The organism is Methylobacterium sp. Ger2507 (assembly GCF_055231875.1).
Window position 1 is genome coordinate 1 of record NZ_JBUYVC010000002.1, and the last position, 57,671, is coordinate 57,671.

50 protein-coding genes, 4 pseudogenes and 1 riboswitch (1 of these 55 running past the window's edge) are annotated in these 57,671 nt (G+C 61.2%); of the genes and pseudogenes, 23 read left to right on the forward strand and 31 right to left on the reverse strand.

The genetic code is table 11. The features are described from left to right. Positions 1-235 precede the first annotated feature (235 nt). The 8 genes and pseudogenes from ACV7NL_RS23585 to ACV7NL_RS23620 all read right to left on the reverse strand — a co-directional run bounded on the left by ACV7NL_RS23585 (position 236) and on the right by ACV7NL_RS23620 (position 6,857). A complete protein-coding gene (locus ACV7NL_RS23585; RefSeq protein ID WP_463357208.1) occupies positions 236-454 on the reverse strand; it encodes a hypothetical protein in 219 nt (72 codons plus the stop codon). Positions 455-583: 129 nt separating this feature from the next. Continuing rightward, positions 584-832, reverse strand: coding sequence for a hypothetical protein (locus tag ACV7NL_RS23590; protein WP_463357209.1), 249 nt, complete (start codon positions 830-832; stop codon positions 584-586). A 142-nt stretch (positions 833-974) separates the two neighbouring features. Next, a complete protein-coding gene (locus ACV7NL_RS23595; RefSeq protein WP_463357210.1) occupies positions 975-2,303 on the reverse strand; it encodes an AmpG family muropeptide MFS transporter in 1,329 nt (442 codons plus the stop codon). A gap of 148 nt (positions 2,304-2,451) precedes the next feature. Next, positions 2,452-2,592 carry a hypothetical protein gene (locus tag ACV7NL_RS23600; RefSeq protein ID WP_463357211.1) on the reverse strand — a complete coding sequence of 47 codons (141 nt, stop codon included), beginning with the start codon at positions 2,590-2,592 and terminating at the stop codon, positions 2,452-2,454. A 206-nt stretch (positions 2,593-2,798) separates the two neighbouring features. Beyond that, positions 2,799-3,745 (reverse strand): IS630 family transposase gene (locus tag ACV7NL_RS23605; protein WP_156633997.1). Its coding sequence is split into 2 segments (ribosomal slippage): positions 2,799-3,406 and positions 3,406-3,745, totalling 948 coding nucleotides; the frame shifts between segments, so codons are not numbered across the junction. 221 nt (positions 3,746-3,966) lie between these two features. Further along, complete coding sequence (locus tag ACV7NL_RS23610) at positions 3,967-4,689, reverse strand: thermonuclease family protein (RefSeq protein ID WP_463357212.1); 723 nt, start codon at positions 4,687-4,689, stop codon at positions 3,967-3,969. Positions 4,690-5,665: 976 nt separating this feature from the next. Next, positions 5,666-5,920, reverse strand: coding sequence for a hypothetical protein (locus tag ACV7NL_RS23615; protein WP_463357213.1), 255 nt, complete (start codon positions 5,918-5,920; stop codon positions 5,666-5,668). Positions 5,921-6,106: 186 nt separating this feature from the next. Continuing rightward, positions 6,107-6,857 (reverse strand): annotated as a pseudogene (locus ACV7NL_RS23620) (IS6 family transposase). A gap of 562 nt (positions 6,858-7,419) precedes the next feature. Between ACV7NL_RS23620 and ACV7NL_RS23625 the strand changes: the two are divergent. Beyond that, a complete protein-coding gene (locus ACV7NL_RS23625; RefSeq protein ID WP_463357214.1) occupies positions 7,420-8,367 on the forward strand; it encodes an HD-GYP domain-containing protein in 948 nt (315 codons plus the stop codon). A gap of 31 nt (positions 8,368-8,398) precedes the next feature. Beyond that, entirely contained in the window at positions 8,399-8,767 is a 369-nt protein-coding gene (locus tag ACV7NL_RS23630) for a PilZ domain-containing protein (RefSeq protein ID WP_463357215.1), read from the forward strand. A gap of 630 nt (positions 8,768-9,397) precedes the next feature. On the opposite strand, the gene ACV7NL_RS23635 is transcribed toward ACV7NL_RS23630, so the two are convergent. The 4 genes from ACV7NL_RS23635 to ACV7NL_RS23650 form a co-directional block, all read right to left on the reverse strand. Beyond that, on the reverse strand, positions 9,398-10,459 hold the full coding sequence (locus tag ACV7NL_RS23635; RefSeq protein WP_463357216.1) for an AMP-binding protein: 1,062 nt from the start codon (positions 10,457-10,459) through the stop codon (positions 9,398-9,400). A 164-nt stretch (positions 10,460-10,623) separates the two neighbouring features. After that, positions 10,624-11,910 carry a sensor domain-containing diguanylate cyclase gene (locus ACV7NL_RS23640; protein ID WP_463357217.1) on the reverse strand — a complete coding sequence of 429 codons (1,287 nt, stop codon included), beginning with the start codon at positions 11,908-11,910 and terminating at the stop codon, positions 10,624-10,626. Positions 11,911-11,921: 11 nt separating this feature from the next. Beyond that, positions 11,922-12,278, reverse strand: a complete 357-nt coding sequence (locus ACV7NL_RS23645) for a hypothetical protein (RefSeq protein ID WP_463357218.1) — start codon at positions 12,276-12,278, stop codon at positions 11,922-11,924. Positions 12,279-12,305: 27 nt separating this feature from the next. Beyond that, positions 12,306-13,121 (reverse strand): EAL domain-containing protein, encoded by an 816-nt coding sequence (locus ACV7NL_RS23650; RefSeq protein WP_463357219.1) that lies wholly within the window; start codon positions 13,119-13,121, stop codon positions 12,306-12,308. 166 nt (positions 13,122-13,287) lie between these two features. Here ACV7NL_RS23650 and ACV7NL_RS23655 point away from each other — a divergent pair. The 4 genes from ACV7NL_RS23655 (at position 13,288) to ACV7NL_RS23670 (ending at position 18,416) form a co-directional block, all read left to right on the forward strand. Then, positions 13,288-14,039 (forward strand): IS5 family transposase gene (locus ACV7NL_RS23655; RefSeq protein WP_463357220.1). Its coding sequence is split into 2 segments (ribosomal slippage): positions 13,288-13,612 and positions 13,612-14,039, totalling 753 coding nucleotides; the frame shifts between segments, so codons are not numbered across the junction. 340 nt (positions 14,040-14,379) lie between these two features. Beyond that, positions 14,380-15,117, forward strand: coding sequence for a GGDEF domain-containing protein (locus tag ACV7NL_RS23660; RefSeq protein ID WP_463357221.1), 738 nt, complete (start codon positions 14,380-14,382; stop codon positions 15,115-15,117). A 276-nt stretch (positions 15,118-15,393) separates the two neighbouring features. Further along, positions 15,394-17,217, forward strand: a complete 1,824-nt coding sequence (locus tag ACV7NL_RS23665; protein WP_463357222.1) for a diguanylate cyclase domain-containing protein — start codon at positions 15,394-15,396, stop codon at positions 17,215-17,217. A 252-nt stretch (positions 17,218-17,469) separates the two neighbouring features. Beyond that, positions 17,470-18,416, forward strand: a protein-coding gene (locus ACV7NL_RS23670; protein ID WP_156633997.1) for an IS630 family transposase whose coding sequence is annotated in 2 segments (ribosomal slippage) — positions 17,470-17,809 and positions 17,809-18,416 — 948 coding nt in all. Because the reading frame shifts where the segments join, the coding sequence is not laid out codon by codon here. A 12-nt stretch (positions 18,417-18,428) separates the two neighbouring features. On the opposite strand, the gene ACV7NL_RS23675 is transcribed toward ACV7NL_RS23670, so the two are convergent. The 3 genes from ACV7NL_RS23675 to ACV7NL_RS23685 all read right to left on the reverse strand — a co-directional run bounded on the left by ACV7NL_RS23675 (position 18,429) and on the right by ACV7NL_RS23685 (position 19,739). Next, positions 18,429-18,596, reverse strand: a complete 168-nt coding sequence (locus tag ACV7NL_RS23675; RefSeq protein WP_463357223.1) for a hypothetical protein — start codon at positions 18,594-18,596, stop codon at positions 18,429-18,431. 280 nt (positions 18,597-18,876) lie between these two features. Further along, entirely contained in the window at positions 18,877-19,164 is a 288-nt protein-coding gene (locus ACV7NL_RS23680) for a hypothetical protein (RefSeq protein ID WP_463357224.1), read from the reverse strand. Between the two features lie 104 nt (positions 19,165-19,268). Beyond that, a complete protein-coding gene (locus tag ACV7NL_RS23685; protein WP_463357225.1) occupies positions 19,269-19,739 on the reverse strand; it encodes a cupin domain-containing protein in 471 nt (156 codons plus the stop codon). 1,358 nt (positions 19,740-21,097) lie between these two features. Between ACV7NL_RS23685 and ACV7NL_RS23690 the strand changes: the two genes are divergently transcribed. After that, positions 21,098-21,280 carry a hypothetical protein gene (locus tag ACV7NL_RS23690; RefSeq protein ID WP_056187350.1) on the forward strand — a complete coding sequence of 61 codons (183 nt, stop codon included), beginning with the start codon at positions 21,098-21,100 and terminating at the stop codon, positions 21,278-21,280. 1,152 nt (positions 21,281-22,432) lie between these two features. Here ACV7NL_RS23690 and ACV7NL_RS23695 read toward each other — a convergent pair. The 3 genes from ACV7NL_RS23695 to ACV7NL_RS23705 form a co-directional block, all read right to left on the reverse strand. Beyond that, entirely contained in the window at positions 22,433-22,930 is a 498-nt protein-coding gene (locus ACV7NL_RS23695; protein ID WP_463357226.1) for an HD domain-containing protein, read from the reverse strand. A gap of 622 nt (positions 22,931-23,552) precedes the next feature. Further along, positions 23,553-23,801, reverse strand: a complete 249-nt coding sequence (locus tag ACV7NL_RS23700) for a hypothetical protein (RefSeq protein ID WP_463357227.1) — start codon at positions 23,799-23,801, stop codon at positions 23,553-23,555. A gap of 267 nt (positions 23,802-24,068) precedes the next feature. After that, positions 24,069-24,260 (reverse strand): hypothetical protein, encoded by a 192-nt coding sequence (locus ACV7NL_RS23705; protein WP_463357228.1) that lies wholly within the window; start codon positions 24,258-24,260, stop codon positions 24,069-24,071. Positions 24,261-24,539: 279 nt separating this feature from the next. On the opposite strand from ACV7NL_RS23705, the gene ACV7NL_RS23710 reads away from it, so the two are divergent. After that, positions 24,540-24,890: an HU family DNA-binding protein gene (locus tag ACV7NL_RS23710; protein ID WP_463357229.1), complete on the forward strand. Its 351-nt coding sequence runs from the start codon at positions 24,540-24,542 to the stop codon at positions 24,888-24,890. A 100-nt stretch (positions 24,891-24,990) separates the two neighbouring features. Here the strand turns inward: ACV7NL_RS23710 and ACV7NL_RS23715 are convergent, their stop codons facing one another. Continuing rightward, the gene (locus ACV7NL_RS23715) at positions 24,991-25,458 is read right to left on the reverse strand and encodes a Ros/MucR family transcriptional regulator (protein WP_463357230.1); all 468 of its coding nucleotides are present in this window, start codon (positions 25,456-25,458) and stop codon (positions 24,991-24,993) included. A gap of 304 nt (positions 25,459-25,762) precedes the next feature. Then, on the reverse strand, positions 25,763-26,686 hold the full coding sequence (locus ACV7NL_RS23720) for an HD-GYP domain-containing protein (RefSeq protein ID WP_463357231.1): 924 nt from the start codon (positions 26,684-26,686) through the stop codon (positions 25,763-25,765). 519 nt (positions 26,687-27,205) lie between these two features. Here ACV7NL_RS23720 and ACV7NL_RS23725 point away from each other — a divergent pair. Beyond that, a complete protein-coding gene (locus tag ACV7NL_RS23725) occupies positions 27,206-29,167 on the forward strand; it encodes a response regulator (RefSeq protein ID WP_463357232.1) in 1,962 nt (653 codons plus the stop codon). Positions 29,168-29,445: 278 nt separating this feature from the next. On the opposite strand, the gene ACV7NL_RS23730 is transcribed toward ACV7NL_RS23725, so the two are convergent. Then, positions 29,446-31,731: an FdhF/YdeP family oxidoreductase gene (locus ACV7NL_RS23730; protein ID WP_463357233.1), complete on the reverse strand. Its 2,286-nt coding sequence runs from the start codon at positions 31,729-31,731 to the stop codon at positions 29,446-29,448. A gap of 1,363 nt (positions 31,732-33,094) precedes the next feature. On the opposite strand from ACV7NL_RS23730, the gene ACV7NL_RS23735 reads away from it, so the two are divergent. Continuing rightward, positions 33,095-34,066, forward strand: a complete 972-nt coding sequence (locus ACV7NL_RS23735) for an alpha/beta fold hydrolase (protein ID WP_463357234.1) — start codon at positions 33,095-33,097, stop codon at positions 34,064-34,066. A gap of 95 nt (positions 34,067-34,161) precedes the next feature. Here ACV7NL_RS23735 and ACV7NL_RS23740 read toward each other — a convergent pair whose 3' ends face one another. After that, complete coding sequence (locus tag ACV7NL_RS23740) at positions 34,162-34,524, reverse strand: NAD(P)H-dependent oxidoreductase (protein WP_463357235.1); 363 nt, start codon at positions 34,522-34,524, stop codon at positions 34,162-34,164. An 84-nt stretch (positions 34,525-34,608) separates the two neighbouring features. Between ACV7NL_RS23740 and ACV7NL_RS23745 the strand changes: the two are divergent. After that, positions 34,609-35,070: pseudogene (locus ACV7NL_RS23745) on the forward strand (IS6 family transposase); the annotation flags it as partial. Positions 35,071-35,137: 67 nt separating this feature from the next. Here ACV7NL_RS23745 and ACV7NL_RS23750 read toward each other — a convergent pair. Next, complete coding sequence (locus tag ACV7NL_RS23750; protein WP_463357236.1) at positions 35,138-35,839, reverse strand: HD-GYP domain-containing protein; 702 nt, start codon at positions 35,837-35,839, stop codon at positions 35,138-35,140. A gap of 251 nt (positions 35,840-36,090) precedes the next feature. Here ACV7NL_RS23750 and ACV7NL_RS23755 point away from each other — a divergent pair, with 251 nt between their 5' ends. After that, positions 36,091-36,387, forward strand: a complete 297-nt coding sequence (locus tag ACV7NL_RS23755) for a hypothetical protein (RefSeq protein WP_463357237.1) — start codon at positions 36,091-36,093, stop codon at positions 36,385-36,387. Between the two features lie 204 nt (positions 36,388-36,591). Here the strand turns inward: ACV7NL_RS23755 and ACV7NL_RS23760 are convergent, their stop codons facing one another. Continuing rightward, on the reverse strand, positions 36,592-36,879 hold the full coding sequence (locus ACV7NL_RS23760; RefSeq protein WP_463357238.1) for a hypothetical protein: 288 nt from the start codon (positions 36,877-36,879) through the stop codon (positions 36,592-36,594). A gap of 1,294 nt (positions 36,880-38,173) precedes the next feature. Here ACV7NL_RS23760 and ACV7NL_RS23765 point away from each other — a divergent pair. From ACV7NL_RS23765 to ACV7NL_RS23775, 3 genes are all read left to right on the forward strand, one after another. After that, entirely contained in the window at positions 38,174-38,671 is a 498-nt protein-coding gene (locus tag ACV7NL_RS23765; RefSeq protein WP_463357239.1) for a GGDEF domain-containing protein, read from the forward strand. Next, positions 38,607-38,897 carry a GGDEF domain-containing protein gene (locus ACV7NL_RS23770; RefSeq protein WP_463357240.1) on the forward strand — a complete coding sequence of 97 codons (291 nt, stop codon included), beginning with the start codon at positions 38,607-38,609 and terminating at the stop codon, positions 38,895-38,897. The genes ACV7NL_RS23765 and ACV7NL_RS23770 overlap by 65 nt, the downstream gene beginning before the upstream one ends. Before the next feature lie 350 nt (positions 38,898-39,247). Further along, a complete protein-coding gene (locus ACV7NL_RS23775) occupies positions 39,248-39,700 on the forward strand; it encodes a BLUF domain-containing protein (protein ID WP_463357241.1) in 453 nt (150 codons plus the stop codon). A gap of 392 nt (positions 39,701-40,092) precedes the next feature. Here the strand turns inward: ACV7NL_RS23775 and ACV7NL_RS23780 are convergent, their stop codons facing one another. The 3 genes from ACV7NL_RS23780 to ACV7NL_RS23790 form a co-directional block, all read right to left on the reverse strand. Beyond that, positions 40,093-41,016 (reverse strand): BLUF domain-containing protein, encoded by a 924-nt coding sequence (locus ACV7NL_RS23780; RefSeq protein WP_463357242.1) that lies wholly within the window; start codon positions 41,014-41,016, stop codon positions 40,093-40,095. 28 nt (positions 41,017-41,044) lie between these two features. Next, positions 41,045-42,781, reverse strand: a complete 1,737-nt coding sequence (locus ACV7NL_RS23785; protein WP_463357243.1) for a putative bifunctional diguanylate cyclase/phosphodiesterase — start codon at positions 42,779-42,781, stop codon at positions 41,045-41,047. Positions 42,782-43,428: 647 nt separating this feature from the next. Further along, positions 43,429-43,983, reverse strand: a complete 555-nt coding sequence (locus tag ACV7NL_RS23790) for a hypothetical protein (protein WP_463357244.1) — start codon at positions 43,981-43,983, stop codon at positions 43,429-43,431. A 267-nt stretch (positions 43,984-44,250) separates the two neighbouring features. Between ACV7NL_RS23790 and ACV7NL_RS23795 the strand changes: the two genes are divergently transcribed. Then, positions 44,251-44,433, forward strand: a complete 183-nt coding sequence (locus tag ACV7NL_RS23795) for a hypothetical protein (protein ID WP_463357245.1) — start codon at positions 44,251-44,253, stop codon at positions 44,431-44,433. Here the strand turns inward: ACV7NL_RS23795 and ACV7NL_RS23800 are convergent. Further along, a complete protein-coding gene (locus ACV7NL_RS23800; RefSeq protein ID WP_463357246.1) occupies positions 44,430-44,567 on the reverse strand; it encodes a hypothetical protein in 138 nt (45 codons plus the stop codon). The genes ACV7NL_RS23795 and ACV7NL_RS23800 overlap by 4 nt on opposite strands. 84 nt (positions 44,568-44,651) lie before the next feature. Beyond that, positions 44,652-45,083: pseudogene (locus ACV7NL_RS23805) on the reverse strand (IS5 family transposase); the annotation flags it as partial. 79 nt (positions 45,084-45,162) lie between these two features. On the opposite strand from ACV7NL_RS23805, the gene ACV7NL_RS23810 reads away from it, so the two are divergent. Next, positions 45,163-46,191, forward strand: a complete 1,029-nt coding sequence (locus tag ACV7NL_RS23810) for an IS110 family RNA-guided transposase (RefSeq protein ID WP_463357247.1) — start codon at positions 45,163-45,165, stop codon at positions 46,189-46,191. Positions 46,192-46,445: 254 nt separating this feature from the next. On the opposite strand, the pseudogene ACV7NL_RS23815 reads toward ACV7NL_RS23810, so the two are convergent. Then, positions 46,446-46,766: pseudogene (locus ACV7NL_RS23815) on the reverse strand (IS5 family transposase); the annotation flags it as partial. Between the two features lie 242 nt (positions 46,767-47,008). Here ACV7NL_RS23815 and ACV7NL_RS23820 point away from each other — a divergent pair. The 6 genes from ACV7NL_RS23820 (at position 47,009) to ACV7NL_RS23845 (ending at position 57,016) form a co-directional block, all read left to right on the forward strand. Beyond that, positions 47,009-48,067, forward strand: coding sequence for a TadE/TadG family type IV pilus assembly protein (locus tag ACV7NL_RS23820; protein WP_463357248.1), 1,059 nt, complete (start codon positions 47,009-47,011; stop codon positions 48,065-48,067). 51 nt (positions 48,068-48,118) lie between these two features. Then, the gene (locus ACV7NL_RS23825) at positions 48,119-48,757 is read left to right on the forward strand and encodes a TadE/TadG family type IV pilus assembly protein (RefSeq protein ID WP_463357249.1); all 639 of its coding nucleotides are present in this window, start codon (positions 48,119-48,121) and stop codon (positions 48,755-48,757) included. 12 nt (positions 48,758-48,769) lie between these two features. Further along, the gene (locus ACV7NL_RS23830) at positions 48,770-49,408 is read left to right on the forward strand and encodes a TadE/TadG family type IV pilus assembly protein (RefSeq protein ID WP_463357250.1); all 639 of its coding nucleotides are present in this window, start codon (positions 48,770-48,772) and stop codon (positions 49,406-49,408) included. 477 nt (positions 49,409-49,885) lie between these two features. After that, a riboswitch (cobalamin riboswitch) is annotated at positions 49,886-50,084 on the forward strand. 107 nt (positions 50,085-50,191) lie between these two features. Continuing rightward, positions 50,192-52,342 (forward strand): TonB-dependent receptor, encoded by a 2,151-nt coding sequence (locus ACV7NL_RS23835; RefSeq protein ID WP_463357251.1) that lies wholly within the window; start codon positions 50,192-50,194, stop codon positions 52,340-52,342. A 482-nt stretch (positions 52,343-52,824) separates the two neighbouring features. After that, positions 52,825-54,201: a PepSY-associated TM helix domain-containing protein gene (locus tag ACV7NL_RS23840; protein ID WP_463357252.1), complete on the forward strand. Its 1,377-nt coding sequence runs from the start codon at positions 52,825-52,827 to the stop codon at positions 54,199-54,201. Between the two features lie 490 nt (positions 54,202-54,691). Next, positions 54,692-57,016 (forward strand): TonB-dependent receptor family protein, encoded by a 2,325-nt coding sequence (locus ACV7NL_RS23845; protein WP_463357253.1) that lies wholly within the window; start codon positions 54,692-54,694, stop codon positions 57,014-57,016. Between the two features lie 177 nt (positions 57,017-57,193). Here the strand turns inward: ACV7NL_RS23845 and ACV7NL_RS23850 are convergent, their stop codons facing one another. Beyond that, positions 57,194-57,671 carry the 3' portion of an ATP-binding protein gene (locus tag ACV7NL_RS23850; RefSeq protein ID WP_463357254.1) on the reverse strand. 1,289 nt of this gene lie beyond the right edge of the window, so 478 of the gene's 1,767 nt are visible here — the last part of the coding sequence; its start codon lies off the right edge, out of view — the gene reads right to left on this strand; the stop codon is at positions 57,194-57,196.

Sequence of the window (57,671 nt, forward strand, 5' to 3'; positions counted from 1 at the left end):
AATCTCCGCTACCGCGATACGCCAGATTTTGATCTGGAAGCGTACCCAAGCCTCGGGCGGGCAGGGGCGCTTAAGCGGCCCCTGCCCTTTACCCGCCGCGTCCCCGGAGTTTTGCCAAAGCCAGGACGGCCGGATTGCGCGACGTGAGCGGGGGGCACTACTGCGTCGCGCCAGGAAGAACTACCTCGCGGGTCTGCGGCAGCCAAGGGCGTCGGTGGATAACTCCCTAGCAATTTCAGCCCGCGCGCCGGCTCTGTTCCGCCTCCGTGCGCCAGGCGTCGCGATCCTTCTCGGCCTGGGCTAGCCGGGCGCGCAAGATCTCGATCTCTGCGTGAAGCTCCCCTGCGTCGACCGCCAATTCTACGCACTGATCCTGCACGTCCGCGAGCTGCTGGCGCAGATCTCTGTTCTCCACAATGACAGCGAGGAAGTCGGCGGATCGTTGGCCGGTCATGGGGCTCCCGCTAACGCTGGGGCGACGGTAGTTCGCCCGGACAGCCGTCGCTACCTGGGGCGAGCCAAGAGCAGCGCAGACGTTCACCATACGCACTTTTACGCGTCGTGATGCAGCGAACCGCTACGCTCATGAGCCGTTGGTAACACGAGCTGCAAAGCTCGCTGATTTTGCTTCGCCAAGAGGCCGGTTGTCGAGGCAGGAGGGGGAGCTTTGCTCGCCTGCCTCGACAGCTGGCTTTTGCGTATCCAGACCGACATCGAAAGGCATTTCACGTCCGGGAGCCGTGGTTGCAAGGGCACGCGAAAGCGTCTGAACCGCATCGATTTGGTCGAGCAGTTCGGCAGCAAACGTGTCGAAATCGGCCCGCATGTTCATCGTGCTTCCCACAACCCGAAGACGCAGGTGCGCATGGTGGGAAGTACACTGCTATCCGTAGCTGCTGCGGAGCTTGCGCTTTAGGATTGGCGGCGTCGGGACCGGAGTGAGAGCGCGGCGCACTCGGCCAGAGTCATGTCCGTCACTGCGCGTCAGCGGGCCGTGAAGCAGATTCGTCTGAGATGCCGACCTTGGCCCAGACGTAGACGGCAAGCGCTGCCACCGGCAGCCCGATCAACGACGTCGCGACAAAGAACCAAGTGAAGCCCGTGTGCTCGATCACGAAGCCGGAGAAGCCTGCCAGTACGCTGCCCGGGAAGGCGCAGAGCGACGTCAGGAGCCCAAACTGGCTTGCTGCATGATCCGTTGATGCCAGGGTCGACATGTAGGTGATCAGCACGACCGACGCGAAGGCGTAGGCGAAGCCCTCGACGCCAACGGCGGTCGCAAATGTCCAGAACGCCGTCCCGCCGTCACCCCCGTGCGCAGCGAGGTACGCAAGGCTCAAATGCGAGGCCGAGCCGGCCACAGTGCCGATGAGGAGACTCGGCAACATGCCGATCCGCGGGATGAGGGCGCCGGCCAGGAAGGTGCCGCCCAGAGCGATCCAGAAGCCGAAGAGCTTGGTGACGGTGGCGATGTCGGTGTTCGAGAAACCCTGGTGCTTGAACAGCGGAATGGCCATCGCACTCGCGACGTAGCCGGGCATACGGAAGCCGGCGACGAGCAATAGGATAACCGGCGCCATCGGTCCCAGCCGAGCTAGCAACTCGCGGATTGGCGCCCAGATCGTGTCGAGGAAGCCTGATCTGGCTAGATGGGGAGTTTTGTCCGAGGGCGGCTCGGGCGCGAGTACGGCGGCCAGCATACCCGGGAGCATCAGCGCGGCCATGCAAAGGTAGGCACCGCGCCAGCCAATCCTATCGGCCAGGAACAACGCGCCTGCCCCCGCCGCGAGGTTGCCGAGCCTCCAGCCGATTTCCGTCCAGGATGAGAGCACCGCCTGCTTCTCGGGAGGTCGCACGCTGGTGATGCGCCAGCCATCAATGACAAGGTCGAGTGTTGCACCAGCGAAACCGAGGGCCAGCGAGAAGGCAATCGTCCAGGCGAGCTGATGCGCAGGATCGCCGAAGGCGATGCCTGCGGATGCCGCCATGACGCCGAGCTGCGCGACAACGATCCAGCTGCGTCTTCGGCCCAGGAAGCGTCCGAGGAGGGGCGGATCGTACCGGTCGAGGAAGGGCGCCCACAGGAACTTGAACTTGTAGGCAAGCGTCAGCTCACTCAGGAGCCCGATGGTCGCAATCGAGATCCCAATGTCAGAGAGCCAAGCCGACTGCGTCGAGTAGACGAGAAGGAACGGAATGCCTGACGTAAAGCCGAGGCCAAGGGCTGGTGCGATCCGTCGATCGGTGAACAGCGCCGACCAGAAGGGCGTCGCCTTAGGTTTTGCCACAACCGCTTGGCTCATGCTCGGCTCTCTCCGCCCCCTGCCCGTCCGAGACAGGCTCAGCTGATGTTATCCGTGTTGATCCTCAGCCCGCGACCAACGAACGAAGCCCCGGCCGCTAAGCGGTCCGGGGCTCCTTTCATTCGGTAGGCAGCAGCACTGCGCCGGCCTAAGTCGGCTGCACCTCAGTGTCCTTGATCTCCGGCTTGTCTTCCTCCGGGATCGTAGGCGACTTCTTCTCAGGCTGCTCCGGTGCATCCTCGATGGGTTGGAGGTCAGCGCCGGGCAGTGGCTTATCGGCGTTGGTCACGGCTTCGCTCCCTGGATGTCGTGGGGAGCAAAGCACTTGCGATCGGAAGCGTTCCTACCTGCGTATCATCCCTGGGCGTCCAATCTTCAGGAGATGGCCCAGGCGAGCACCAGGATGCCGCCGAGGAACATCCCGTAGGTCGCCATCACGGCGGCGACCTCACGGTGCTGCTGAAGGACGGAGCGGGAAGCTAGAGCGGTTTCCACCTACTCCGGATCGTAACCGGCGGCAGCGAAGTAGTTTGCGCACTCGGTTGGGGTGAAGGCGTCGAGCAGATTGCCGACGACAGTCCAGAGCCGATCGACCGTGCGCTCGGCCGCTTTGCGCAGCAGCGCCTTGAGCTTGGCGAAGGCCATCTCGATCGGATTGAAGTCGGGCGAGTACGGCGGCAGGAAGCGAAGGCGTGCGCCGCTGGCCTCGACGGCGGCCTGGATTGCTGCGCCCTTGTGGGCGGGGAGGTTGTCGAGGATGACGGTGTCGCCGGGCCTGAGGGTTGGGGCGAGCACCTGCTCGACATAGGCCAGGAACCAGTCTCGCGTCATCGGCCCGTCGAGCACCATGGGCGCGCTCATCCCCGACATGCGCAAGCCCGCAACGAACGTCGTCGTCAGCCAGTGGCCATGCGGGATGCCCGAGCGTAGGCGCTGACCGCGAGCACAGCGACCGCGCAGGCGCGCCATACGGGTGGAAAGGCCGGTCTCATCGATGAAGATCAGGCGCTCGGGATCGAGGTCAGGCTGCGCGGCAAACCACGCCTCACGGGATGCGGCCACGTCGGGGCGATCCTGTTCGGTCGCATGCGCCGACTTTTTTTCCATGTCACCGCCCGGCGGGCGAAGAAACGCCACAGCGTACCCAATCCGACCGAGACGCTGCGCTCGGTACGCAGGCGCTCCTGCATCTCGGCAAGCGTGATGTCGTCTTTCTCATCGATGAGGGCGAAGAGGAAGGCTTCGTGCTCGTCGAGCTTGGAGCCGGGTGGACGGCCCTGACGCTGAGCCCGCGTCTCCCCTGTCCTCGTGGCGTGCGCAGCCCAGCGGATCACCGTGGCGATGCCGACCCGATAGCGCAGGGCCGCGGCCCGGCGGGACAGACCTGCGCCCACTGCGTCCAGGACGCGAATGCGCAGATCGTGACTGTAGGCACGGGCCATGGCGATCTCCCTGACGAACCTTCAGGGATCAACGCTCACCTCGCCGCAACGACTCAGGGATCGTGGAAAACGCTCTAGCAGCATGGGAGGGGACCAGAAGCGGGTGTGCTCCGACCATATTTGCCTGCATGCACGGCGCCGTGCGAGGCCTTCCGCCTATGGAACAAAGGTAAAACATCGACTGTCGCTTGGCGGTCACAGAGCTGCCGAGGGTGCCGCTCTCAGCCCCGTGGAGCCCGCCACCCGGCTGCTTTTGCCTCATCCTCCGAACAGAACATGCGCTCGCCGGCCCCTTCGCTGATGCGAGTGCGATCGTAATCCCGCGAACCGGGGACATGGTAGACCTTTTCGCCCGAGCGGGAGATGTTGCCCTTGATGGCGCAGCCGCCGGCCGTGGGCGCCCCGACCCGCGCGGCCGGCGCCGGGATCGGCCCGTCCGGGCCACCAGGGGCAGCGAACCCCATTCGCATTTCACGCTCGCCCTTGCGCCACTCGGCCGGTGTCGTGAACGACCCGGCCCAGATCCCGCGCTTGGCGGCCTTCGCCTGGTCCTCGGCCTCGACATAGTCCGTCGAGTACCGGCGATAGGCGATCGCATGTCCCTGGGCGACCATCCAGCCGTTCAGATCCTCGGTGCCCATTCGACACACCGCGACCGTGCGGCCATACCGGTCCATGTCACGAGGCTCGCACGTCACCGTGGCGTCTCCGATCCGATCGGAGAGCGCCAGGGCAGCGGCTTGGCCACAGCGGTATTCCTTGCCCACTGCGGTCTGGCAGAGCTGCGCACTCTCCGGCGCGTCGATGCCGTGCATCCGGATTTTGGTGTCACGGATCACGAGGGTGTCGCCATCCGTGACGCTGGCTCGGCCGGCGATCGGATCAGCGTAGGCCGAACTGATAAGCAGTAGGCTGGAGATGGCAGCTACAAACGGCCTTCTCATGCCGGGACCTGTTGGGCCCTCGACCGCTTCAGCCGCCTCTTCTCCTTCCTAGCTTTGGCGAACGCAATCGAGATGCCCCAAGCAGCACCCCAGATAGCCATTCCAAAAATCTGACTGCTGCCGATAAAGGCAATGAGGGCCGCGAATGCTAGCGCCGCGGATAGTATGACCCCCAGAACAGAGCGCTGAAACACCGCTGGAAATACAGGCAAAAAGAGAATAGCTTGTCCAACCCAAGGATAAAGTTCAATGAGTCTAGTTAGGCTGTTTAGAACATTTGTGAGAGTGTCGAGCCCAATAATTGCTATCTGCTCCATGGGCTTTACCTATCAGCTTTCACGCTTACAGCGCTTTGAAGGTGGAGAGCCGCAGAGCTTCGTTATGTTGCGCCTGCCGACGCACTTCCCGTCCGGGGCGCGATAGCCAGGGCCACCTTTGCAGCCGCATACGTTGCAGAAGCCGCCCCTGCCCCCGCCACCTCCACCGCGGCGTCCGCGCGCCTCGGCGGTATCAGCTGCGACCAGTCCCCCTGCTGTGAGGATGCAGAGCGAGAAGCCGATTAGGCGAACACGGCGAAGCATGGTGCTTCCTCCCTTTCGCACGATGATGCAGGTCTCAGAGTGAGATTGTCGAGCTGTTTTAGCTGCCGTCGTTGGCAAGAGTTGTTGATAGGTGGTCGAAGCTCATATGTGGATGGACGTGACAAACCACTCTAGAGAGCTACAGTTTATTACAAACCGCTGAGCCTCAAGTAGGTTGTTGATTTTTTCCAGCTATCTATTGTATACAGCCTCATCGCACTTGATCGTATGGCCCGCTGCCGCGGAGCGTGTCAGGGCTCTCCGGAGCTGCGGTCTCTGGCCTCGGGCCAGGTGAGACGTAGGGTGAAGCCCACATGAGGCCCGTTCCGTGTCGCGCGGGGCGGGCCTCACTCGTTCCTAGAGCGCACAGCTTTGGAGCAGTGGCATTAGACGCGTTAGCCGCCCTGCAAGCTCTCAGCGAAGTCCTCCGGGACTTCGCCGAACTGCCCAAGGATCGTCGCGCTTTCCAGCTCCCCGGTCTCGTCATCGGCGACGATCTTGAGCGCTGCAGTACCCGGCATTCGGCCGGCCATCGCTTCGGCCTTCTTGAGTGCTCCGCTCTCGGTAGGAGTAACCTCGCGGTCGCCAGGCACGAGGCGTTTGCGCTTGACGATAAAGGTCTGGACCACAAACGTCGTCTTCATCGCCATGGTCGCTTCCCCTCAGCCCCGTGCACTCCGGCGATCATAGCGGACGTCGGTGAACGCCTTGGTCAGCACGGCCCGCCCCTTCGCGTCGTACACTTCGACATACCAAGCCGACCAATCGAGCCGCGATCCACGGGGCCTGTCGCAAGCTTGGGTATAGGGCGCAGAAAGGCCTCTACCTCCCAGTTTTCATGCTTTGTTCGCCTGTGGAAGTCCGAAGCAGACAGCAAGCATCCGGTTTTGCTCGCGCACGGTCCATGCGCCGGCAAAGCCGAAGCCCTTGCGCAGCCACAGCATGGCCTCGAAGCCCTGGATCGTGCGTCGCGCCGTGTTGAACGAGCGGAAGCCGCCCACCCGCGGCATCGACCGCTTCACTCGGAAGTGGTCGCTCTCGATCCCCTGCTGCAGATGCTTGGTAACGTAGTGGATCGGCGTTCCCGGCAGCAGGCCCGCCTTCCGGCTCTCGGCGATGGCCCGCGGGTAGGTGCCGGCGCCATCCGTGCCGATGCGGTCTGGGGCGTGCAACGGCTCGGCCGAAAGCATCTTGCGAAAGAAGCGCTTGGCCGCATCGAGATCGCGGTTGGCAGTCAGCACGAAGTCGACAGGGTTCCCGTGCTTATCGACGGCCCGGTATAGGTAGCGCCACTCACCTCGCACCTTGATGTACGTTTCGTCGATCCGGACCGAGCCGCAGTGCGGTCTGCGGAACTGCCGCAACCGCTTCTCGATCAGCGGCGCGTAGGCCAAGACCCAGCGGTTCAGGGTGCTGTGATCGACCTCCAGACCACGCTCCAGGAACAACTCCTCGATATCGCGGTAGCTCAGCGGATAGCGCAGACCAGGAGACGGCCTGCACGATGAGCGACGCCTCGTAGTGCCGGCCCTTAAAGTCAGCCTTGGAGCGCTGCTTCAGCTTGGCGGCGATAGCGGACAGGATCATGGGCCGGCTCCAAGGCGGAGGCGGCAAGCTGGTCAGGGATGGCTAACGATCCGTGAACGAAGGCGCATTCGCGTTTGCGACAGGCCCTTCTCGTCACTGCCCGGCCTAAAATGAGACATTGATCCTAGCAGCCGTGATGCCGGCTATTCGAATGTATTTCGTGCCCGCAGGGCGGGACGGTCAGACTGTCATGGCCGCGTCGCTGAACAGCATCTGACCACAGGATATGTATCTTCACACGGAACCGAGGTCGCGGGTTAGCTCATCGCCCGGATAACCGGGGAGGGCCGAAGTCACTCATCGAAACTTCATCATTCGGTGGGACGACCGCTGTCAGCGTCTCTTTCGGAGCGAGACACACAGCGTGCTATTCTCACCTTCCGTGCAGCCTCAGCAACTCGGCCGTGAGCCGCACTCCGCAGCCCTTCTGCTCCTCACAGACTCGCCGGCTCGGAGCAAAGGTCTGGCTCGCGCCCTCAGCACGTTAGCCCCCTGCATTGTCCGTGACCTTCTCGATCCAGAGCCATGCAGCGATGCGGCCAATCCTACAACGCTTAGAGCCGTGCTCAGCGACGCATCGCTCCTTCAATCGGCAACAATCGCGGCGCTTCGCTGTGAGCTGCAGCCCCTGAAGGCAATAGGTCTGCCTTTCCTGTGCCTTTTGCGTGAGGAGACGTCGCGGGCGACCATTCAAGCCACCGCCCTTGGAGCGACCCACATCCTGCCTGCTGCTGCCATCACCAGTGATCTGCTGAAAGTAGTCTCTCAGGCCACAGGCGCTGCCGCAGCGGACTCTAGCACCGTTCCGCCGAACATCATTGCGGCTGATGCAGTGCTCTCGCGCATCTTCGATGCTGGGCGCGACGGCGCTCGAATCGATCCAGGCTTGGTCGCTAGGGGAACGCAGTTCGTCGAGGCAGCCGTTCGCGACACTGGCATCCGCGACTGGCTCAAAGTGGTTTGGCAATTCGATGACGCCACGCACCAGCACTGCCTCCTCGTGGCGGGCTTGGCTGCAGGTTTTGCTCAGTCTCTTGGTTTGCGTGAGGCTGACTGTCAGCGTCTGACCCAGGCCGCGGTTCTGCACGATGTCGGCAAGGCAAAGATCCCTGCCTCCATCCTCAACAAGCCGGGTGCGCTGACGCCCGAGGAACGCGGGATCATGCAGAAGCATCCCGTCTACGGATACGAGATGCTAGAGAGCAACGGCTTTTCCGAGGAGATGCTCGCGGTGGTGCGCTGGCACCACGAGGCCCTGGACGGCTCGGGCTATCCGGATCAACTGGCGGGCTCAGAGATCCCTGACCTAGTGCGTTTAGTGAGTGTTTGTGACGTGTATGGCGCCTTGATTGAGCGCCGGCCTTACAAGGCTCCGATGAGCGCCGAGCGCGCCTACGCCATTCTCGAAAGCTTGATCGGCAAGCTCGATGGCGACTTGGTCCGAGCCTTCAGCCCTTTTTCCGTGATCGCGGGCTCCCCGCAAACAGGCCAATCAGCCGCCAATACCTAGCCTCAGACATAAACATCGAAGGAGCTACGACATGGTTGATAGTAACTCAGATGTTATTGTGCGAGCACCGCGCGCTGACACCAACTGGATTGCCATCATTCGCACGTTGGATGGAGTTGAAATACCCTGCAACGTGAAAGATGTTTCGAAGACTGGCGCAAGGATCGGCGTACCTGCTTCTTGCCCTCTCCCAAATGTCTTCATGCTGAAGATAGTCGGGAAGGACATCGTCTGTCGCGTCTCCCTCGCGTGGCGCAAAGGCAACTTCGTTGGCGTCCATATCGAGCAATTCGGCAAAGTTGTTCCGAAGGCTGAACAAGCCGTTGAGACGAGGCCGCAAGATGCAGACGCTTCCTACAAAGCGATCGGTGTTCGTCGGAGTCGGGTGTCTAGCTTCTGAGTGAGGCTTGAAACGCAAAGCCGGCGATCCGATCTGCGCCAGCTCAAACTTGGGGCCGGCAGCGATGCGCGCGTGCGCTCCGCCTGCGCGATCAGTTCCTGGCAAACATCCGCGACCGCAGTTTGCCCGACTGACCGACCGGCTCGGCTCGGCCCGGCACCGATCTGAGTCAGCATCTTGATTTAACGCAAAAGGGCACTGCGATGGTAGCGCCCTTCTTCAGACAGCCAGCTCACCCATCGTGAACCGTGCTGCGAGAGCTGACGGCATGGGGCCGGACGCGGCAAAGCGTCAACGGCGCTCGATAGCTATCTGCTGCTCAGGGGGCCGCTGGTGCTTTCGCGAAGGTGTTGTCCCCATGGGGAGGAAGCTCCGGCCAGCGACCGCCTGAGCGGTTCTGCCTAACGCCCTTCAAGCGTCAATCGCGCCGGCGAGCCACGCGGCGTCTTCGTCGCAGCACTCTCCTGCCGCCCCCCCCAGCTCATAAGGTGCGCGTCAACTCATCGAGCGCGGACCTGTGCGCTCGGCCGATCGCGACGGCCATCTCCTCATCAGTCATCGTTCACAGCCCTGCTCGCGCCGCGTCAAAGCTACAGGTGCGGCTTAAGCCGTCCCGTTCGAAAGGCAAGGTCACCAGTCCGTTGCCTTGCTCATCATGCCGGTTGGGAGATAGGCACCAAAGGTGATTGCCATCGGCCGCTCGGCCGCGGGCAGAGTAACGCCGATCCAAACCTCAAGATCTGATCGCAAAATTGCAAGGTCGGCGTCTGGTTCTGGCACAACGAAGGCCTTCAAGCGAGTACCTTCGTCGGAGCGCATGAGGCGGACGGCGGCTTCGCGGACACCCGGTTGCCTGGACAGGCGATCTGCGATGAAGGTGGGAAATACGTTGATGCCCCCAACCTGGACAGCGCCGTCGAGGCGCCCTGCCAGGTGGAAATGATCCCGGCCCTGATGGCTGATGCGGTCTGGGAGGGGAAAGCGTCGTCCGCTCTGGTGGATGATCTCCGGAAGATCCTCGCGGACGGGCTCGATAAAGCGCCAATGCGGCATGAGCTGGTACGTGGCCGTTGGCCAGCGCCGCACGGCCACCCCTGCTGTCTCAGAGGACCCGTACACTTCCGTCATTGCCGCGAGGCCGCTCTGACAGAGCGATTCAATCAAATCTGGAGGGCATGGGGCTGTCGAGACGGCACCCTCGACGTCTTGAGGCCACGCCCTGAGAGAGCGCTCCAGCCATCGCCAGCGATCGGGAAAAGTGACTAGGAGGTCGCCTGGTTCAAGCCGTCGGCTCAGTTCCGCCGCATCAAGGCGCGTTGCATCGAGATGTGGAACTCGGAGCACGTCGGGTAGGAGCGCGGTGAACAGGAAGCCATAGGCATGATGGCTCGGCACCAAGGACACGATGCGGCGTCTGCCTCGAAACAGGTCTGCGAGGAACGAGGCTTCCACGTGCAAGGCCTCAGCCGTATGTGGGCATCGCTTCGGCTGCCCCGTCGTTCCCGAGGTAGTGAAAGTAACCATGGCGACGCCAGATCGCCAAGCCGCCTCAATGCGATCGATCCAATCGCCGAACGTTGCATCGGAGAGCAGCTTCTCCTCACCACTCGCCTCGTGCAGGTGGAACATCTCGTTGATAGCTGATGCGAGCCACAACGTCTCGATCGAGTCGCAACCCAGGCCGGATGCCATATCGCTTCCGATGCGTGTGGCCTCAGGCCACTCCGTCGGTAAATGGGCCGGCAATCGTGCACCTGGATTGCCGCGGCCACGCGTAGCGAGGAGCTCTGCGCTGAGTAGGCTCTGCAGAACGGTCCTGAGCGATGAGCGGGCGAGCATCAATGGGTCCAGTGCGATCAGGCAGCGACCTGATCGGCTTTGAATGAGATCACCTGATTACGGCCGCTACGCTTGGCTTGATATAGGGCTGCGTCGGCCGCAGCGAGGAGTTCGGCGAGGGAAGCCGCTGGCATCACATCGAGGGCACTGCAGCCGAAGCTCGCGGTGATGCTCAGCTGGGTCTCGCCGCAATCCACCGCTGCGTAGGCAAGTGCCATGCGCAGGCGATCGGCTGTCACAGCCGCCACTGGAAGAGTGGCACCTGGCAGGAGCGCCACGAACTCCTCGCCGCCGAGGCGTGCGAAGATGTCCTCCGGGCGCAGCTCGGCCTCGCAACGCCGTGCCACTTCACGAAGCACCGTGTCCCCAGCCGCGTGTCCGTACCCGTCGTTCACGCGCTTGAAATGATCGACATCGAGGACGATGACGGCCATCGATTCCCCGGCCTGGAGCGATCGCACGCGTTGACGTTCCGCCGCCTCGAAGAAATGCGCTCGATTGCTGACACCCGTGAGGTGATCGCGGGTCAGCATCCTTCGCAGATCAGCAGCATCCTTTCCTTGCCGCGTCACCGCCCGCATCACCAGGGTAAAGCCAGCCGAAGGCTCCTCAGCATGATCGCGCACGGCAACCAGGCGCTGGCACCAGTAGCGTCCGCCATCGGCGCGAGCATGCCAGCCCTCGTGCAAGTGCCAACCGTCGCGGCGCGCGATCGCGATGGCCTCGCCGGGTAGCGGCATCGCCGAGGCGCGGTCCGGGCGGTCAAAGGCCTCGAAGCGACGCCCCAGCAACTCGGCTTCGGCAAAGCCTGTCTGACGCACAAAAGACTCCGTGACCGCGTCGATGCAGCCGCTCGCATCGAGCGAGAGCACGGCGACGTCATCGACACCGTCGAGTAGCGAAGCAAACCACGCTTCCGCTTGCTTCAAGCGCCGCTCTCGGGCGACCTGCTCGGTGACATCTGACAAGGTCGCGATGTAGCGCTCCTGGGTCAACTTCACGACGCTGCAGGCCAGAACCAGCGCTCGGTCTCCGCGCCCGGTGACGATGCGGTGACCGTCACAGATCGCACCGTGAACGGGCTCAAACCGCTGGATCATGTTGCGCAGTTCGGGGGCGCAGCTCTCCATCACCTCGAAGAGGTTGGTGACGAAGGGACGCCCTGCAATCGGCAGAAGAAGGTTCATGGCAGCCGGATTGACCATGCCGATGCCGCCCGAAGCAGAGAATTCGATCAGACCGGCTGGACAGGCATATAGGAACTGCAGCAGAGCCGCGTTCTCGGCTTCGAGCTCGGAGGTCATGGCAGCCTCGCTCAGCGTTGGATGAGAATGAAGTGCCGTTTCATTCCTGACGCCTTCAGGAGACGAAGACGTACCGGGGTCGGCCGCATGCGCAGGGTCAGCACGTAATCGATGATCGCATCAATCTCCGCTTCATCCTCGAAGCGCTGAGCCACCATGAAGTTGTTCATGCACTGAGCCGTCACGGAGAAGTAATGCGTACCGATCACTCTCTCGCGAGGCAGGCCTGCGAGGCGCTCCTCCGTTGCATTGTAGATCTCGACGAACCCTTCTGATGACAAGCCGACAACCCCGAAAGACAGCGTATCCAGCTGTTCCGTCCCCATGGTGTCGAACGCGTTGAGGGTAATGGCTTCGAAGGAGTGCATGGCAGCGCCTTTTCCATTCCGTGCTGCTCAAGCTGCGTGTGCAGAGATCGCGGCGGTGGCAGCCGATGTAGGGCTTGAACCCACGCTGTCAGGCTGAGGGAACCACGCCAATGGCAGACTGGCCACGGCTGGTTTGGGGAAGAGATAGCCCTGGAACAGAGCGATCCCGGTTGCCCGGAGCGTCGCCAGTTCGGCTTCCGTCTCGATGCCCTCAGCGATCACTGCCACCCCCAACGTGCGAGCCATCGCAACCACAGAGGCGACGATGGTCTGACGAGCCGCCGAGGTGGCGATGCCTCGGATCAGCTCCATGTCGAGCTTGATAAAATCTGGCTGGAAGCTCGCCAACAGATTGAGACCGGCGTAGCCCGCACCGAAATCGTCGAGCGCGGTGGCAAAGCCATGTTTGCGATACTCGGTGATGATACGCTGCACGTGAGCGACATCGGTCATGCGCTCGTTCTCAGTGAACTCGAACATGATCTGCCGATGCGCAAAACCGACGCGTCTGGCCGCTTCCAGCGTTGCACGGATGCAGGCAGCCGGCTCATACACGGCGGTAGGCATGAAGTTGATCGAGAGCCGGGTCTCGGCATTGGGAAGCAGAGCGCCCGCAAGCTCGATCGCCTTGACGCGGCAGGCTTGATCGAACTTGTAACGGTTGGTGTCGTCGACCATCCCGAGGATTTGACCGGCGCCCTGACCCTCGGTCCCTCTTACTAAGGCTTCGTAACCCCAGACTCTTGCGTGGAAAACGTCGACGATGGGGTGGAACGCCATGGTAAAGGCGAAGGGCAGTGCCTCGCCGTCCTTGCATCCCGCACACCCGACTTTGCTCATCATAGCTTCCTCAAGCCGTAGTCCTCAGGACGATCACACGGCACTACTTTGCGCATCATGAATGAAACGACGCATGAAAACCGCGAGTGAGAGCGCGGCAGCGGTCTAGGGTCAGGACCCATTGATGTAAGCGGCGCAATCTGATTCAGGCTCCGTAAGGAGACCGTGGATGAGCGAGCTGTACTGGCTGACGGACGAGCAAATGGCGCGCCTGGTGCCTTACTTTCCCAAGAGCCACGGCAAGCCTCGTGTTGATGACCGACGGGTGCTGAGTGGCATCGTTTTTGTCAACCGCAACGAGCTACGCTGGTGTGATGCGCCGAGCGCGTATGGCCCGTACAAGACGCTCTACAACCGCTGGAAGCGGTGGGGTGAGCGGGGTGTCTTTCTGCGCATGATGGAGGGGCTCGCAGCAGCGGAGGCTGTACCGAAGACCGTCATGATCGACGCGACATACCTGAAAGCGCATCGCACGGCATCGAGCCTGCGGGTTAAAAAGGGGGCCTTGGGCGCCTGATCGGTCGCACCAAAGGTGGCATGAACACGAAGTTGCACGCCGTCAGCGATGCGGATGGGCGGCCCTTGAGCTTCTTCATGACCGCTGGGCAGGTCAGCGACTACACCGGCGCAGCAGCCCTGCTTGACGACCTGCCCAAGGCGCAGTGGTTGCTCGGCGACCGCGGCTATGATGCCGACTGGTTCAGGGATGCCTTGGAAGCCAAAGGCATTCAGCCCTGTATCCCGGGTCGCAGATCGCGCAACGAGCCGGTCAAATACGACAAGCGCCGCTACCGGCGCCGCGGCCGCATCGAAATCATGTTCGGCCGTCTGAAGGACTGGCGCCGCGTCGCCACTCGCTACGACCGATGCCCCACAGTCTTCTTCTCCGCCATCGTCCTCGCTGCCACCGTCATCTTCTAGCTATGACCAATAAGTCCTGACCCTAACGTGCGAATGATAGCAATCCAATTGGTCTCTGCGCGTGGCGCTCGCGCAACGACGTCTGAGTCATCAGCAAGCATGTCGGACCATCGATGCAGAATTTCAAACCGTATTATTGTATGTTTCTATTAACGACATAGCATATAAATGATGTTGCACGGTGCGCCCACAGCAAGAATCTACAAAAGTTTGTCGATCATTTTTCTGATTGGCACCAATAGAACTGAATTTATGCATTATTTACACTGAATTTTGTGGTTTGGTTCAATCAGTCTGGGTAGGCGAATGCGCATGTAATGTTCTGGCGGTTTTCTTTGCGATGGCGCTCGCCCTTAATCCACTTCGAAAAATCCGCATCGCGACGGAGCGAGATCTCTGGTTATATACGATCCGAACCACCGCCTTCTGCATCGGCGTCGCACTCGCATTGGATATCGTTCAGCAACTCGTTTTCTTCCAGGATTGGCCCTCGGCTATCCGATCGTGGGTGATCACAGTTCTCGTCGTGATCGTCGTTGCCGCACCAGTCACGCGCGCAATCGGCAAGGCGCATCTTGCGCTCTTCCGGGCAAGCCAAACTGACCCGATGACCGGTTTGCTGAACCGCCGCGCCTTGCTCGATGGCGTGGAGGATCGTTCAACGCTGATGGCGCTCATGATCGTCGATATCGATCACTTTAAATCCGTCAATGATCGTCACGGACATCTTGTGGGTGATCACGTCATTTGTGCTGTTGCCGACATCATGCGGCGTGAGCTGGGCGCGATCGGTCGGATCGGTCGTCTTGGGGGCGAAGAGTTCGCGTTGCTCTCCAACGGCTGCGATGAAGAGGGCCTGCTTCGACAGATCGATGCCTTCCGGGGAACGATAGCCCGGACGCCAGTCCATGTTGGCTCGACGATCGTGTCCATTACGATCTCGGCTGGGGTAGCAACTCGCATGCCGAACCAGTCATTCCAAGCACTGTATGTCGAGGCCGATCAGGCGCTTTACCGAGCCAAGACCGCCGGCCGTAACTGCATTGTGGTCGCCCCCGTCCAGACTGTATCATCGTAAGAAAAATTCAACCCAGCGTTGGTATTGGACGACTTATCTATGGATAATACGTTTCCTCATGAGCCTGACGCAAATAGACTATTTTCAATAATAACGATCGCAATATAAATCTGATTAATTATGTGCTGTTGCTCAGTAGTACGTCGGCAAAATTGCATAGATTACGTGCCATCTTCATTGCATCTGCACTCTGAGCTTCGCAACTTGCGTCTCGCGCACAGCCCAACACGCCTTCTCAAACCTAAGCTGTCGTTCAAATCCCACAGGAAGGACGGAATGCTTTCGGCCAAGAAAGCGGATTGCTGCGATATGGCTGCCTCCTTCAGCGCCGTCCCTGACATTGCCCCACGTTTCAACACAGCGATCGATTTTGAAGCCGCGCGTGCACCATCCTCGTTCGCGGTGCTGCTGCCCTACCTAAACGCCATGCGCTACGGTCTGCTGTTGATCGATGAGCACGGGCGCGTCCTGCTTGCCTCCGGCCAGACCCTGCACATCCTGGGTGGCTCAGAGACCTCGATCTTGGAAGGAGTCTCCCTTCGGCAGATCCTGCGCATGGTGCGGCGCCGGGCCGGGGACACATGGGGTAAGGTGCGGGGGCAAATGCCGCGCTCTTTCTCCGAGCAGATCTCCCACACCTTCGAGGTCACACTTCAGGAGCAACTCCTGGAGGTGCATCTCCACCCGATCGAAGGCAATCGCTGGGCTGTAGCGCTGGAGGACGTCACCGCACGCCGCGCCGCCGAGGTCCAAGCCGACGAGATGGCCCGGCATGATCCGCTCACCGGGCTACCGAACCGCCTTCTTTTGCGCGAGCGCCTGAAGGACGCGGTCGGTCGGCTGCAGCGCACCGGAGAAGCGTGTGCCATCCTGCTGATCGATCTCGATCGGTTCAAGCCCGTCAACGACACACTGGGTCACCCGATGGGAGATGCCCTGCTGAAGAAGGTCGCCGATCGCCTGCGCTCGACCGTGCGCCCGACCGACACGGTCGCGCGGATCGGCGGGGACGAGTTCGTTATCCTTCAGACCGGGATCCGCGAGGCTGCCGACACTCAGGCCCTGGCTCGCCGGCTCGTGGACCTGATCGGACGGACCTACATGGTCGATGGGCACCTGCTCACCATCGGCGCCAGTGTAGGCGTCGCGTTGGCGCCGAACGATGGCACCGAGGCTGACGCGCTGTTGAAGAACGCCGATCTGGCCCTCTACCGCGCCAAGCTCGATGGTCGGGCCACCTATCGCTTCTTCGAGCCCGAGATCCTCGATGCCTCTCAGCGCAACAACGCCCGGGTCGATGTGACGGGTGCGATGATGTTCAATGCGGGTGCGTTCGCGCAGGTGCTGGAAGGGCCCCAGCAGGGAGTGGAGAGCACGTTCGAGCGGATCCAGTGCGATCCCCGCCACGGTGACGTGACCGTCCTGCAGTGTGGCCCGGCCGAGAGCCGCAGCTTTGCAAACTGGTCGATGGCGTTCGTTGGGCAGTCCGATGCGGGTCGTACGCGTTGGGAGGGCATCGCCGCCACGAGCGGGTTCGAACTGTCGCGGCTCGATGGCGACGCCGTGTTCGCGATGCTGCACGGGCTCGTGCTGGACGAGGAAGGCCTACCGCCGGTGGCGAGCATAGCACGGAGGCCGGCCACGGCAGCCGACACGCCGGTTTATGGGCTGGATGTAGAGCGCGTTCGCGCGGAGCTCCCTCAGCTTGGCCAGCCTCAACAGCCCGGTCATGGCGCGGCTTCGATGCCAGCTGCTCGGCTGCCTGATGATCAGCCGACAGGCAAGGACAAGCCTGCGCACACGGCCAAGCCCGATGCGGCATTGACCATCCTTCGCGCCGCCCTTGCACAGGAGCGCCAGCTCACAACCGAGCTACGCAACGAACTCGACGAAGTTCGTATCCTCCTGGCTGTTCAAGGCGAACAGTTCGACGCCTTACGGCAGGAGCGAGATCTCTGGGCTAAGCGTGCCGAGTTGCTAGCAACCGTCATCGGCCACGAGGCCCGCGAAGTGATGGGGAATGTGGATCTGAAGGAACCTGGCGCCTCTACGGCGCATGATCAAAGCCCGGCGAGCGCCTCGATCCGGATCGTCGCCTAACAAACGATCGGGGAGCAAACCGCGTAGCTGAAGCCCCATGGGGCTTCATGAGCTTCCGACGACTTCCTGAGCTAAAAAATCTGCGTCACCTCGAACGCAGATCTAAATATTTCGGTTAGGCGTTTGACCGACCTTCAGCTTACTCCGGCTGGGAAGGGATAAGCCCCAGCCACGCTAGAGCGTTTTCCACGATCCCTGAGTCGTTGCGGCGAGGTGAGCGTTGATCCCTGAAGGTTCGTCAGGGAGATCGCCATGGCCCGTGCCTACAGTCACGATCTGCGCATTCGCGTCCTGGACGCAGTGGGCGCAGGTCTGTCCCGCCGGGCCGCGGCCCTGCGCTATCGGGTCGGTATCGCCACGGTGATCCGCTGGGCTGCGCACGCCACGAGGACAGGGGAGACGCGGGCTCAGCGTCAGGGCCGTCCACCTGGCTCCAAGCTCGACGAGCACGAAGCCTTCCTCTTCGCCCTCATCGATGAGAAAGACGACATCACGCTTGCCGAGATGCAGGAGCGCCTGCGTACCGAGCGCAGCGTCTCGGTCGGATTGGGTACGCTGTGGCGTTTCTTCGCCCGCCGGGCGGTGACATGGAAAAAAAGTCGGCGCATGCGACCGAACAGGATCGCCCCGACGTGGCCGCATCCCGTGAGGCGTGGTTTGCCGCGCAGCCTGACCTCGATCCCGAGCGCCTGATCTTCATCGATGAGACCGGCCTTTCCACCCGTATGGCGCGCCTGCGCGGTCGCTGTGCTCGCGGTCAGCGCCTACGCTCGGGCATCCCGCATGGCCACTGGCTGACGACGACGTTCGTTGCGGGCTTGCGCATGTCGGGGATGAGCGCGCCCATGGTGCTCGACGGGCCGATGACGCGAGACTGGTTCCTGGCCTATGTCGAGCAGGTGCTCGCCCCAACCCTCAGGCCCGGCGACACCGTCATCCTCGACAACCTCCCCGCCCACAAGGGCGCAGCAATCCAGGCCGCCGTCGAGGCCAGCGGCGCACGGCTTCGCTTCCTGCCGCCGTACTCGCCCGACTTCAATCCGATCGAGATGGCCTTCGCCAAGCTCAAGGCGCTGCTGCGCAAAGCGGCCGAGCGCACGGTCGATCGGCTCTGGACTGTCGTCGGCAATCTGCTCGACGCCTTCACCCCAACCGAGTGCGCAAACTACTTCGCTGCCGCCGGTTACGATCCGGAATAGGTGGAAACCGCTCTAGGAGCCGAGCACGCCCGCGACCATGATGCCCGCGAGGAACAGGGCGCCCACAAATGCGAAAGCACGATCGGCCATGCGCTGGCCGTGTGAGAAAATGAAGGCGTGCAACAAGGAGTGGACGATCGCTCCGCCCATGGCCTGCGCCCCAAAAGCGACCATGAACACGTCGAACCCTGAGACTAGGGGGCGATGGCGAGCGAGATAAGGAAGGCCGTGACCGCGCTGAAGTAGACCAGCATCCGACGATCAAGAGGCAAGGCGTTTCGCCTCGCTCCTTCTCGATCTAGGCTTCCCTTCCATCCCAACGCGAACAGGAACACGTTGAGGACCGTCGCGGCTGCAATGGGCGGGTAGAGCGTCCCTAGGGTCACGCGCTCTCCGGTCTGCGCTGCCTAGCCAAAATGGCGTCGGCTGCGAGGCGGCGCAATGCAAAGGCGACCTTAGCTCAGCCGCCGAAGTCTGGCTCGTCGTCGCCTCCCGCACGGACCTGGTCAGCCGCATCACTGAACAGGTCTGCTACGGCACTGGCCTTGAGATCACGTGTGCGCTGCAGGATCTCCGGATCGGCGCCTTCGATGTTAATGCCCTGGATCTGCTCTGCGAATGCAGCGCCCAACGCTTCGACGTTCTCGGCCGATAGCCCTTCCTGACCAAACACCATGGGGGCCATGGTCAGTACCAACGCGCGCAAGGCCGATACCTCAGCTCGCAACTCAGCCATATCGTTCGCCATCGTCATCTCTCCACCCTTTGCAAGGTAGGCCACTCCCTTCAATGGGGCGCAGCCTATCTGATGCCTTGCTAACCCCGGTAAATCACCGTTCAACAGGCAGGCATCTATGCAGCGCGGGCAGCGACCTTCGCGAACGTTCCCGTCGCGATCTGGTCTTCGAGCTGCGCTTTGAAGTCAGCGATACCGAGAACCTGAACCGGGTTTCCGCTCTCGTCGAGGAACTCATAGAGCGCGTCTTCGATGTTGCGATTGCTGAAGAACACGATGGCGTCCTGGTCGCCACCGCCCTCCATGTGGGGGTCGCCGTTCGCTACGCCCGACACGTAGCTGCCGGCCGGACGGGTCTCTTTGTGGGTCCCGTCCTCGCGATAGAACCAGAGTTCGCCCTGCATCACGAGTGTCACGTATGGGCTCTTGTGCCGGTGCAGCATCACCTTTTGGTTCGCCGCAAACTTGAAGACGACGTCGACGATGCGGTTTTCCTCGTCGACCTTGTAGACGAAGAACGCGATATGCGGGAGCCAGTCCAGCGTCCGCCAAGTGATGTTGCTCTCATCGAATTGGTAGTTTGACATTCAATTTCCTCCTGTTCGTTTCTTATCTGCTTGGGATCAAACGTGATTGGCGTATGCACTTTGATCCCGGGTATGGGCTTGATCAGCTATATGGCTTGAAGGCGACCTTGGTTTAGGCGCTCTTTATGTATCCGGGCATTGAGATTTTGTCCGTGAGGCTCCGAGCGAGCCAACCTTTGAACTTGCTGAATGATCCGTTCTGAGCCGTTTGCTCTATCGCCAAGCCGAATGCGTTCGCTGCGTAGGCGTGGGGGTTCTGCTTGTCTGAAGGCTGTCAGCTCAAGCGATCCCCTTGCGGGCTGACTTGCCCATCTCGACAGCCCCTTGCGAGGTCTTCGCTGGCCTGGTTGTCCCCGTAGTTACCAACCTTCTATCAGTGGTGGACGCAAATCTGCCCCCTATGCCGTTCGACCCGGATTTGGCCTGCGAGGCGCCGCGCTTCATCCAGGCCAACCATTCGCGGTCGACAACGCGGACGAGGTTTGGAAGACTTTTGGCGCCCGTCCTACGTCTCTCGTGGATCTCGACCATTCCCAGGCGTCGGGCCTGCCTAAGCGCGCTCTTAGCGAGCGTGCGAGACACCCCGGCGCGGGCTGCGATGGCATCGAGACACAGGTCGCACACCTGGCGGGCCTGAAACTCGTCCGCGACGATGCGGAGCACGGCCAGCTCGCCCGTCGTGAACCGCGCTGCGAGGGCTGACGGCATAGGGCCGGACGCGGCAAGGCGTCTACGCCGCTCGATCGCTTCCTGCCGCACAGGGGGCCGCTGGTGCTTTCGCGGAGGTGTTGTCCCAATGGGGAGGAAGCCCCGGCCAGCGACCGCCTGAGTGGCCCTGCCCAACGCCCTCCGAGCCTCGATCGCCCCAGCTAGCCGCGCAGCGTCTTCGTCGCAGCATTGCCCTGCTGCGACCTCAGCCCATAGCGCACGTGCCAAGCCGTCCAGCGCAGTCCCATGCGCCCGGCCGATCGCGTCGGCCATCTCCTCAACCGTCATCATTCACAGCCCCGCTTGGGCCGCGTCAAAGCAGCGGGCGCGGCCTGGGCCGTCCCGTTCAAAAGGCAAAGCGCCATCGTCTCGGGAAGCGGTCCCGATTGACACCTGAACGGTGTTGTGGCTGATGAGGGGAAGCTACGGCCCTCAAAGGCCCCACGATTTCGACGGCCCTACCCTTGCCGGGGTGGGGTCGTTGGCGTTTTGGGCTTAGGTCTTTCTCGCGGCGCTAGTCCATGATGGTGGTTGGCCCACGACTCATCCCGAAGGGCGAACGCAGCCAGACATGCCATGTCGCGTGGCGGGCATGGTTAAGTCAACGGTAGGGCCTGCCCGATCCATCGCCACCAGGAAGCCAAGCCACCATGACGAGTGATGACAGCGGCGCGCGAGATCGGCGCGAAACGAAGGCTGCCAAGCATCTGGAAAGGGCTCGTGCAGGGGGCGAGGCGCAAGCTGACTACGACGCAACCCAACAGGCCACCGAGGACAAGACGGTGCGCCTCAAAGCCCTACGGTTGGCAAAAGAGAAGGCAGACAAGGCTTAGCCCGACCTTCGGTCTCGCGCGTTCCTCCTGTGCTTAACCCATGTGGCGGCAGAGTTCTGCAGCGCGATGGCAGCACGAGAGGAAGCCGTATGCGCACTTCGCTTATCGCCACCGCAGCGCTCATGGCGTTGGGAGCCATCGCTTATGGCGGATCAGCCTCGGCCGCGCTCGTTGGGCCTATTCCAGGTCTGACAACACAAGCCGATATGATCACTGAGGCGCGTATGGAGCGGCGCATGATGCGTCGAAAGATGTCCTCTCACCGCACGCATCGCCGGATGAGCGGCCGCCAGTTCCAGCATCGTCGTATGTGGGGGAACTAGCTGAGCGTTTCAGCCAACTTAGTCGTTAGCTGCAGCCTTAAGCCTGCCAGGAGAAATCCGAGACGGGATTTTTGTGCGGTGTCGGACCGTTCTTAAGCTTCGGTCAAGATAGTCGCCGTATCCAACTGCTAATTGTCTGCCAATCAGCGCCCCCGCCCGGCTCTAGCCGCGGCGGGTTTTTTCTTCACAGCCCCCGATTAGTTGACTGCCCTCGGATGAAGCGACGGGGTCCCCGAGTAGGTGTCCGGCTTCAGCGAGCAGCCCGTATGCGACCTGTGATGCATTAGGAATGGCTGAGCTCCGGACACGTAGCCGCAATAAAGGGTTATCGTGCCGTGGCATTCCGGGCAGCGTTTCATCGCGAGCCTATAGCGCTTGATCGCCTCTTCCAGGCTCTCAAGGCGCCATGCACCATCGACTTTGACCTCGCACGAGTTGGGACGGAATGGAGATTTCATCTACCTTCCTTTTCTGGCTTCCCATGCTGGCCATAATAGATTGCTTTTCTCACCCTCAAGCTACCAGCTGCCACGAGCTTTGCTGCACGGACTGATTGGAAGCAGCCACCGCTGCAGAGATGATCGCCGTTCAGATGGATCACCCACTGCCAGCGCTGCGGTTCGGTTGGATGAGCCTCGACGTTTATGCCCCATCTGTCCGACTGCTCGGTCCTGAAAGGACGGCCCTTAGCAGCCATTCACGGTTGCTCCGGCCGGGCTAGTCGGATCTCGCACATGCGGTCGCTCAACGCGATCCACCTACGGCGCCCGTCGTTGCGGAGCAGGTGCGTCTGCCATGATCTCTCGGCAGAGTGAGGCAACCGCGCCTTTCACAGCCCTGTGTACCCCAACGCGATTGCAGCGTCGCGAAGCCTTGGCATGGATGCGGCGTAGCGGGCTGTGAGACCAATGCCAGTCGGCATCTGCCGGTCCGTCCTCGCGTTATCCTCGTTGTCCGACAGCTTGATGAGGATGGCGCCGAGGTTGCCCGACTGGATCAAAGCCCCAATGCGCTCGGCATAGGATAGCTCCTCGTCCGTTTTGGAAAGAAGCTGCACCATTCTGATCACCGGCGGTACGTAGCCCGCTTGCGCCAGGTCGTGGGCGGTCGTGGGCGTGTCTTCCAAAACGTCGTGTAGGTAGGCTGCCTGCAGCACCTGATCCGGGTTGATCATGAGACCGTCGATCTCGAAGGCATGGATCGCCCGATCGTTGGTGGCTCCTGCAACGCGGTTGACGTGCCGAATGTAGGGCTTTCCAGCCTTGTCGATCTGTCCAGCATGCGCCTGCGCTGCGAACTGGTATGCATCGGAATTTGTAGGCGGCATTAGGTTTACTCCGGCCGAGCAGGCGTGCGCGACGCTCAGTTAGCCTCTTCGGCCATCACAGGGACCCGAAGCTGTCGAGCAACCATCTCGGCGGCCTTGGCGCCTGCCCTCAAAGCTTCGGAGCGATCGTGATACTCGGAGCGGGAACGCAGGATGAGAAAGCGGTCAGCCCCTCGATAGATCGCCCATGCCCAAGGCGTCGGCGCCCCACCGATTTCTTCGGCTTGAACCTTGAGGGGCGCGGTTCGATCAAACGGTTGCCTTGCCATTCTGTGAGTACTGAGGTGCCCTGGTACGAGTTCGATGATGTTGTCCGAGGACGCACGCTCCGCAGAAGTCCCAGCTGCCCGAGCCCTTTGGCGATCTTCCGAAAGAAGGCGAGCGCTAACCCAGCAACCGATGTGCCAAGAGGGGGCTTCGGCATCAATAGGAAGCAGTGAAAAGGCGGCCGAGAAGACCCCCTGAAGGGCTCGGCCGCCACCGCCCCGACAACTTGGGGGCATTCATCACGGCGGCGCAGGCGCTTTAGCACAAGGGAATGTAGTCTGACACCAGGACTATCCTGGCTGCAGACACCCTTTCAGGGCTTTCTTGTTGCCCTGTCTTCGCAACTGGCGAAGCTTCACGCCGCCGTCAGGCGCTTCGTGTTAGCGGCCACATGGTCACGGTAGCGGGCAATAACGGTCTCGGGCGAGCCGCCCATCATCAGCGTGCCGGTCGCCTCCATGGCAGCCTCGATCTTCTCGGCCACCATCGACTGCATCTCGTCCCGGCCCTCGCGGCCGCCCCAGGCTAGGCGCACGAGCCGCAGCTCGATGACCTTCTGGGCCTCGAAAGCTAACAGCATCGTCGACAAGAAGGGATTGTACACGGCAAGCTCCTCGCCGCGGTCCCTACGGCAGAGGTCCAACGTCGCTGGTTCGCCGGATGATCCATGTCGGGGGAGAGTTCAGGCTACGCACACAGGCTTGGTCCGGCTAGACATAGCAACGGCCACAGAGGCTGAGAAAAGGTGCGCGTACATCCGGCGTCACCTCATCCCGGCCTCGTGGCCGCATCCGATCCAGCCGTAGAGCCGCAATCGGTATAATACCCATGTGGGGGTCGATGGTTAACGATCAATGTTCGCGCTTGATCGCTACGCTGTAGCATCATCCTCGGACAGGATCGTCTCTAAGTCGCCCGTGAGCGCATCGAGCTGCTCGGCTGTCGCCGTAATCTTGAACTTGGTACCGTCCTCAGCCTCGACTGCGATCTCGACATGGTCGCCCACCTTGGCGGCCAGAGCCTGCTTCAGCTTGTAGGTCGTGATTTTGTCGTTCGCTGCCATGCGGGCCTCCTTGTTGGTGGCCGACAACGCATCAGGCACCAGAATGAGCCTGCCAATTTTTCAGAAATTGGCTGCCCCCGCCGCCCGATCTGGTCACGAGACCGGCGGGGTAGGATCGTCCATCTCACGCTGAGCCGGTACGCATCACAGTGGCTCACAAGCAGGATGGCCGAGGTTGGTTAGCCGGTTCTCAAGCACGCAACCATGGCCCGGCACCAAATCGGGAATGCGACCCAGATGAGCTTGCCTTGATGAGCTAGCTCGGGTTTCTGCCCGGCCATGATCAAATCCGAACTGATCCTCCGCATCGCGGAGCAGAACCCACACCTCTACGAGAGGGAGATCGAGGCGATCGTGAACACGATCTTGGGCCGGATCTTGGACGCCCTGGTGGCCGGCGACCGCGTGGAGCTTCGTGGATTTGAGGCGTTTACCGTGAAGCCTCGTGGGGCTCGCATGGGCCGCAATCCGAAGACGGGCGCAGCGGTCTCCGTGACTGACAAGCGAGTGTTGGCCATCAAGACGGGGAATACGATGCAGGCTCGCCTAAACGTTTCAACGCCAGCGGACCCTAGCGGGACTACTAGGACCAGACGAAAGGCGTCTACGAGCCTCCTAACGCGATCCTAGATCCTATGCTGTCCCAAGCTACAGTCGCAGTCTGACGCAATTTGACGGAAGCCTGATCTGGCATCGCGACCCAGTTGAGCCGCGACGCAGATGATTGGGCTTACGCGGCCTTCTTACGACCCTTGGCTTTTGGCTGCTCGTCCTCGCTACGATCGACAATCCTACCAAGACCAATGGACTTCGCCAGGGCAGAGCGCTGCGCCGCGTAGGACGGGGCGACCATCGGATAGTCTGACGGAAGGCCGTAGCGCTGACGGTAGCTGTGCGGATCAAGGCCATGGCCAGTCAGGTGGCGCTTCAGGGTCTTGTAGGTCCTGCCATCCAGGAAGCTGACGATGCCATCCGGCATCAACGACTTGCGGATCTGCGCAGCCGTGGGCTTCTCGATCTCAGCTTCCGATGATGATGTGGCGCCTCCTGCCGCAAGTGCCTGAAGCGCGGTGTGAACCTGGCGGATCAAATCCGACAGATCGGCAGGCCGAACGGAGTTGTTCGACACATACGCAGAGACGATATCGCCAGCGAGTTCGACGAAGTTGGTGGTCTGGTTTTCTGTGTTCTGTGACATGCTACTATTCGGTTTTGGTGGCCCCATGAAGGGCCATCGTACATCCTGGAATGCTTATCAAGGCGCGTTGGTCACTCAAAAAGCATGCCGAACTCAGCTCCTACAGGACCAGCGCGGGTAAGAGGGGCTATCTCTCTGGGTACCCTCGCCTACGTCTTGGTCTACACTGAAGCGCTCTGCGTAGACTGGTCGTCCCTCCGCACGATTTGCTGCGATCCGCTCTCATAGCATCGCAGCGCGTTGTGCAATCGTTGCGGCATCACAGAGCCGACAAGGACCACCCCGACCAGCGGCTTCACATTTGTTAGGGGTCAGGCAATTCCTGCGAGGCAAAAGAGCTGAAGGCTCGGACCAAGTCGCCATCGAGCTTGCCGATTAAGCTTTCGAGAATGGCGTAGGCGCGCTCGGCGCTCATCGGAGCCTTGTAAGGCCGGCGCTCAATCAGGGCGCCATACACGTCACAAACACTTACCAAACGCACTAGGTCAGGGATCTCTGAGCCCGCCAGTTGATCCGGATAGCCCGAGCCGTCCAGGGCCTCATGGTGCCAGCGCACCACCGCAAGCATCTCCTCGGAAAAGCCGTTGCTCTCTAGCATCTCGTATCCGTAGACGGGATGCTTCTGCATGATTTCGCGTTCCTCGGGCGTCAGCGCACCCGGCTTGTTGAGGATGGAGGCAGGGATCTTTGCCTTGCCGACATCGTGCAGAACCGCGGCCTGGGTCAGACGCTGACAGTCAGCCTCACGCAAACCAAGAGACTGAGCAAAACCTGCAGCCAAGCCCGCCACGAGGAGGCAGTGCTGGTGCGTGGCGTCATCGAATTGCCAGACCACTTTGAGCCAGTCGCGGATGCCAGTGTCGCGAACGGCTGCCTCGACGAACTGCGTTCCCCTAGCGACCAAGCCTGGATTGATTCGAGCGCCGTCGCGCCCAGCATCGAAGATGCGCGAGAGCACTGCATCAGCCGCAATGATGTTCGGCGGAACGGTGCTAGAGTCCGCTGCGGCAGCGCCTGTGGCCTGAGAGACTACTTTCAGCAGATCGCTGGTGATGGCAGCAGCAGGCAGGATGTGGGTCGCTCCAAGGGCGGTGGCTTGAATGGTCGCCCGCGACGTCTCCTCACGCAAAAGGCACAGGAAAGGCAGACCTATCGCCTTCAGGGGCTGCAGCTCACAGCGAAGCGCCGCGATCGTTGCCGATTGGAGGAGCGACGCGTCGCTGAGCACGGCTTTAAGCGTTGTAGGATTGGCCGCATCGCTGCATGGCTCTGGATCGAGAAGGTCACGGACAATGCAGGGGGCTAACGTGCTGAGGGCGCGAGCCAGACCTTTGCTCCGAGCCGGCGAGTCTGTGAGGAGCAGAAGGGCTGCGGAGTGCGGCTCACGACCGAGTTGCTGAGGCTGTACGGAAGGTGAAAATAGCACGCTGTGTGTCTCGCTCCGAAAGAGACGCTGACAGCGGTCGTCCCACCGAATGATGAAGTTTCGGTCAGTGATTTCGGCCCTCCCCGGTTATCTAGGCAATGAGCTAACCCGCGACCTCGGTTCAGTCTGAAGATGCATATCCTGTGGTCAGGTGCTGTTCAGTGTCGCGGCCATGACAGTCTGACCGTTTCGTACTGCGGGCACGAAACACATTCGAATAGCCGGCATCACGGCTGCCAGGATCAATGTCTCATTTTAGGCAGGGCAGTGACGAGAACCGGTCGCTTTCCAAAGCATCCCGGCCGTGACACTCACTTCCCCATGACCAGCTTGCACAAACTGATCGGGGCAGTTGCCCGCCGACCTCATTCGCCAGTCACTGATTACGGTGTCACGCTACTCCTCGTCGGCGCTATGACGTTCGTTCGGCTCTTGGCCCCGGCCCACGTCGCACCGTTCCTGCTGTACATTCCGGTCCTCTTAGTCGTCACCCTGGCTTTCGGCTGGGGGGCCGGGACCCTGGCGCTGTCGTTGTCCACCTTGATCGCCGCATGGTTCTACACGCGGGACGGAATGCTCGGCGGCGTCGACGTTGCCTTGCTGTGCCAGTACGTAATGGTCGGCGCGACCATGGTGTGGATCTGCCACACCTTGCGTCGATCCGTTGTACAGAACGAGGCCACCCTGGAGCAGCTCAACGCCGCGAACCATATTCTCGTCGACAGAGAGGCGGCGTTGACCAGCGCCAACGCCGCAGCGGAGGCTGCCAAGGAAGCGGCTGAGCAGGCCAACACGGCAAAGAGCGACTTCCTGGCCAACATGAGCCATGAACTCCGCACCCCGCTTTCCGCGATCATCGGCTACAGCGAGATGATGGGCGAGGAGATCACGGACGGCTGCATGGCGTCGGACCTCGTGGCAGATATCGGCAAGGTCGAGCGCAACGCTCGTCACCTGCTCGGGCTCATCAACGACGTACTGGACCTTTCCAAGGTCGAGAGCGGAAAGATGGACGTTTACGCCGAAGATTTCGCTGCGGAGGACATACTGCGCGACGTTGCGAGTTCGGTTGCTACGCTGATTGGTAAAAAGGGCAACACCTTGAAGATGCAGTTCGCGCCCGGGTTGGGCCGAATGCATTCCGATCTGACCAAGACCCGGCAGGTGCTGTTTAATTTCCTAAGCAACGCAGCCAAGTTCACGGAAAGCGGGATCATAACCCTTACCGCCACCCGCATGACGGAGGTCTCGGGTGTCGACCAGCTTTCGTTCTCAGTCTCGGATTCCGGGATCGGGATGACGGCTGAGCAGGTGTCCCGTCTATTCCAACGTTTTGAGCAGGCTGATGCCTCCACGACCCGCAACTTCGGCGGGACTGGGCTCGGCCTTTCGCTCACACGAGCCTTCGCGGACATGCTCGCGGGGACCATCACGGTGTCCAGCGTCCCTGGTCAGGGTAGCACCTTCACGTTCACCGTGCCGGCGACCTTCGTTCCACCCGTTGACGAGCTAGCCTCGCCCGATCCGGACGTCATCGCCGACGGCGAAGTCGGAGGTGATGTCATCCTGGTCATTGACGATGATACAGACCAACTCGCGCTCACCACGCGGTTCCTGCATCGCGAGGGCTTTCGGGTCCAGACAGCCACGAACGGCAGGAGCGGGCTCGACCTCGCGCGGAAGCTGAGACCGCGGGCCATCCTGTTGGACGTGATGATGCCGGGCGTGGACGGATGGTCGGTGCTGAGCCAGATCAAGACGGACGAGGTACTGGCGCCGATCCCGGTCGTGATGGTGACGTCCGTCGACCAGCGCAAGCTAGCAGCGTCCCTCGGCGCCTCTGACTACATGCTGAAGCCGGTTGACTGGTCGCGGTTCGGCAAGATCGTGAACCAATTCAGGCTGGCGGAGCCGGACCGGCGCGGCACTGTGCTCTTGGTCGAGGACGAGGCCGTGACCCGCATGGCGATGCGCTCCACCCTGGAGGAGGATGGCTGGTCTGTCGTGGAAGCTTCGAACGGCCAGGAAGGACTACAGCAGGTCGCCGACGCCAAACCGGATGTCGTGATCGTGGACCTGAACATGCCCATTCTGGACGGCTTCGGCTTCTTGGAAGCCGTTCGAGCCGTTCCTGGCTGCTCGAACATACCGGTGCTCGTACTGACGGGTCGAGAGTTCTCGGCGGAGGACCGAAGCAAACTTCGAGGTGCGAGCCAGATCCTCAATCGCGGCGACCTCGCCTCAGCGAGCCTCGCCGAAAGGCTGAGAGATCTCACAGCTTGAGGAGGGCGAAGACGGCTCGCCAGCATGCGCATTCAGTTTCTTAATATAGCCGTTCTCGGGCATTGGGTCTGAAAGCCACGAAAGCTAAGTTGGGTCGGGACCTGACCGTCCGCTCCACGAACGGATCAGGCCGGTAGCCCACCCGTTCGTGAGACGAACCAGGTGCTTGCGGGCCAACTCGGACCTTCGAGCTGCGCGTTTTGGTCGTCAAGAGTTGACGCCAATCTGGCCGTGGCTCGAAGCGTCGCGTGCGGGAGACGGACTCAGGTGAGCGGTTCCTATCCCGCACGCACCTTCACGGGCACTGACTTCGCGGCCGGAACTTTGCTGCGTTCGGCATGATGCCAGAGGGGGATCAGTGGGTTGCATTCTGGATAGTAGCCGCCAAGGCAGCCAAGCGGGATGTCGTAGGCAAGCACGCGAAAGCCCGTCACCTCGCGCTTGATGCCGTCGCTGGTGGCTCCGATTAGATCGACGGTCTGGGTGTCGTGGAAGCCGAGGCGGGTGATGTCGGCACGATTCATGAACAGCACCATGCGTGTGCCCTTCACACCGCGGAAGCGATCGTCGTAACCGTAGATGGTCGTGTTAAATTGGTCGTTTGACCGCATTGTAATGAGACGCATCACCTCCGGATCGTCCTGCTCCGTATCCGGGTCGGCAGAGAGCCCACGTGGCGTGACAAAATTTGCTCTGCCTGTATCGGTCTTCCAGACGCGGTTCGCTGCTGGGATCGGGCGGCGAAAGCCGCCGGGTGTCCACATCCGGGCGTTGAAGTCTTTAAACTCGTCCGGATAGGTTGCCTCAATGGCGTCGCGCACGCTGGCGTAGTCACTGCCCCAACGGTCCCAGTCGATCGACGGATTTCCAGGCAGCGTGGCTTTGGCAATTCCGGCGATGATGCGCGGCTCGGACATCAGGTGCGGACTGGCTGGCTCGGCATAGCCCTTCGAGCCGTGGATGCAGGCGGTCGAGTCTTCAATTGCAACGGATTGTGGCCCATCCGCCTGTTGGTCAATCTCGATGCGACCGAGGCAGGGCAGGATGTAGGAAATCTCGCCGTGGATTAGGTGGTTGCGGTTGAGTTTGGTCGAGATCTGGACACTGAGGCGAAGCCGCTTCCAGGCCTCCTCCATCATAACGGTCTCTGGGACCGCACGGATGAAGTTTCCGCCGAGCGCCACAAATGCCCGCACCGAACCGTCGATGATACCCTCGCAGGCCTCCACTGTGTTCATCCCCGTCTCCATCGGGGGTTCGAAACCATAAAGCGCCTTGAGCTTGTCGTTGGGCACGAGTTCGGGCTTCTCGGTGATGCCAACGGTGCGTTGCCCCTGCACGTTCGAGTGTCCGCGAACCGGGCAGATCCCGGCGCCGAGGCGTCCGATATTACCGCGCAGGAGTAGAAGGTTGATCAGCGCCTGCACAGTCTCGACGCCCATACGGTGCTGGGTCAGGCCCATCCCGTAAATGCCCATCGTTGCCTTGGCCCGGCCGTAGGTCAGGGCCGCCTTCTCCAGCGCCGCTCGAGACAGGCCGGAATAGCGCTCCAGTTCATCCCATCCCTTAGAGCGCACCGAGGTAGCGAATGCTTCGAAGCCGTGAGTGTGCTCGGCGATGAAAGCAATGTCGATGAGCCGCGCACCGCCGCTGTTCCGGGCAACGTCGTCTGCCTCGAGGAGCGCCTTGCAGAGCCCGTAGATCGCCCCCAGATCGCCGCCAGCCTTTACCTGGAGGTATTGTGACGAAATCCGCGTTTCGGAGCGGGTCAGCATCTCCAGGGGAGCCTGGGGATTGGTGAAACTCTCCAACCCGCGCTCTCGGAATGGATTGAAGGTGATGATCGGTACACCACGCTTACTTGCATCCTGGAGCGGGTGCAGCATTCGCGGGGCGTTCGAGCCCGGGTTCTGGCCGAAGAACAGGATACAGTCGGTATGTTCGAAATCTTCAAGCAGCACGGTTCCTACCGTCGAACCAATGCTTTCAGGCAGCGCCACCGAAGTCGATTCGTGACACATGTTGGAACTGTCTGGCAGATTGTTGTTGCCGTACAGGCGCGCAAGCAGACCGTACATGTATGAGGCTTCTAATGAGGCGCGGCCCGAGGCGTAGAAGACCGTCGATCTCGGCTCACACGCCTTCAGTTCGGTCCCAATCTCGGCAAACGCCTCGGCCCAGGAGACGGGGACGTACTTATCAGTCACCTTGTCCCAACGCATCGGCTCCGTGAGCCGCCCCTCTTCCTCCAGGTCGTAGTCACGCCATTCCAGAAGTTCGGTCACAGTGTGCTTAGAAAAAAAGTCTTTAGTCACACGCTTGCGCGTAATCTCCCAGGCCGTAGCCTTGGCACCGTTCTCGCAATATTCGAATAAAGCCGGTTTTCCGGGTTTTGCCCAGGCGCAACTCACACACATGAAGCCGTCGGGCTTGTTTTGATGCATCAGCATCGAGGCGCCGGACAACGGGATTTGTTCGCGTAGCAGGATCTCGGTCAGCGACCTTGCTGATCCCCAACCGCCGGCCGGACCTTCGTAACGCTTGATCGTGACGCGTTCGGCCATGCTGGGGATCTACCTTGAATGTCGGAGTGGATCGAGTGGAAAGCAATTGAAGTTGTCGTCTACCGATCTGTCATGAATGTCGGGCGACGTTCAGTTCATAAGGTGCAGGTCCAGTTCGTCTAGGCCCACCAAGCCAATAAGGGTCGGAGACCAAGCGAAGAATAGCGTTGAAATGGAGTGAACCGATCCGCCGGTATCACGCCATGTCAGAGACAAGCATAACGGTTGTGAAACCACATAGTTCAAGCGCGTGCGACCATGGGGACGCGCTATTTCTTCAAATATACAACATCAGCACCTATGTAATAAATTGAGTGTTCTCACAAATATAGGAAGTCTGATCTATCTTAGTCCCTGAGGATCGAAGGTAAATTAGATATCTAGGATAACCAAGAAATTGGTCAAAGCGGTAATCCAGGGCATCCTCGGCGAAATAACTTGCCGATTACCATCTTCATCGGCTTGTCTGCCGATAATCTTCGATACTATAATGCAAATCGTTGGAACAAAGTTGATACTGTATTGAAAGATACCGAATAGTCGTAATAATAGAAAATTCGACGAGTGTCTTTTGTTGATGGATGAACCTTTCTCGGTTCCACCGCAACTAATCACTCTGCGATCAGTTTCTTGTGATCAGCACGTGCGAACGCGTTTGCGCTGTCCCCGACTGACCCAAGGACATCGACATGCAGGCACTAAGGGCGATGATGATCGCCACGCTGGCTCTGACACCAGCCTTTGTACTCGCCCAGAGCGCCCCAGTGCAGTCTCCGCCCAACAGCATTGCGGGAGGCGGTAAGCCTTCGAACCTCTGCCAGGAACTCGTCGCCTTCATCAAACAGCCCGAGGCCACGACGAAGGCGGCAGAGGTTCCGCCACAGCTTGCAACAGCCGTGACGGCCAAGAAGAGCGACGATACGTCGGCGAAGCCTTCAGCGCCGGGCACGCCGCAGAACACTTCGGGTCAGAGCGGGCAGATCACCGCCTCCGGACCTGGTGCCGCCGGTCCGCAGGGTGACGCGCAGAACAAGGCTGCTCCGACCGGATCTACGGCAACGGCATCAGGACCTCCGACGGCTGCACCTGCAGCAGCGCCAGCTGCACCCGCGGCCCCAAAGCCATCTGCTGAGAACGTGCAGCAGATCGAGAGCGCAGCGGGTGCCAACGACATCCAAGGCTGTCGAGCTGCTGCTCAGACCATGCGTCGGGCCGGTGTCGTAATGCCTGGACCGCTCCTGGCTCTCGCAGCGATGTCACCAAAGCTCCTTGAAGCTGCCTCACGCCCTTGAGGACGCTCGCCTCCATCCCTCGACGTCGTCTCCTGAATCGGGGAGCCTCATCCATCACGCAGGATCGCATCATGACGCGCCGCTCGACCATGCCTTGGCTGATGCCCGCTCTCATCGGGTCTGCTGCTGCTCTCGGCGCATCTGCGCTCTATGCGGTCTCGAAGGCTCGCGAAGCCGAGCGGCGTACGCCGCCCATTGGCGACTTCATGACCGTGGATGGTGTGCGCATGCACTACATCGTCCGAGGTCACGGACAGCCGCTGGTGTTGATCCATGGCAACGGCACCATGATCCAGGACTTTCTGGTCAGTGGCATCGTCGACGAACTCGCCAAGCGCTACCGCGTGATCATCTTCGACCGGCCGGGTTATGGCTACAGCAGCCGGCCCCGCGGTCTCTGGACCCCGCGGGCTCATGCGACTCTGTACGAGAAGGCGCTGGAGAGGCTCGGCGTCTCGAAAGCTGTCGTCCTGGGACACTCCTGGGGCAGCCTCGTCGCTGTCTCCTTGGCGCTGCAGGCTCCAGGCCTCGTGCGAAGCCTCGTCTTGGCTTCGGGCTACTACTATCCGACACTCCGCGCTGACGTGATCCTGGCTTCACCTCCAGCAATCCCCGGCATCGGAGACGTTCTGCGCTACACCGTATCGCCTCTCGTTGGTCGGGCTCTGATGCCAGGCATGATCAAGGGGATGTTCGCCCCCGCTCCCGTGCCAGATCGGTTCGATCGCGAGTTCCCCAAAGAGATGATGCTGCGGCCCCTTCAACTGCGCGCCTCAGCGGAGGACGCGGCGCTGATGACGCCTGTGACGGTCGAATTGCAGGAGCACTACCGTGAACTGAAGCTGCCCGTCGTCATCATCGCGGGGGCCGACGATCAGATTGCAGATGTTGGGCGTCAGTCGGAGCGACTGCACCATGCCTTGCCGCAGAGTGAGTTCATCGTCATTCCGAGCATGGGGCATATGATCCACCACCTTGCGCCGAAGCAGGTCATCCAGGCCATTGATCGCGCCTTTGAGATGGGGCGCGACAGGCGAGTTTGAACGAAATGGGCAGGGAGAATTAAGCACAGCGCATTACACCGCCCTTGAGAGCGTTTCGGTGCGGACCGTACCCGAGCACCGAAGCTACAAGCACATCATTCTTGGCGATTCGGCATCTCGTCAGCTGACACTAGAGCACGAGCGATCGCCACCGTGCGACGACTTTGGTGCCGTATTGCGTCAAGATCCTCGGATCGTGGGTCACGGTTCTCAACGCCGACAATGGATGAGGCTCCATAAGGGGAGCCTGCCTCTAACATTGCCTCGTCAGTATAGCCCATTGGCAGGATGACCATGCCGAGGTGCGCCATCGGTGCATAAAGTGAGAGCGTAACCACCTCAGACCCGCCATGGGGCCAGGAAGCAACTGCAAAAGCACCACCAACTTTCCCTGCCAGCGCACCGCGCTTCCACTGCGGACCAAGTTGATCGAGGAAAGCCTTCAGCTCAGTGGCCATGGCTCCGAAATAGCACGGCGTTCCAAAAAGGATCGCGTCTGCCCATTCCGCGTCCTCATGAGTGGGTGCCTCATAGAGCGCCTTGGTGAGTGGCGCTATCTCTACTGCGCCATCGACAAGCACGGGAACCCCGTTGACTTCCTCCTGACCGCGCGGCGCGACCTCGACGCCGCCAAGCGGTTCTTCCGCAAAATGCTGGCGGGTCAGCCGCTTCTCGCCCCTGATCGGATCGGTACGGACGGCGCCGGAACCTACCCGCCAGCCATCGTCGAGAGCCGCAAGGCGGGCTTACTCCCCCACACGCCGATCCACAACGTGACCAAGCATCTGCAGCAAGGGATCGAGAGCGACCAGTTCCGGGTCAAGAAGAACATGGCCCGGATCGGCGGCTTCCGCTCGCTCAACACAGCGCGTCGGATGATCTGTGGCTTCGAAGCCATGCTGTGGCTGCGCAAGGGCTTCGGCTTTGCCAGCGCGTGGACCGTGCGCGAACAGAACCGGCTGCTCGGTGTCTGCTTCGGACTTCAAAAAGTTAACGAAGTCTGAAACCGAGGCGGTTCTCGCCTTTCGTGCGGCCTATACCACGTTTTGCGACGGGCCCGCGGAAATTGCTCTAGGCTGCCGCTATCATCGCATCACCCGCCGCTTCAGCTAAGGGTTGGAAAGCACGGACGAAGTCAGGATCGACCTTGCCGTCCATCCCTCTCAGCATTTCGTAGGCTTCTTCCCCGCCGAGGGGCCGCCGGTAGGGGCGCCGCTCGATCAGCGCAGCGAACACGTCGCAGACCGTGATCAGGCGTACGAGATCCGGGATGCGATCTGATTGCAGTCCATCGGGATAGCCGGACCCATCCAGGGCTTCATGGTGGGAGCGGACCACCGCCAGCATCGCATCGGGATAGCCCTGGTCGCGCAACATGCGATGGCCGAGTTCGGAATGCGTCCGCATCACCGCCATTTCGTGCGCATCGAGCTTGTCGGGCTTGTTGAGAATGGTCAGGGGGATGCGAGATTTGCCCAGATCGTGCAGCAGGGCCGCCTGTGTTAGTTGCCGGCAATCGAGCGTTCGCAGGCTCAGCTGACGCGCAAATCCGGCCGCAAGCCCGGCCACTAGGAGACAATGCTGATGGGTCATGTCGTCGAAGCGCCAGACGACGTCGAGCCAAGCGCGAATATCGGCCCGACTGACGGCATCGACAACGAGCTCTGTGCCTTGCGCGATCACGGACGCCTCGAGAGGAGATCCGGACCGGCCGAGCTCGAAGATCCGGGTCAAGGCCCGATCGGCTTCAGAGATGGCGCTCGCGGTGCCCATTGTAGGCGGAAGCGTCCGGGTCATCTCCCCCAGGAGAGCGACGAGGCCTCTGGCGGCATCCTCGGCTCAAAGCGTCCGGGTCGCGCCCAAGGCGTCCGCCTGTGCACGGCTGCGCGGTGAGTCCTCGTGAAGCAGGCAGACGAAGGACGGAAGCCTTGGCTTCAGCCGTTCCAGGTACGTGCGCAGGGCTGCAACTTGTGAAGAATGGGAGAGGAGGACGTCGCTGACGATCGCTCTTACATGGACAGATCATGGGCTTGCGCCGCCTGATCGGGATCCAGCACGTCGATCATCAGAAGCTCGCCGAGGGTTCGAAGGTGCGAGGCCAGCCTCTGGCTTCTGCGAGGAAGATCGGTGAGGAGGAGGATGGCGTTCACGAGACGGTATCTGCTGAGCGGCAAGAGCCGTTGGATCTTGGAAGCAGGCTCGTAATCAAGCACTTAAACAAACACCCTGGTTTCTGGGTGAACGGACAAATTTACGTGCGTCCGAACGTGCTTCTCGCTAATTTGAATGCGATCTCGGGCGGCATTGAGGCCATGCTATAGCTGCGCAAGGGCTTCGGCTTTGTCGCGCGTAGGCCGTGCGCGAGCAGAACCAATTGCTCGGCGTCTGTTTCGAACTTCAGGCGATTAACAAACCCTGGAAACGAGGTAGATCTAGCCTCCGCTGCAGTTTAGGGCATAGCTTGCGACAGGCCCCAAAAAGGCCGGCTCAAAGCCCGGCCTTCTCTTCACTCGTGGCTATCTTGCCTAGCGCGCAGGCGCGACCGTACCAGCCGGCGCATTCCCCATCGGGACAGCGGTTCCGGCTGAACCAGTCGCATCATCACGCTTGAAGCCGGCAGCGTTGGGGGAACCCTGCATCTTGCCACTCTGACCAGGTGCGCTCTCCATGCCCTTTTCGCTGTTGCTCTTCACGCTGCCTGGGTTGTTCATGTTGCCCTCCGCGCTTCCGCCACCGGCGGGCGTCTGGGCAAAGGCAGATCCCGTCAAGGCAAGGGCAAGCGAGATGGCGAGAGCGAGTGTCGTTGTGCGCATAGGAGTATCTCCTTAAAAACCTGTCAGCTTCCAACGCGCCTCAAAGACAGATTGATCCGCATATATATTCCAAGATTGCCTTGAAAGCTAGTTGTACAAATTGATCCGAAAGTCAGAACTAGAACTTCCTGCCAAAGCCAAAGCGCTGTTCGAACGGGAAAACCAGGGGCGCGTATGGAACGTACCTGCGGACGCTCCATCACGACAGGGCTTCCAATATGCCGACCTGATGGAGCGGCAAAACTACCTCGCTCGTGTCCGAGACCAGATGCGCCAGAATGGACAGGAGGTCAGTGAAGGGGACTTAGCAGCTGACGTGTCTTGATCAGGTCAGCATAGGAGGTTCCAATCACTGGAGCTTGGCTGCCCTAGAGAGGATCTACTATGCTTCAGGGCTATGACTCGCCGATCCTGCAAGAACCCGATGAACTGCCGTGCCGCAAATCGCGGAGGCCCCTGTCGCTCATGTGATGCCGAAGAGATTGCTCGACGCGCGGTCGAGCTGCGTAATCGCATGAGGGCGAACCGGGTGGAGGGGCGACCCCTCTATGCGCCGCGTGACCCAGAGAACGAGGGAAAGCGTGCTGACTGAAAGCGCTTATGAGGGCTCAATGGATCTCGCCCGCCAGTTCCTTGGGAGGTAGAGCGCGACGGCTAGGCTTTACATGCCCTCGGACGCCTTCGTTGCATTCCGCGCGGCGCCCGCTTCGATCGCCAGGAACTGCTTTCCGCGCCTTGGTACCCCGGGTCGCCGCGTACCTCGTCCCGGCATAATCAATCCATCCGTCCGGCTCGTAGAAAAATATCGGCTCGGGCGTGTTCATTGGACCACCCCCATACCGGCCGGCGCTTCCGCAAGGAGGGTCCGAACGCCATCGCCGATCCCAGGTCCTATGTTCTCGGCCATGCGGAGGGCGAAGTCGCGCACAACGGCGATGGAGCTGCCGCCTGACCGTACCATCGTCTCCACGACAGCGCCACAAACGACTCGTTGCGTCACCGTTGTCGTCGTCACGCCGACAAGCTCTTGTGCGAGCTTCATCATCCACCACAACGGTGCGCGCAAATCATACAGCCGAGCGCCAGCCCTAGCGTTTTAAGAAATCTAGACTGGTGCGACAATCCTAGCGCCGCGTAGCGCGGCTACAGATAAATTCTACGAGAAAGCCCTACGACAATCTGAGCAACCCCTCTCGAGGGAGATTAATTTATAATTTACACTAGATATTTGGTTTTGCTTCAATCAGATCAGTTAGATGAAGCCACATGTACTAATCTCATGGTTTCTTCTGCTATGCCCTCCCCCCTCAATCCACTCCGAAAGATCCGCATCGCGACGGAGCGTGATCTTCGGTTATATACCATCCGTACGACCGCCTTCTGCATCAGCATCGCACTCGCACTCGATGTCGTTCAACAAATCGTCTTCTTCCAGGATTGGCCCACAGCCATCCGTTCATGGGTGATCACCGTCCTCGTCGTGATCCTCGTTGCTGCACCGGTCACGCGTGCCATCGGCAAAGCGCATCTTGCGCTCTTTCGGGCGAGCCAAACCGACCCGCTGACTGGATTACTGAACCGTCGCGCTTTGCTCGACGGCGTAGAGGACCATTCGACGCTGATGGCACTCATGATCGTCGATATCGATCATTTCAAATCGGTCAACGACCGGCACGGACATCTAGTGGGCGATCACTTGATTTGTGCCGTCGCCAACATCATGCAACGTGAGCTGGGCGCGATCGGTCGGATCGGTCGTCTTGGGGGGGGAAGAGTTTGCTTTACTCTCTAACGGCTGCGATGAAGAGGGCCTGATTCGGCAGCTCGATGCCTTCCGGGGAACGGTAGCGCGGACGCCGGTCCATGTTGGTTCCACGGTCGTATCCATTACGATCTCGGCCGGGGTTGCAACTCGCACCCTGAACCAGTCATTCCAAACACTGTATGTCGAAGCCGATCAGGCACTCTACCGCGCCAAGAACGCCGGCCGTAACCGCATCGTCGTCGCTTCCGTCTAGACTGCCTCATTCCAGGACTGATTGAGCCTACCATTAGTATCGGCCGGTTCACCTATGGTTGAAGTGAATGAGACGGCGCCGGGAGCTATTAGAACCTGATTTATACACTTAGCTTGGGATGGTGCCAGATCCCACGATACGGATCGAAGGCATAAGGTCTCGGAAAAACCCCTCGTTGTAAGACGTTAACAAAACAGCCATTCGTGCAGATTAGGGTTTGCTTAACGCAACTTCCAAACACAAAATTATAATTGGAAACTGCTCTGACCATCAGTGGGTTGCCAGCTTGTCGGGCTTTGCGAACAAAAGGCCTGCTCGCGTCCGACTTAATGGTAGAAGTGAAACCTGCGATGATTCATCAGCTCGTCTACTACAGTCGCAATACGGTGATTGGTGACAGCCGAGCCATGCTGACCAACATGCGCGAGATCCTCTCCGCATCTCAGCGCAACAACAGTCGTGATAGTATCACGGGCTTTCTGATCTTCGACAAGACTTGGTTCGTACAGATCCTGGAGGGCGAGCGCGCCCAGGTGACGGGAACCTACAATCGCATTGCCAAGGACACGCGCCACTCGACAGCGACGATCATGAACGTGCGCGATGTGCAGGCGCGGCTGTTTCCGAACTGGACCATGGGTGGTGCCATGCGCACGCCAGAGGTGCAGGAGGTGTATCTCCAACACGGGTTCGGCAGTCCGTTGGAGCCTTCCCGTCTCAAGTCCGACCAGATCATCCGGCTGGCTCTCGACCTGCAGGCTTTCGAGATTGACCGGCGCCAGGGTCAGCGCCTGGCTAGCTGAATTGCAGCAAACGTTAGCTGACCCCGTGCTTGCCTACACCGCTTATGGACTTTGATCCTGTTGCCGCCAGCTTCGCGCTCGGCGGCTTTGTCGTCGTGGCGGCTGCGCCAAGCCCAAGCTGGGGAAGCATCGGAGCTGGCGCAGCCTGCGCGGTCGTGGCTCTCCTGGTCAGACTGCATCCAACCCGCCGAGCCCAAAAGGCAACGGTGCAAAACAGGCCAAATGCGTTGCCGCAGCAGGTACTTCTACCTGGTCCTATCCCTTCCGATGGGCTTCCTGGCCTTACCTTGGACCAGACCCATGCCGCTCTCCTGATGCCTGTTCAGGACGTCGGCCGAAGCTCCTGAAGCCTCATGGGGCTTCAGCCACGTGACGTGTTGCCCCATCGTAGGTCAGGCGACGATCCGGATCGAGGTGCTTGAGGAGTTTTGACGCTGTGTCGAGGAGGCTTCTATCTCCTTCGCAAGGATATTATCCATCACCGCGTGTGCCTCCTGGCTGATGACGGTCGCCAGTAACTCAGTACGCTGGGCCCAGAGATCCCGCTCCTGTCGCAAGACGTCGAACTGCTCTGCTTGAACGGCGAGGGAGATACGAACCTCGTCGAGTTCGTTGCGCAACTCGGTTGTGAGCTGGCGCTCCTGTACCAGGGCTGCGCGCAGGATGGCTATTGCCGTATCGGCCTTCGCAGTCTGGGTAGACGTATCCTTCGTTGTAGGCCGGGCTGTAGGCAGTTCGGCGGCCGGTATCGGAGCCGCGTCACGCGGGGTTTGTAGGACTCGGCCTGGTTGTGGCAGCTCCGCCCGAACCTGTTCCACATCAAGCGCAGGGGCTGGCTTGTCAGCTGTTTTGTGCGGCTCCTGGGGGGGGCTCACCACGGGCGGTAGGCCTTCCTCGTCCAGCACGAGCCCGTGCAGCATCGCGAACACGGCGTCGCCATCGAGCCGCGACAGGTCGAACCCGCTCGTGGTGGCGATGCCCTCCCAACGCGTACGACCCGCATCGGACTGCCCAACGAACGCCATCGACCAGTTTGCAAAGCTGCGGCTCTCGGCCGGGCCACACTGCAGGACGGTTACGTCACCGTGGCGGGGATCGCACTGGATCCGCTCGAACGTGCTCTCCACTCCCTGCTGGGGCCCTTCCAGCACCTGCGCGAACGCACCTGCATTGAACATCAACGCGCCCGTCACATCGACCCGGGCGTTGTTGCGCTGAGAGGCATCGAGGATCTGCGATACGGCCTGCGCGATCTCGGCGTCCGATCCGTGCAGGAGGTTCTTGCTGGCATAAACGAGGCGGTAGAGGTCACTCACGACGAGGCTCCGGGAACGGGAGATTGAATCAGTAGGCGGTGCGATCGGCTGAGAGGAACTTCAGCACCTCAGAGGCGGAGACGGGCTTGCTGATGAGGTAGCCCTGCACGTCGGTGCAGCCCTCCGCGCGAATGCGCTCCATCTGGTCGGCCGTCTCGACGCCCTCCGCCACGGTCGTCATGCCGAGGCTCTTGCCCAACCCGGCGATGGCCCGAATGATCGCCTCGCCGTCGCGCTTGCCCGAGAGGTCGTTGACGAAGGATCGGTCGATCTTGATCTTGTCGAAGGGAAAGCTGCGCAGGTAGCTCAGCGACGAGTAGCCAGTGCCAAAGTCGTCCATTGAGACGCGCACGCCGAGTTCCCTCAGGCGGTGCAGGGTCTGCAGCGTTTTCTCGTTCTCCTGGAGAAGGACACCCTCGGTGATCTCCACCTCGAGCCGGGTGGCGGGAAGCCCCGAGGATGAGAGCGCGGACATCACCATCTCGACGAGGCGCTCGCTCTTGAACTGGGCCGGCGAGACGTTGACCGCGACCGAGAGCGGAGCGGGCCAGTTGACCGCATCACGGCAGGCCTGACGCATGACCCACTCGCCGATCGGCACGATGAGGCCGATCTCCTCGGCAAGGGGAATGAAGTCGAGAGGCGAGACCATGCCACGCTCGGGATGGTGCCAGCGGATCAGCGCCTCGCAGCCTACCAGGCGATTGCCCTCCAACTGGAGCTGGGGCTGGTAGTGCAGCTGGAACTCACGTCGGGCGAGCGCCTGGCGCATGTCGAGTTCGAGGCGGCGGCGCGCCTGCATGCGCGCATCCATCTCGGGCTCGAAGAAGCGGTAGGTGGCCCGACCATCGAGCTTGGCGCGGTAGAGGGCCAGATCGGCGTTCTTCAACAGCGCGTCAGCCTCGGTGCCGTCGTTCGGCGCCAACGCGACGCCTACACTGGCGCCGATGGTGAGCAGGTGCCCATCGACCATGTAGGTCCGTCCGATCAGGTCCACGAGCCGGCGAGCCAGGGCCTGAGTGTCGGCAGCCTCGCGGATCCCGGTCTGAAGGATAACGAACTCGTCCCCGCCGATCCGCGCGACCGTGTCGGTCGGGCGCACGGTCGAGCGCAGGCGATCGGCGACCTTCTTCAGCAGGGCATCTCCCATCGGGTGACCCAGCGTGTCGTTGACGGGCTTGAACCGATCGAGATCGATCAGCAGGATGGCACACGCTTCTCCGGTGCGCTGCAGCCGACCGACCGCGTCCTTCAGGCGCTCGCGCAAAAGAAGGCGGTTCGGTAGCCCGGTGAGCGGATCATGCCGGGCCATCTCGTCGGCCTGGACCTCGGCGGCGCGGCGTGCGGTGACGTCCTCCAGCGCTACAGCCCAGCGATTGCCTTCGATCGGGTGGAGATGCACCTCCAGGAGTTGCTCCTGAAGCGAAACCTCGAAGGTGTAGGAGGTCTGCTGGGAGAAAGAGCGCGGCATTTGCCCCCGCACCTTACCCCATGTGTCTCCGGCCCGGCGCCGCACCATGCGCAGGATCTGCCGAAGGGAGACTCCTTCCAAGATCGAGGTCTCTGAACCACCCAGGATGTGCAGGGTCTGGCCGGAGGCAAGCAGGACGCGCCCGTGCTCATCGATCAGCAGCAGGCCGTACCTCATGGCGTTCAGGTAGGGCAGCAGCACCGCGAACGAGGATGGTGCACGCGCGCCTTCAAAATCGATCGCTGTGTTGAAACGTAGGGCAATGTCAGGGACGGCGCTGAAGGAGGCAGCCATATCGCAGCAATCCGCTTTCTTGGCCGAAAGCATTCCGTCCAAGCTGACAACGGCTTTGCCTGACAACACCTAAAATTATCCTAAGGATGAAGGTCCGAAAACCTTGGAGAAACTATCAAATCGCAAAACTTGAGAACGCCGGCCGCCCAGATGCTTCGGACTGATGCAGATCACCGCATTCCTTCCTGTGGGATTTGAACGACAGCCTAGGTTTGAGAAGGCGTGTTGGGCTGTGCACGAGACGCGAGTTGCGAAGCTCAGAGTGCAGATACCATGAAGATGGCACGCAATCTCTGCAATTTCGCCGACGTTCTACGGAGCAGCAACACACAATGCCCCCTTAGATCCAGGCTGCTATGCCGACGGACGGACCAATGCCCGGTCTCCGCGCGTCTTGGGTTCGACTCGACTTCAAGGGTGTATGGGCAAGTGCTGGTCGTCGGTTTGCACACGCCACAGTTATGCCCCGGTCCTCCAGCGGAGGTCATTCAAAACGATCCAGAGGGACAGGACGACGCAAATTTGCTCACGAAATTGTGATACGTGGATAGGGATTGCGTTTCTGATTATTGGTCAAGTCGTTAGCAGCATCGCGGGATACTCGCGCTCGGATATCTGCGCGGTGGCCTTACATGTTTGATGATAGCTCAGACGTCATTGCGCGAGCGCCGCGCGCCGACACCAACTGGATTGCCATCATCCGCACGTTGGATGGCGTCGAGATACCCTGTAATGTGAAAGATGTTTCGAAGACTGGCGCAAGGATCGGCGTACCTGCTTCTTGCCCTCTCCCAAATGTCTTCATGCTGAAGATAGTCGGGAAGGACATCGTCTGCCGCGTCTCCCTCGCGTGGCGCAAAGGCAACTTCGTTGGCGTCCATATCGAGCAATTCGGCAAAGTTGCCCCGAAGGCTGAACAAGCCGTTGAGACGAGGCCGCAAGCCGCAGACGCCTCCTACAAAGCGATCGGTGTTCGTCGGAGTCGGGTGTCTAGCTTCTGAATGAGGCTTGAAACGCAACGCCGGCTGTCCGATCTGGATCAGTCGAAGATTGAAGCCCGAGGCGATGCGCGCGTGTGCCCCGCCCTGCGCGATCAGTTTTCGGAAAACATCCGCGACCGCAGTTTGCTCGAACGGTGGGACCAGTTCGGCGGCTATCTGGATCGGCGCGCGACCTTGCTCGATCCGCTTCCTGGCTTGCACGACGAGCTCGCAGCCAGCGGTTAGGCCAGTTACACGGCATTGGAAGCCGGGAGTTCCCTGATGCCTCGGGGCTCATGCTGGCGTAGCGCCGTCCGTATCGCACCGGCCACAGGGTCTTGCGGGTCATCGTGAAACCCGCCCCGCCATCCTTGAAGAAGGCCGAGCCGGCCACGGGCCTGTAATGGGCGCTGATCTCTACCAGCAAGAGGCATGCGCCCCACGGCTGCAGCCTGTCGCATCGGCGATGGGCGCCGGAGCACCCACAGCATGGGCCGTCGATCCCATCGCGGCCACGCTGAAGCAGACAAGGAGCGGACCGGTCTCGCGGTCGCCGAAGACGCCGACCGCGCTCACCGTCATCCGGACACCGTGCTGTCGAAGGGGCTCAGCACGATGGGCGCCACCTGGAACATGTCGTTCACCTCGGCCGCGGTTGGCATCGTGCGCTAGGATAGGGTGTCGCCGATGGTGCGGGACAGGATGTCGATTTTGCGCACCGCGCGCATGATGCTCGTGAGCTCCAGTAAAGCGATGTAGATCACCAGAAGTACCGGCACGATCAGAGCGGATTTGAGGATCGCCACGCCATCCTCTCCGCGTACGAAGGATGGTGACCGCGTTATCCGAGCGAGCAAGGATCAACCCAAGGTCCTAGGGTCTGGACTCGATCAGCACCAGAAGGCGATGACGGCAGCGAGTGCGACGGCCGAGGCGTAGTTTCGGGCCAGCTTGTCGTAGCGGGTGGCGATGCGACGGAAGTCTTTCAGGCGATTGAAGGTTGCTTCAATCCGCCAGCGCTCGCAGTAGCGGCGCTTGTCGTGGCGGATCTTCCGCTTGCGGCCGCGCTTGCCGGGGATGATCGGCGTGATGCCTTTTTCCCGCAGGTCGGCCCGGAGCCAGTCGGCGTCGTAGCCCTTGTCGGCGGCCAAGCGACGGACCCGACCGGGAGCCTCGGCGAGTACGGCTGGGGCGGTGGCGACGTCGCTGGCGTTGCCAGGCGTCAGCAGAAGGACGCCTGGGCGGCCGAGGACATCGGTGAGGGCGTGGATCTTGGTCGTCTGGCCGCCACGCGACGGGCCGATGCCTTGCGTACGAGCCCCCCTTTATGGATGGCCCGCCCCTCACCGGGCTTCACTGCTAGGTTTGCAGTGTGGCTCACACCAGTGATGGAGCGGACCGATGGCCATTGCGATACTCGGGATCGATCTGGGCAAGAACAGCTGCAGCCTTGTCGGGCAGGATGCGACCGGTCGGGTCGTCTTGCGACGCCGGATGCGGCGCGAGACGGTGATGACCTTTGGCGCAACGCTTCCAGCTTGCATCATCGCCATGGAGGCGTGCTGTGGCGCCCATCACATGGGCCGGGCGCTCGCCGCTCAAGGTCACACCATCCGGTTGATGTCGCCGGAATATGTGCGGCCCTACGTCAAAGCCCAGAAGAATGACGACCGCGACGCTGAGGCGATCGCGGAGGCTGCGACGCGTCCGACCATGCGGTTCGTCGCGCTGAAGTCGGAGGCACAGCTCGACATGCAGACCCTGCACCGGGTGCGCGACCAGCTCGTGGGCGAACGCACGGCCCTGATGAACCAAATCCGAGCCGTTCTTCTGGAGCGCGGTCACATCGTCCCGCAGGGACGCGCCAAGCTCGCCGCCAGATTGGAAAATCTGCTCGATACCGAGGCGGTCTCTGACCTCACGCCACGGATGCGCATCCTCGTGGCGGACGTGCGTGAACGCTGGCAGTCCCTTGACGGACGCATCGCAGCCCTCGACGCAGAGTTCGCCGAACAGGCCCGGACCGACGAAAGCGCCCGCCGGCTCACCACCATCCCGGGCATCGGTGCACTCAACGCGACGGCGCTGGTCGCGGCGATCGGTGATGTGGCGACCTTCGCCCGCGGACGTGATCTGGCGGCCTGGCTCGGCCTCGTGCCGCGTCAGGTCACAACGGGCGGACGACCACGCCTCCTCGGGATCACCAAACGCGGCAGCAAGTACCTGCGCAAGATGCTGATCCAGGGCGCACGGGCCGCGATGCCGACTTTGCGCAAGAGCGATACGCTGATCGGCCAGTGGCTACGGGGCCTGCTGGCGCGGGCGCACGCCAACACCGCCGTCGTCGCGCTGGCAGCCAAGATGGCCCGGACCGTCTGGGCGCTGCTGCGCCACGAACGCGTCTATGAGCCGGCGGCGGTGGCTGCCTGAACCGAGCTTGGTCGGCGAAGCCTTCGTCGGCCTCACCATGTCTGCGAGCGGCGAGAGGAAGATGGCCTGACAGTCGATCGGTGTTCTGGAAGCCTCCGGCGGAAAATGGCGCTCGACGCCGACCCCTTTATGAGGACCAGGACGCGCGGATCTCCATCTTGGCCAACGGCATCGCCGGAAGGCCGGATACGTTTATGCAGACTGCTCAGACCAGCGGATCATAAGCCACTTGCGGACGGGGCGGGCCATACGTTACCGCCATGCGCCGAGCGGTGCGCCTTGACGTAGGTGCTGTCGATGGCGGCCGCCTCGCCCGCCCATCCGCTCTTGGCCAGCGCCCTCAACATCGCCCGCCAAAAGCCGCGGCGGGACCAGCGATTGAAGCGGTTGTAGACGGTCGTGCGCGGACCATACGCGGCCGGGCAGTCGCGCCAGCGGCAGCCTGAGGTCAGCACGTGCAGGATGCCAGAGATGACTTGCCGATCATCGTTCCGCTCTGGCCCGGGCTGGTTCGTGGGCATGAACGGTTCCATCACCGCCCACTGCTCATCCGAGAGCCAGAACAGGTCCACCATCGCCGCCTCCGTGCTGCAAACGGCGGCTCTGAATCACAAAACCAGAACTCTCGCAACGTCTTGGTTCGGTTCACACCCTAAGGAACAGACAAATTCATTCACTAAAAGGCGGTAGGATTCCGCACCACACAGCTCAACACGCCGTTCAGAATCCGTGTGTGATTTAGAATATGTAAACGGCGGCTTGGCAAATATCCTTCTATCTTTGAATACAGGATGTTTTTCGGAGAAACGATCGAACCATGCCACGAACATCCTGCATCGTACGTTCCGAAAGCGGCAACATAGTTGTTATGTTTGCTCTTGCACTACCAGTTCTATTCGGTGCCGGAGGCGCCGCGATCGACTACGGCAATGCTGTCCGTATCCGCGCCGTTGAAGCGTCCGTTGCAGATGCGACAGCATTACTAGTCGCAAATGCCGATACAGTCACGGCCGCTACCGAAGCATTTAATCTTGCTAACTCTCAGCTGGTCACAAGCTTAGGGGATCAGACTGCAACAGGCGGATTCAAGATTACAGGCAAATGGATTGACGGCTCAAACTACCGCGTTACCGTTTCTATGACAATGAAGACGTCACTCATACACCTCTTACCTGGAATGCCCAAAGAGCTTGTCGTCAGCACGGCAACGACAGTCAACCGAGTGGCCCCCGTCTATGAAACTTCTGCGCCAACGTTGACACAGCTCTCGCCCGAAGCTGACGACTACAATCGCGTGTACATCTACTGCTATTCGTCTGATCCCAAGAGGCAAAAGGATGTCGATGCTGGTCGCCGGGGATTGACACCGATTGCCGACAACGCATCGCCACCATCCAACTACGACATGAGCAAGATTCCGGTATGTGGCCAGAACGAAGCGGTTAGCTATATGCTCCGCAACGTTCGCGATGCCCGCACAACACCCTTGAAGTGGAATAAAACTGGCTCAGATACCTATAATTACTACACGGATATCGTCATAGATACCGGAACGCGCGTGCAAACAATGAACATGAAAGGCAGCAACATGGGAACCAATGCGACAGTTGATGTCGTTAAGTACCCAATGCTAGAAACCATTGTTTGCGATAGCCTTAAAGACTGCAGCCCCAAGTCATCTGGCGGTACGATCCCTGATCGTAGAACAGGCAGAACGCCGGCTGTGGCGAAAGGAAGCTGCGAGGAGGGGAAGTACATGTATTACGGATGGGAGGATCGCCCAGGCGGAGACCAGGATTATGATGACATTCGCGTTATCGTGACCTGTCCCAAGCAAGTCAGAGTAGTTGACAAAAAAATCCGAATAACCGAGTAGGCCTAAAAATTAATCCATAATAGCTTTTTATAATGACGTTGAATATTCTGGATGATCCCCGTGTGCGTTAGGTGCCTATGTGAGCTTCGACATGCAAGAGCATTCAAAAGCAGGCCATGCTTTCGTAGCTTTGCTGAAAATGTAGATGGTGCGTCTGCAGTCGAGTTTGCTTTAGTCTCAGCTCCTTTCATAATACTTGTAGGAGCAATCTTTCAGATCTGCCTTATCAGCTGGGCTAGTCAGAACCTGGATGATTCTCTGCAAAAAGCGGCTCGCATCATTTATACAGGTAATTTCCAAACTGCGAACAAAAGTGAAAAGTCTTCAGACGCATTAATTCAAAGCTTAAAAGATAGCATCTGTGGAACCACCGTACCAAATAGCGGCAGAGTGTTTGGCTGTTCAGATTTAAAAATCGACGTATCCACGAGCACCTCATTCGCTTCTAGTCAGTCTGCCGTGGCATTCGACAATCAAACAGGCACTTGGTCCAAAGATTTTGGAACAAAATACACATGCTCAAAACCTGGAGAAATTGTAGTCATCACAGCAGCACTGAAATATCCTGTGGCGTTCAGATTTTTAAATCTAGGCTTCTCAAGTTTTGGTGATGGATCTCGGCTGATTATGTCGACAGTAGTTCTACGAACAGAGCCTTACGACACGTCATCCGGATCGCCATGCACATAGAAACATTCTAAAATGCCTCCGTATCGCTATACCATGGCTTTGTTATTTCGGTTTTGTGCCGATAAGAGAGCTGTGTCTGCAATAGAGTTCGCTCTTGTTCTGCCGCTCATTCTTGCAATACTCTTGGGCTCATTGGAATTTAGTAGAGCGTTGGATAACAAACGCAAAGTAGCATTGTTGGCACGAACGCTTGCAGACCTAACCTCACAAGCGGCTACGAATTCACCGGTCACGACTGCGGCAATGAACGATATTATAGCAAGCTCGCAACTGGTTTTACGACCATTTGTGAGCGGCTCTGCAAAAATAACAGTCAGTGCGCTGGGTCTAGATCTTAAAAACATTGGTAGTAATCCTCGCGTTTGCTCCAGCTTTGCATCTAGTAATGCAACGGTCCGAAGTGTTGGACTTGCTGGCGATTTATCTGTTCCCCCGGGCTTCCGCGTCCTAGGTATGCGATACATCCTGGCTGAAGTACAAATGCCCTACGCTCCGGTGTTTGGGAGTGGAATTATGAAGTTTGCAGGCAGCATAAACACCAACTTCACGTTCAAATCGGCCGTTGTATGGCCGGTCCGATTGGGTAAAACTTATAAAACAAACACTTATAATGAAATTATCCTTCCTAACGGTGTAGAATGTCCACAGTAATATAAAATTCTTGGCATGGATAAAACATGCTCCTGATAATCTCAGGATAATGAACTGAGGGTAGATTTCAACTCACTCTAATCTATATCAAATAAAATGTTTGACTAAATTTAGGTGACTATTTCAAAATGACAATAGATATTTATGATATAGTTAGAATGATGCGTTTTGACGAACATAAGCCATCGGCTTGCGTTGAACGCATGTCTGCAGGATGTCGGGTATCGGATCGGATATCCGACACCGCTGAGCTATGCGCTTGGCGCACGAGCTGCTTTTGCGAGGCAGGCTAGCGGAGAGGCACCTTGGAATGACTGGGTTGGGTGAATTTTGGCCGGTCCGCTTTTAGGTTGGGGAGTTCAGACAGCAGACGTAGCCCGCCAACGAACTGAAGCACTCGTAGGCCGAAGCTTGTCACCCGCTAACAACACCTGGCCGGAAACACCCAAGACGGCATTGACGCTGTAGCGTTCTGTGATGCCCCTTATGCCTGACGGTTCCTCTCACGAGGATCAAAAGGGAACGCGGTGAGGGTGAAGGCCCGAAGCCACGGCTGCCCCCGCAACTGTAAGCGGCGAGCCCATCATCAACACGTCACTGGGTCCCCGGACCTGGGAAGACGATGAGAGGGCCGCGACCCGCAAGCCAGGAGACCTGCCGTCAGCCGTGGTCACACGCGAAACGCATCGGGCGGGGTGTCCTGATGGGTGTCGGGACGGATGCTGTGCGGCATCTGGGCTGGCGTCTTCGCGGTGACGTGCCACAGACGTCGCCCAGGGTCCCATGTCCCCCCTTCGCTTACACACCGCCTCCCGAACGCTTCTTCTGGCTTCCTGTGCCATCCTTTCGTCCCCAGGGGCGCGTGCACAGCAAGCATCCTCTCAGGCTGCAGAAGCCAATCTCGCCGAACTTTCGGTGACGGCCGAGACGCCTGTGGCCGGCATCACCGGACCTGCGGCTAGTGCGGGCTACGTCGGTGGCGTGACCGGCATCGGCGGCGGTTTGCGCACGGTTGATGCGGCGAGTGCGGGGACCATTTCCGGTGCGGCGCTTAACAGCCGACCGATCACGCGCCCCGGCGAGGTGCTGGAGAGCGTGCCGGGGCTCATCGTCACCCAGCATTCCGGGGAGGGGAAGGCCAACCAGTTCTTCCTGCGCGGGTTCAACCTCGACCACGGCACCGACATCGCCATCTCCGTCGACGGCATGCCGGTGAACATGCGCACCCATGCCCACGGCCAGGGCTACGCCGACCTCAACTTCCTAATTCCGGAACTCGTTGGCGCAGTGGAGTTCCACAAGGGACCGTACTTCGTCCGGGATGGGGACTTCGCTTCCGCTGGGTCGGTACGGATCGACTACCTCGACAAGGTGGACCGGAACCTCGCGCTAACCTCCTTCGGTAGCTTCGGCTACAAGCGCGCGCTCACCATCGCGTCCGCGCCCCTCGGTCAAGGCAATCTACTAGTCGCAGGCGAGGCCCAGACCTATGACGGCCCCTGGGATGTGCCGGATCGCCTCGCCAAGCTCAACGCCGTCGTCCGCTATAGCCAGGGCACGGCCCTCGACGGCTTCGCGCTCACCGGCATGGCCTATTGGGCGAAGTGGAACGCCACGAACCAGATACCGGGGCGCGCCGTGGCGGAGGGTATCATCGGCCGCTACGGGACCCTAAACCCCAACGATGGCGGCGACACCGGCCGCTTCTCACTCTCCGGGCGCTGGAGCCAGACGAGCGAGGCCGGGATCACGCGGGCGAACGCCTACGTCATCCGGTACCAGATGAACCTGTTCAACGACTTCACCTACTTCCTCAACGATCCAGTGAACGGCGACCAGTTCCGCCAGCGCGACAGTCGGGTGCTCGGCGGCGGGGAGGTCAGCCACACCTTCCAGGGTGACCTGTTCGGGCTGCCGATGGAGAACGAGATAGGGGTGCAGACCCGCACCGACGATATCCGGGTTGGGCTCTTTAACACCATCGCGCGACAGTATCGCTCGACCGTGCTTGACGACCGGGTGCTGGAGGCGAGCGCGGCGTTCTACTACGAGAACCGGGTGCGCTGGACCGACTGGCTGCGCACCAGCATCGGCTTCCGTGCTGATGGGTTCTACGCCGACGTTCGCTCCGATACGCCCGCCAACTCGGGGACGGCGCGGGACGGCATCGTCAACCCGAAGCTCGGCCTCGTGCTCGGCCCCTGGTTCGATACCGAGCTGTTCGTGAACTACGGCGGCGGCTTCCACTCCAATGATGCGCGCGGCGTTACCGCCACGATTGATCCGGCCAGCCCGCTGTTCAACATCGCCCGCTCGCCCTTCCTCGTGCCCTCGACGGGCTCGGAGATCGGCATCCGCAACCGCAGCATCGCTGGGCTGGAAACGGCGGTAGCGCTGTTCCGACTGGATTTCGCCTCCGAGAACCTGTTTCAGGGCGACACCGGCACGACAGAGCCGAGCCGCCCTACTCGCCGGTTCGGCATCGAGTGGACCAACCGCTACGCGGTGACGCCCTGGCTCTCGTTGGAAGGCGACCTGACGGTAACGAACGCCCGGTTCGCAGACCGTGACCCCATCGGCAACCGAGTGCCGGAGGCACCGACCACGATCGCCTCGGCCGGGATCACCTTCGGCGAGGACCTGGGCTGGTTCGGCTCGATGCGGTTGCGCTACTTCGGGCCACGCCCCCTGATCGAGGACAACTCCGTGCGTTCGAAGCCGACCGCGCTCCTCAACGGCCGCATCGGCTACAATTTCGACAATGGGGTTAGCCTGTCCCTCGACATCCTGAACCTGACCAACGCCAAGGCCGACCAGATCACCTACTTCTACACCTCGCGCCTGCCGGGCGAGGGGGCGGACGGCGTCGCTGACCGCCACTTCCACCCGGTCGAGCCGACGGCCGTCCGCCTCACCCTGGCAGGACGCTTTTAGGTCACATGCCGGCCGATAGCGGTCGCGTTGCTCCTACACCGTTGACGAAGGATGAAACTGCGCCTTACGCCCGTACCATGCGCGCTTGGCGGCCAGATTGGGGCGTCTGCCGTGCGGTCATCGCCGTGGCCGTACTCTACGCCCTATGCCTGCAGGCACTGTTGGGCTCGATGGCGCCCGTCTCCCAGGTCAGCTTCCACCAGGTCATCTGTGCCGAGCACGCCGGAACCGACGCTCCGGCGGACGAGGGCCTGCCATGTCGACATACGTGCTGCACCCTGGTGCATGCCGTCGTGGCGCCCATTCCAGTTCTCGCCTTCGTCGCCCTGCGTTGGTCGCCCGGCGATGCGGCGCCCCTCACCTGGCGGGCGGGAGAACCGAGAGCCGCACGAGCGCCACCCGATCAGTCCGTCAGTCCACGAGGTCCGCCGACTGCCTGATCGATCCGTCTTGTCAGATCGCTCAGACCCGGACCCGAACCCATGTCCCAGACCCTCCAGGGTGACGCGGCGGCCTTGCGCGCCATGGCTGCGGCCAACCCGATGCAAGATACCGTCTACCGCGCCGTCTGGCGCTGGCATTTCTATGCCGGCCTGCTCTGCCTGCCCTTCCTCGTCCTGCTCTCCGTGACCGGCTCGCTCTACCTGTTCAAGGACGAGATCAACGCGACCCTGTTCGCGTACCGGACCACGGTCGCCGTTCAGGCGAGCCCGCCCTTAAGTGCGGACGTTCTGCTGTTCAACGCCTCCGAGGCCGTCCCCACCGCCGTGCCGGTCTCGCTGACCGACCCCGTCAATCCCTCCGCGGCCGTTGTCGTGACGATGGCCGAGGGACCCCGCAAGATCCTGGTCTACCTGAACCCGTATGACGGCTCGGTGCTCGACCAGGTGGCGCGTGATGACGAGTTCATGATGGTGGTGCGGCGGCTGCACAGCCTCATCTACTTTGGACCGGTGGCCAATGGCATCATCGAGGTTGTAGCCGGGTTCACCATCATCCTGGTTTTGACAGGCATCTATCTCTGGTGGCCGCGTCAACGCGGCGGCGGGGTTGTGAGCGTCCGCGGTACGCCGCGCACGCGCGTCTGGTGGCGCGACCTGCATGCCGTCACCGGCCTCGTCGCCAGCACCGGCATCTTCTTCCTCGCCCTGACCGGGTTGCCTTGGTCGGCTTGGTGGGGCCAGCACCTGCGCACCTGGTCCAATGCGGCCGGCGTGGGACAGCCTAGCGCCCTCTGGGCCGACAAGCCCGTCTCGAACGTGCCGATGCAGGAGATGCTGACCACCACCGGATGGACCATGGAGGACGCCCCGGTGCCCCTATCCCAGCCGGCCGCTACCCCCGCCATCGGGCTCGCGCGTGCTGTCGAGATCCTGCGTGGCCTCGGGATGCCGCGCGGATTCGAGGTCTCCCTGCCGTCGGATGATACCGGCGTCTACGCCGCGGCCGCCTACCCGAAGGACGTGACGCAGCAGCGGATGATCTCCCTCGACCAGTATACCGGCCAGCCGCTGGTCGATGTCCGGTTCGGGGATCTCGGCGGCGTCGCCCGTGCCATCCAATACGGCATCGGCATCCACAAGGGCGAGCACTGGGGCCGGGCCAACCAGCTTGCGATGCTGGCCTTCTGCCTGGCGACGATCCTGCTCGCGGTCACCGCCGCGACGATGTGGTGGAAGCGGCGCCCGGCCGGTCGCCTCGGCATCCCGCCTTGGCCGCGCGACCGGCGGATCGCAACCGGCGTGACGGTAATCGTTCTCGTTCTCGGGGCCCTGTTCCCCCTGACCGGGCTGGTCATTCTCGCCATGCTCGTGCTCGACCTCGGCGTACAGGCGCTGCGAAGGCAGGCAGCGACCTGATCTGACCGAACGGGCCGCGTTCCCGTGCACACTCGCCCTCCCCTGCTGCTCGGCCTGCGCGGATGCCTCGGCGTCGTCCTGGTCGCGCTCGCGCTTTGGGCGCAGGCGCTCGCGCCTGCGGCGGCCGTGCGCATGGTCACGGCGATGTCCGACCCGCTGCGCGACCCCGTCATCTGCGGCCACGCGGTCGATGGAACCGGCGAGGTTCGGGGGACGGCGGACATGCCCGCCCCGGCTTTGCCCGGATGCGACCTGTGTCAGCTCTGCTGCGTCGGGATCACGCTCCCGACGATCGGATCGGTTCCGGCTGTCATCCGGATCCTGCTCTGGCATCCGGTGTCCTGGCCGATCCCACCACCGACGCCATCGACCTCACCGACTTGTCACCCGGGGCAGCCCCGAGCACCGCCTCACCTCGCCTGATCGCCTTCGACTTCTCCGACCGCTGCGGCCTCGCGCGGTTCCTTCACCGATCAGACGAGCTCCCACCATGTTCCGCTTTCTAAGCGCCCATCGGCACGCGTGCACGCTGGCCCTACTCCTCGGCGCAAGCCCCCACGCAATCTCCATGGCGCAGGCCCAAGCTGCCGGTCAGGCAGTGACCCTGGAAGAACTCTCCGTGGAGGGCCAGGGCGGTGGCCTTGGACAGGGGCGTGGTCGGACCGCCCTGTCGCCCTCTGCCGTCGCCGCTCCGACACCCATCGACCGCCCCGTCGGCGAGGTGGTCACCAGCCTCGGGCGAGAAGGCACCATCGAGAACCGGCCGGCCACAAGCATCGGGTCGGTTCTGGCTAACAGTCCCGGTGTAACCGTGCGCCAGGGCAATGGCGGGCGCGACGTGGTGATCTCCATCCGGGGCAACAACGCCCGCTCCACCGGTGTGATCAAGAACACGGTCGTGCTTGAGGACGGCTTCATTCTAACTCAGCCGGACGGCGCCTCGCGCTTCGACCTTGTCGATCCCCGCGCCTACAGCCGCATCGACGTGTTCCGTGGCCCGCAATCTGCGCTGTTCGGCAACTACGCCACCGGCGGCGCGCTCGCCTTCCGCACCCGGATAGGCCGCGAGATCGACGGCTACGAGATCGGCACCGATGCGGGCAGCTTCGGCTACCTCAGCAATTATTTCACGGTCGGCGGCGTCAGCGGCCCCGTCGAGCTCAGCCTGTTCGCGAGCGATGTCCGTGCCAACGGCTACCAGGACCATAGCTCCTACGACACGCAGACGATCAACCTGCTGGCGACCTACACACCGACGCCGGACAACCGCTTCACCCTGAAGGTGATCAACAACACGCTGAGTGCGAACCTGCCGGCTCGGTCCTCCCTCAACCAGTACCGGATCAATCTCTACCAGCGCGGATGCGGAACGGCAGCGACGGCCGCGCCGGGCTGCACCCTGACGAACCTGTTCGCCAACGGCGCGTTTGGCCGGACGGTGGGCGTGACTGCCGATGAGGCGGGGTTCGGACGCGACGACCGGCGCACCATCGTCGCGCTGCGCTGGGAGCACGATCTCGACGCGCAGACGACCTGGCGCACGCAGCTTGGTTTCGACGAGCGCAACTTCAACCAGCCGTTCTATACGACCTCCTCGCGCGGCTCCTATCCATCCTGGAACTTCCTGACCGACCTGACCCGGCGCTACGACCTGTTCGGGCTGCCGGCGGTCGGCTACGTGGCGCTGGCCTACAACACCATCGACAACCACATCACCACCTTCAACCGCGCGCCCGGCGGAGGCCCGCTGCTCGGCGCGCTCATCGGGAACCAAGAGGCCGTCCAATCCAACCTCGGCGGGCGCGCCCGTACCGAGGTGGCGCTCTCCGACCAATGGACCGGCGTCCTCGGCATCAGCGCGGAGAACACCGCAATCACGGGGCGCAACGTCGCCTACGCCTATTCGGCCGCGGGCGTGACCACGACCGTCGCAGATGCCAACCGCAGCTTCCTGAGCGTCGCGCCGGAGCTGGCCCTGGTCTATCGGCCGACCTCGGAATGGGCGGTTCGGGGCCGGGTCGCGACCGGCTATACGACCCCGGCCGCCAGCAATCTCTTCATCACCAGCGCGGGCATCCCCGGCAACAACACCCAACTTCGCACGCAGGAAAACCTAGGCTTCGATCTCGGCGTCGACTGGACCCCTGTCGAGACCCTGCGCTTCAGCGTGACCGGCTTTTACGAGTTCTTCCGCAACGAGCTCGTGTCGCAGTCGCCTGGTGCCGGCCTGATGAGCTACACCTTCAACGCGCCGGCCTCCGAGCATCGCGGCATCGAGGTCGCGGCCGATTGGGCGTTTGCACCCGGGTGGCGCGCGGTCGCCGCCTACACCTTCGATGACCAGATCTACACGCGCTACGTCGAGCAGCTGAGCGCCGGGTCTCTCAGCCGTCGGTTCGACCGCTTCGGCAAAACGATCCCCGGTGTCCCGGCCAACCAGTTGCTGGCCCGCGTCGGCTACGACGTCCCGGCCGGACCGCTCGCTGGCCTGGGAGCCTTCGTCGAGACCGTGTTCCAGGATGACTTCTTCATCGACAACGCCAACCAGCTCAAGGCGCCGGGCTACGCCATCGTCAACGCCAACATTCATTACGCCACGGAGCTGACGGGCGGCTATGCCAAGCGCTTCACGGCCTATGCCGAGATGCGCAACATCTTCGATACGGTCTACGTCGCCTCGGCGCAGAACCTCGCGAATTCCATAAGCGCAACCACGGGTCTGCAGAACGGTGCGAGCGTCCTGGCGGGGACTACGGGGTCGGTGTTCGCCGGCGCGCCGCGCACCATCATCGCAGGAATGAAGCTGGCGTTCTAACCGCCCGGACGTTCTCTGATCCGCTATCAGGCCGAAAGTCCTGTCCGAACGGGCATGCCCGTGCGGACAGGATATTCTGCCTAACACTGGATTGGAGAACGATCGGACGGTTTCCGCTTCCGACCAATGCTAGTCGTAGAGCGGGCAATTGGGTTCCCACCGAAAGCGAACGTATGCTTACAGGTGCCGCGACTGCTCTTTGCTACCCTCGATCATGGAGCGAATGCGGGCTGCCATGTGCTCAATCGCGAATGGCTTCGTTAGGACCGCCATACCAGGAGAGAGGCGTCCGTTATTCAGGATAGAGTTTTCGGCGTAGCCGGTAATGAACAGCACCTTAAGGTCTGGCCGGGAGACGCGGGCCGCATCGGCCATTTGCCGTCCGTTCATGCCGCCGGGCAGACCCACATCTGTCACTAGCAGGTCGATGCGCACATCCGACTGCAGCACTTTGAGTCCGGCTACGCTATCCCCCGCCTCAATGGCGGTGTAGCCGAGATCCTCCAGGATGTCGGTCACGAGCATGCGCACAGTCGGTTCGTCGTCGACGACCAACACCGTCTCGCCTTGTTCCGAGCGGGGGAGCACAGGTTTCGTGGTGGTAGAATGCTCGTCGGTCGCTTCGCCATAGTGGCGCGGTAGATAGATGCAAACG

Coding starts and splice junctions, on each gene's coding strand:
- ACV7NL_RS23585 (WP_463357208.1), bottom strand. CDS start 454: ATGACCGGCCAACGATCCGCCGACTTCCTCGCTGTCATTGTGGAGAAC.
- ACV7NL_RS23590 (WP_463357209.1), bottom strand. CDS start 832: ATGAACATGCGGGCCGATTTCGACACGTTTGCTGCCGAACTGCTCGAC.
- ACV7NL_RS23595 (WP_463357210.1), bottom strand. CDS start 2,303: ATGAGCCAAGCGGTTGTGGCAAAACCTAAGGCGACGCCCTTCTGGTCG.
- ACV7NL_RS23610 (WP_463357212.1), bottom strand. CDS start 4,689: ATGAGAAGGCCGTTTGTAGCTGCCATCTCCAGCCTACTGCTTATCAGT.
- ACV7NL_RS23615 (WP_463357213.1), bottom strand. CDS start 5,920: ATGGCGATGAAGACGACGTTTGTGGTCCAGACCTTTATCGTCAAGCGC.
- ACV7NL_RS23630 (WP_463357215.1), top strand. CDS start 8,399: ATGGTTGATAGTAACTCAGATGTTATTGTGCGAGCACCGCGCGCTGAC.
- ACV7NL_RS23635 (WP_463357216.1), bottom strand. CDS start 10,459: ATGGCATCCGGCCTGGGTTGCGACTCGATCGAGACGTTGTGGCTCGCA.
- ACV7NL_RS23640 (WP_463357217.1), bottom strand. CDS start 11,910: ATGACCTCCGAGCTCGAAGCCGAGAACGCGGCTCTGCTGCAGTTCCTA.
- ACV7NL_RS23645 (WP_463357218.1), bottom strand. CDS start 12,278: ATGCACTCCTTCGAAGCCATTACCCTCAACGCGTTCGACACCATGGGG.
- ACV7NL_RS23650 (WP_463357219.1), bottom strand. CDS start 13,121: ATGATGAGCAAAGTCGGGTGTGCGGGATGCAAGGACGGCGAGGCACTG.
- ACV7NL_RS23660 (WP_463357221.1), top strand. CDS start 14,380: ATGGCGCTCGCCCTTAATCCACTTCGAAAAATCCGCATCGCGACGGAG.
- ACV7NL_RS23665 (WP_463357222.1), top strand. CDS start 15,394: ATGCTTTCGGCCAAGAAAGCGGATTGCTGCGATATGGCTGCCTCCTTC.
- ACV7NL_RS23680 (WP_463357224.1), bottom strand. CDS start 19,164: ATGGCGAACGATATGGCTGAGTTGCGAGCTGAGGTATCGGCCTTGCGC.
- ACV7NL_RS23685 (WP_463357225.1), bottom strand. CDS start 19,739: ATGTCAAACTACCAATTCGATGAGAGCAACATCACTTGGCGGACGCTG.
- ACV7NL_RS23690 (WP_056187350.1), top strand. CDS start 21,098: ATGACGAGTGATGACAGCGGCGCGCGAGATCGGCGCGAAACGAAGGCT.
- ACV7NL_RS23695 (WP_463357226.1), bottom strand. CDS start 22,930: ATGCCGCCTACAAATTCCGATGCATACCAGTTCGCAGCGCAGGCGCAT.
- ACV7NL_RS23705 (WP_463357228.1), bottom strand. CDS start 24,260: ATGGCAGCGAACGACAAAATCACGACCTACAAGCTGAAGCAGGCTCTG.
- ACV7NL_RS23710 (WP_463357229.1), top strand. CDS start 24,540: ATGATCAAATCCGAACTGATCCTCCGCATCGCGGAGCAGAACCCACAC.
- ACV7NL_RS23715 (WP_463357230.1), bottom strand. CDS start 25,458: ATGTCACAGAACACAGAAAACCAGACCACCAACTTCGTCGAACTCGCT.
- ACV7NL_RS23725 (WP_463357232.1), top strand. CDS start 27,206: ATGACCAGCTTGCACAAACTGATCGGGGCAGTTGCCCGCCGACCTCAT.
- ACV7NL_RS23730 (WP_463357233.1), bottom strand. CDS start 31,731: ATGGCCGAACGCGTCACGATCAAGCGTTACGAAGGTCCGGCCGGCGGT.
- ACV7NL_RS23735 (WP_463357234.1), top strand. CDS start 33,095: ATGACGCGCCGCTCGACCATGCCTTGGCTGATGCCCGCTCTCATCGGG.
- ACV7NL_RS23740 (WP_463357235.1), bottom strand. CDS start 34,524: ATGGCCACTGAGCTGAAGGCTTTCCTCGATCAACTTGGTCCGCAGTGG.
- ACV7NL_RS23750 (WP_463357236.1), bottom strand. CDS start 35,839: ATGGGCACCGCGAGCGCCATCTCTGAAGCCGATCGGGCCTTGACCCGG.
- ACV7NL_RS23755 (WP_463357237.1), top strand. CDS start 36,091: ATGGGCTTGCGCCGCCTGATCGGGATCCAGCACGTCGATCATCAGAAG.
- ACV7NL_RS23760 (WP_463357238.1), bottom strand. CDS start 36,879: ATGCGCACAACGACACTCGCTCTCGCCATCTCGCTTGCCCTTGCCTTG.
- ACV7NL_RS23765 (WP_463357239.1), top strand. CDS start 38,174: ATGCCCTCCCCCCTCAATCCACTCCGAAAGATCCGCATCGCGACGGAG.
- ACV7NL_RS23775 (WP_463357241.1), top strand. CDS start 39,248: ATGATTCATCAGCTCGTCTACTACAGTCGCAATACGGTGATTGGTGAC.
- ACV7NL_RS23785 (WP_463357243.1), bottom strand. CDS start 42,781: ATGGCTGCCTCCTTCAGCGCCGTCCCTGACATTGCCCTACGTTTCAAC.
- ACV7NL_RS23795 (WP_463357245.1), top strand. CDS start 44,251: ATGGGCCGTCGATCCCATCGCGGCCACGCTGAAGCAGACAAGGAGCGG.
- ACV7NL_RS23810 (WP_463357247.1), top strand. CDS start 45,163: ATGGCCATTGCGATACTCGGGATCGATCTGGGCAAGAACAGCTGCAGC.
- ACV7NL_RS23820 (WP_463357248.1), top strand. CDS start 47,009: ATGCCACGAACATCCTGCATCGTACGTTCCGAAAGCGGCAACATAGTT.
- ACV7NL_RS23825 (WP_463357249.1), top strand. CDS start 48,119: ATGATCCCCGTGTGCGTTAGGTGCCTATGTGAGCTTCGACATGCAAGA.
- ACV7NL_RS23830 (WP_463357250.1), top strand. CDS start 48,770: ATGCCTCCGTATCGCTATACCATGGCTTTGTTATTTCGGTTTTGTGCC.
- ACV7NL_RS23835 (WP_463357251.1), top strand. CDS start 50,192: ATGTCCCCCCTTCGCTTACACACCGCCTCCCGAACGCTTCTTCTGGCT.
- ACV7NL_RS23840 (WP_463357252.1), top strand. CDS start 52,825: ATGTCCCAGACCCTCCAGGGTGACGCGGCGGCCTTGCGCGCCATGGCT.
- ACV7NL_RS23845 (WP_463357253.1), top strand. CDS start 54,692: ATGTTCCGCTTTCTAAGCGCCCATCGGCACGCGTGCACGCTGGCCCTA.